Below are 57,671 nucleotides of genomic sequence, written 5' to 3'. Positions count from 1 at the left end.
ATTGCTTGTGGTGGTGACGGCACAGTGACAGAAGTGGCCAGTGTATTAGTGCACACTAAATGCAGGTTGGGTATTATTCCGCTAGGCACGGCTAACGCATTAGCGCATGTGTTAATGGGCATAAAATCAAAATTTATTCCTGTTGAACAAGCCTGTGATTTAATTATTGATGGGCAAACAAGTTTAATCGACACAGCTTATTGTAACGACGAGCTAATGTTACTACTGGCAGGAATTGGCTTTGAACACTCCATGATTGAAAAAGCCGACCGTGAAGCTAAAAACAAATCTGGGCAACTGGCCTATTTAAATGGTTTTTTACAAGCTTTTGGTGAACAAAAAGCACAAGTATTAACGATAAAGCTTGATGATAACGAACCAACGCAAGTGAGTACCAATAGTTTTATTGTTGCTAATGCCGCACCATTTACTACTTTGCTAGCTCAAGGTGGCGGGCAGCCCGATCATAGTGACGGGCTTCTTGATGTGAATTGGTTAATACCCAATAAAGAAAATGGCACTACAGTACTGAGTATTGCCGAGCTTATGTTTAGCAGCATTACACAAACACATTTAGCTATTAATTCGCATCATACAAATGCTAAAAGAGTGGAAGTAAGTGCAGAGCAAGAGATTAAATACGTAGTAGATGGAGAGGTGAAAACTTCTAACAAATTAGTTATTACAATCTCACCTGGATCATTAAACGTTATTTGCAAAGAACAGCTAGATAAATAATACACGGCTATAAAACTATAAAACGGCGTTATTACACGCCGTTTTATTATTTATTTTTTGATCGAAGGCCAAACAAAGCCCGATGTATCAGGTGCTCTATCGGAAGTGGGCCTTGGTGCACTTTTGGGTCTACGAATTGGCTTGTTATTTATGGTATGAATATAAAGTGCTTCTACTTTATCTCGTGCCCATGGGGTTTTACGCAAAAATTTTAAGCTCGATTTAATGCTTGGTGCATCAGTAAAGCATTTAATTTTAACCTGTTCACCCAAAGTTCTCCAGCCAAGTCGTTGCTCTAACTCAACAAGTATTTGTTCTAACGTTACCCCATGTAAAGGGTTTTTAGGTTGATTATCCATAGCTACACTACTTATTTAAACTGCGCATAGTGTAACTTAATTCACTCGTAGAGGCTAATTCACTGTAATTGTAGCGGGCTTAGTAGGGTAAATAGCATTGCCTTGTTTGTCGAGTTTAAGCCAAATTAGTTGACTGTTGTTATGTTGTACAAATTTAGCCCCGCAAATAAGCGTAAATGAGTGTATTTGTATTAACGCTCCTTCGCTGTAGCGTTTATTGTCGTACCAACAACTTGTGTCGGTATTTACAAACTGATTAGCATCGATAACAGAGTGGGTTTTAATTGTATTAGCATGGCTGAGTAGCGAATAGCTTAAGCAGCTAATATAAAAACATAAGATTAATAAATGGCGCATTTTAGTCTCAAATTGTCGCGGGTTTAAAAATAATACACTAAGCTAAAAAACATGCTAGGGTAAGGTATACACAAACACCATAAAAATGCGTAATTGGGTATTTTATAGCACCTTAACATTAGACAGCTGCTTATAAAAAAGGCGCTTTCTTGACTTGGGTATATTTATATTTAGTAAAACACAGAACAATAAATAGGTGAAAATATATGCAATTTAACCAAACAATGATCGATGAATTTACACTATTAGCTAAATTTCCGCGTGAAAGTAAAATGCAGGGAATTAAACTTCATTCAGACGCAGAGCCTAGCTTGTTAAGCGCCGCACAACGTTTATTTGATAAAGGAATTATAGATAGCCCAGATGGCGGTTATTTAACTGATCTGGGCTTAGAATTAATTGACCATGTAACTGTGGTGCACAGTGCCTTACAAGGCTAATTTTCTGGGTTAATTACCTAGGCTAATTATTTAGACTAGGTTGCATCAGGTTGATTTTGTGGTGCGGCATCAATAAATGCATCGAGCTTATTACAACGCTCATAAATGGCTGCTATTTTAGGATATGCGGCCATATTTACATTAAAACGAATAGCATTAAATACCTGCGGTACTAAGCATACATCGGCAAGGCTTGGTTGCTCACCCACACAAAAAGCGTTATTACTATCAAGTAGATGCTCTACTTTTTCAAACCCTACTTCTACCCAGTGGCGATACCAAGTGTTTTTAGCCTCATCGTCTACCCCTAGTTCGTTACTTAAATACTTGAGTACGCGTAAATTATCTAACGGATGAATGTCGCAGGCTATGGCGTAACTTAAATTACGGATTTGTGCTTTTTGCCACGCGTTACCAAATAATAATGGCGTTGTGTTTGGATGGCTTTCTTCAAGATACTCTAAAATAGCCAGAGATTGCCCAAGCACACCGTCAGCTGTTTCAAGTGCTGGGAGTAAACCTTGTGGGTTTTTATCTAAGTAGGCTGCACCTAATTGTTCAGACTTTAGTAAATTAACACCAACCAATTCGTGATCAATGTTTTTTAAGTTAAGCGCAATACGCACCCGGTATGCGGCAGATGAGCGAAAATAACTATAAAGTTTCATGGTTTATTATCCTTGTGATCCAGTAAATTGCTTTTTAATTGTGCGCCAGCAATCAGTGTAGTTAGTTTGGCGCTCTTTGCCCTCAAGAGCGTATTTAGTTGGGGATATGATATAACGTGATTCAAACATAAATGCCAGCGTATTATCATAACGTTGTGGCTCAAGCTGGGCATTAGAGGCTTTGTCGAACACGTCGGCTTCAGGTCCATGTGGCGACATACAATTGTGTAGACTCATACCCCCGGGAACAAAGCCATGCTCTTTAGCATCGTAAACGCCTTCTATTAAGCCCATAAATTCACTCATTATATTGCGATGAAAGTAAGGAGGGCGAAAGGTGTTTTCGGCCACCATCCAGCGTGGAGGAAAAATAGCAAAATCAATATTAGCCACGCCTTCAGTACCTGATGGCGATGTAAGTACGGTAAAAATAGAAGGATCTGGGTGATCAAAGCTCACTGTATTCATTACATTAAAACGTGCTAAGTCATATTTATACGGCGCACTGTTACCGGTCCACGCAACTACATCTAGAGGCGAGTGGCCGATATCACAACGAAACATGTTGCCGTTAAATTTAGCCACTAATTCAAACTTACCTTCTATATCTTCAAAAGCAGCAACTGGGTATTGAAAGTCACGATCGTTGGCAAAACCGTTAGAGCCGACCGGGCCACGCTCAGCTAATTCATACTGATGGCCATAGTTTTCACAAATATAACCGCGCGCAGTCGCTGTTAATAGTTGTACCTGAAACTTTATACCACGGGGAATAACCGCTATTTCGCCCGCTTTTATGGTTAAATTACCACACTCAGTTTTGAGCAATAATTCACCTTGCTGCGGTACAAACAACATTTCGCCATCGGCATTATAAAAATAACGTCCGTCCATCGATTTATTAGCAACATAAACATGAATACCAATACCGGTTTGGCCATTTGCACTACCATTAGCGGCCATAGTAATTAAGCCATCAATAAAATCAGTTGGTTGCTCTGGGATATCGATAGGGTTCCAGCGCAGCATAGTTGGTGGAGTTACTACTTCGGTAATAGGCGCAGTGCGAATTAAGCCATTATCCATTGCGATATAATCGCCTTGAATAACAGAGGGACGAATACGGTATAGCCAACTACGACGGTTTTGTGCACGCGGCGCAGTAAACGCGGTTGTACTAAATTGCTCTGCATATAAATCGTACTTTACTTTTTGCGGACTAAATTGTCCGATAGGCAATGCACCAGGCAAAGCTTCGGTTTCAAACTCATTACCAAAACCAGTCATGTATTTTAATTCGGTAGCCATTAGCAACTCCTGTGAGAGTGGGGTAGTTTAATCTTGTTATTATTTAAGTTAAGATACTCTCAAGTGAGACTAATTTCAAATTGCGTAAGTTAATTCACTGTAAATAATAATGAACAGTCATTTCCAGTTGAATTAAAACGCAGGCCCAACAAGTGATGCCACAACGATGAAGATCAATTTAGATACGTTTTTACCTTATCAATTAACCAATATAGCTACGCTTGTGAGTAACGACTTTGCCAAAGTGTATAAACGTGAATTTGGCTTAAATATTCCGCAGTGGCGCATACTCGCTAACTTAGCGCAATATGGGCAAAGCACAGCTAAACAATTATGCACGCAAGCTGATATGGATAAATCAACGGTATCGAGAGCGGTAAAAGCTTTAATAACTAAAGGTTTTGTTTGCAGCAAAGTGAATGAGCAAGATAAACGTGCTGCATTTTTAATGCTATCTGATGAAGGCGAGGCTCTGTATAAAAAAATCACCCCAGAGGCACTTGCATGGGAAGCGCAGCTCCTAAATACACTCAGTGACGATGAGCGCCAGCAAATGATGAGCATTTTTGAAAAATTAAAACATCAGTTACAGCCATAAAAAAAGCCCATCATAAGATGGGCTCTAAACTAATTAAAATTATTACCTAATTGTATTAGAAAGTGTATTTTACGCCTACACGCATTTCCCACAGAGATGGTTTAACATCAATGCTTGCACCCGATGGGTTATTAAAGCTGTTAAACACATACTGTCCATTCACGATATCTGCAGAAACAGCACTTTGAAATGAATTACCTGTTTCTAGCACGCCCCAATCGTCATTCAGCATATTACCGATGTTTTTAATTACAAAGTAAGCTGAGCCTTTTTGATCATCAGTAAAGCCCATAAACTCCTGCTCAACTTTGAAATCAAGCGTCACCCACCAATCACCATCAATACTATTACGCTCTTGGATCTGACCACGAGCTAAACCTTCACTATTAACCCACTCATCAAACGCTGCTTTATCAAAGTTAGCGCCGTAAACAACTTTACTATCATCTAAGGTAGGTACATATAGTAATTGACGACTGCTGTCATTAAAGCCTAAGCCACCAGAGCGAGAGTCAAACGCATAAGAATAAGGACTGGTTTGCGATGCCTGACCAAATAGATTGAACTTAGTGTCATAACCATCAAATATTTCATGGTTATAAGATAAGCTCATAGTAAAGCGATGTGGAATTTCGTAGTTTGATGCAGCAAGCCCTGGGTTTTCTGTATCTGATACTGCAATATTATGGTAGTTAGAAAATGCAACAGAGCTTGTCATTGGATGCACATCTTTTGCTACTGTATAAGCATAAGAAAGCGCTAAATCAATGCCGTTATCAAAAGATTTATTCATTGCTATGGATAAAACATGTGAATATGCGTCGTCACCTTTAACATTAGTTAGCATTAGATCAGACTCACGAGGATGTAAATCATCACTGTAAACAGGGCGGCCATCAGGTGCTACTGAACTTTTTACATTTGCCAGGTTGCTAATAATTGCGGAGTCTTGTTTGTCGGTATATAGATAATCAACATTAAATACATACTCACTCTCGGTAATATAAGTACCACCTAGCGAGAATTTCCACTCAGAAGGGATTTCAAAATTAGGGTCTGTTACATTGGTGCTTGCATCAGCACTGCCTTGACCAACATTATCAAATAAGTCTTGTGGGATATCGTAACCAGGCTGACCATTACCGTTAAATGCAATAGCATTAGGGCCTAAAATTTGTAGGTTTTTTTGGTTTACCTGAATATTACGCACACCATCATTAGAATAGCTGTTAGATACCCATACGTTAGGGTTACCACCAGAGTATAAGCCGACACCACCACGAAGTTCTAACTGATCGTTATAAATCCAGTTAACGCCTAAACGCGGTTGTAACAAATCTATACCGTCTAAGTTTTGGCTATTAGAAAAACCATAACGATCTTCAAAATTTTGGTTATGAGTTGGCTTGTCATCGCTGGTATACCAGTCGTAACGTAGACCTACAATGAATGATACATCGTAATCGATTAACTCAAACTTGTCTTGTGCGTAAAGAGTGTTAAGTGCGTACTTAAATTCACCCGCTGCATCATCAGGGTTATGACTTGAAGCATTACCATAATAAACACGCGCTACACCATTTTCAAAGTCTTCGATAGAGTTAAAACGATACTCACCTTCATTATGCTGTACGAATAAGTTAAATACATCTAGCTCTTCACGTTCGTAACCAAATGAAAGCTCATGATCTTCTAAGTAGTATGTACCGGCTAGTTTAAGAGATAAATTATCATACTTGAGTTTATTTGCTTGACGTGAATCATCTGGGCCAAGATAAACATCTATATCACCTGTATCAATACGGAATTCACCAAATCCTGAAGCAGCATCTAAAGAATCTTGGCGGTTATCTAATTTTGAGTAACCTATACGCATTTCTGTTGAAAAGTTATCTGTCCAATCAGAGTAAAGTGAGGTGACATAAGATTGTAGCTCAGCGCCACGCTCATAAAAGTGGCTTGATAATGCGAGTTCATTTGCATCAGCATCTGACTGCGCTAAACTAAAGCCATCATTATAGTTATACACAAAACTAGCACGATGATCGTTGTTGATGTTCCAATCTAGTTTAACTAATATTTTTTCATCTTCAACAGGCATGCTAGGCGTCATATTGCCAACATCGTAATTATAGTTATCTTTAGCTATTTGGGTTATACGATCCACAGTTGCTTGATTAATTCGACCATTCGCAAATGGGGTATATGCAAATATTTGTGCGCCTTCAAGTTTTTCATAAGAGGTAAATAAAAATAGTGTATCTTCAATTAGTGGCAATCCAACGTTAAAACCATAACGCTTTTCTGAGTAATCACCAAGTTGCTGTTTATTACCTTTAATGGAATCGCCCGACATTGAGTCGTTAGTATAATCATAGAAGAAGCCACCAGTTAATTCGTTGGTACCTGATTTAGTCACTGCATTGATATTACAAGAGGTAAAACCACCGTATTGTACGTCAAATGGTGCTAGTTCTACGGCAACTTGTGCAATAGAATCAAAAGAAAAAGGCATTCTTTCGGTAGGGTAACCACTTGAGTTAAGGCCAAAGTTATCGTTCATACGAACACCATCAACCGTTAAGCTATTAAAGCGAGGGTTGCCACCACCACAATTAATTGCACCGGCATTTGTTTCGTCGATATAAATACGAGGATCGGCGCGAATAATATCTTTTAAATCACGATTAATTGCAGGTTTGTTTTCTAAATCATCTAATGTGAAAAATGTAGCTGGACCTGTACTACCTGATTGTGAGCTTATTGGTGCGCCGCTTACAATGATTTGTTCCATTTCTTGTGAGCGAAGAGCAACGGTTACAGGGTAAGTTTGTCCTAGCGTTAAATAAATATCTTCAACTTGAGTATCTTGATAAGTATCAGAATCAACAATTATTTTATAAGGACCACCAACACGCAATCCCTTGGTCGAGAAGTTACCTTGTGCATTAACTGTTGCGGTCTTTGTTGAACCCGATGGTATATGAATAATTGTAATTTGAGTATCAACAGCTGGATTACCATTTGGACCCGTAATCTGACCTTTAACAGACGATGACGTTTCGTTGGCGATTGCAGCACCACTTACGCCTACACAGGCTGCAATAGCGAGTGATAGAGCTGTTTTACGAAGTTGAATTTTCATTTTGTTTTCCCATGTAGTTTATTAAACTTTTTATATTTATAAAGTATTTGCACTAAACAAACGAACCAAATTCATGCAGTACTAAATCTATACATATTATACATTAGTTTATGTTTACAAATAAGCTACAAGTGTAATGTTTTTTATGTTTATAGATTAATGCTACGGATTATTAATGTTAATAATGAAATGTTCGTGTTGTAAAAGAGAGTAAATACTATTTATGACAAATAGATGAAAAAGGGAGTTTAAATGAAAAAACCCATTACAAAGTTGTAATGGGTTTAACTAATATAAAGCGTAATGTTTTATTAGGTATTAAAACTTATAGCTCACACCAATTTTAGCTTGCCATGCAGATGATGACGTAGAAATTTGGCTATAATTGCGTACATCAGCACCGTTATGACGATTGTTGATAATGTATCGGCCTTCATCATCTATTCCAGCTAGGTCATATACAGCTTGATCAGAGTAGCCTAAACGCTTTTCAACACCCCAGTCGCTATTAAGTAAGTTAGCAAAGTTATCAATCATAAAGTAAACCTCACCTTTATGGCCTTCAGCAAAACCTGGGATCTCTTGTTTAACACTAATATCCATAGTAGTAACCCAAGGTTGAGTTCCTGTATTACGGTTTAGAATTTGGCCACGCTCAGAAATACCAGCACGGTTAAGTAGCGTTTCAAGTTCGCTCCACGACAAACCAGATTCATCCCAGTTTACATTTGCATCATCAGCACCCGTTGGGATGTATGCAAGGTAAGCCGAGTTTGAATAAAAGTCACGTGTATCGCCTAAATCATCTTTTTCATAAAGACCCATTGTATAGCTAAATGGGCGGCCAGAGCGACGCTCAAAGTACATGTTAAACTTGGTTTGGTAGCCAGAAAAAAGCTCAGTATTATAGCTCACATTAACCTTAAAGCTATGCTCCACTTCGTAAGCACCACGCTGTGCTAAATCAACATTACGGCTTTGTGTTATTGTATGTTTATAATTACTTTGTGCTTGTGATGATGAACCACCTGAAGCTTCTGTAATATCTTGATGTGCATAACTGGTAGATATATATAGGCCGTTATCCCACTCTTTAGCAAGTGCAGTAGAGAAGATTACCGAGCGCCCATCTTCAGCTGAGTTGGTCATTGCTATATCAAAGTTATCTTTTAAGTCACCTTCGTAGATACCTCCATAAATAATACGATCGCCATCAGCGGTTGTTCCAACAGGTTTGATTGCTGTGTTATGCCATACAGCCTCATTTTCTTTTTTATGGTAGGCAATTTCTGCTTGCCATTTAAAGCCATTACCTAAAAATTCTGAGTCAAATTCATAATCAAAACCAACTTGCGCACGGATGCTTGAAGGTAATTTAAAGTTAGGATCAATATAGTTAGTGCTACCCGCACCTTGTACTAATGAACCTTTTATTTCGTCTGGAACTTGAGTGAAATCGACGTTATTATTTGCATAGTAACCATCAATTACGCTTTGTGGTGCGTCAACAAAAGTAAGACCGTCTTTTTGGAATGAGTTGTTATACCAAACGTTAGGAATACCGCCTTGGAAACGACCTACGCCACCATTGATAGTAAGAGCCTCTGTTGCATAATATTTGAAACCAACACGAGGTAAAATAATATCTACACCATCAAGGTTTTCTTGGTTAGTAAAACCATAGGTTTCTAAAAACTTTTCATTCAATGTTGGTTTATCGTCAGATGCCAAACGCTCATAACGTACACCCGCAGTTACTTCTAAATCATCAGTAGCATAAAACGTATCTTCTACGTAAAGAGCAAACTGACTGCGCGTTGCATCGTAAGCAGTATCTGCTGAGTTGTTGGTATAGGCATTACTGTAAGTAAAGTCATGTTTACCTTTGTAATTACCTACTTCGCGGTTTTCGAAACCAGCAAAGTTATCAAACTCCCATGAGCCTAAAGAGTTGGCTGCAAATAAATTATATAAATTTAAAGATTCATACTTAGCACCAAACTTAATTTGGTGTTCGTCTAATAAGTATGTGCCATCAAAAGTTAGTGTTAAATTTTCAGTCGCTGCTTTATTGGCATGACGGTATTCATCAGTACCAAACTGATAAGCTGGTCCACGGAAATATTCTTCAACTTTAACACTACCAATTTTAGAATTAGTGATGCTGTCAGATGTTACATCTTTATAAGCAATACCAATTTCAGTAGAGAAGTCTTCATTCCAATCTGAGTAAAGCTTGGTAGCAAAGTTGTTGAATTTAGTCGCGTAAGTGTAACGATTTGAAGCAAGTGAAACGGTACTGCCACCAGTACCAAAATTACGCTCGTCTTTATCGTCTTGCCATTGGTATGTAAAGTCTAAACGATGGTCATCGTTGATGTTCCAGCTTAACTTAACCAATAATGACTCATTGGTGTCTTTAGGGTCGCCACCAAGAGAATCTTGCATACCGTACACGTTATCTAATATAGATAAAAACTGATCAAAGCTTTCTTTGGTTACATCATACTCATTAGCAGCACCAGAGCCTTCAAAACCATAGTCTAAATCTAACTCGCTCTTCCATGCATTGTAGTTTACAAAGTAAAAAAGCTTATCCTCTAGTATTGGTCCGCCAAAGTTAAAACCGTAACGCGCTTCTGTTTGGATTGGCTTTACTTGTTCAGTAACAAATGTTCTGTGGCCATCTTCATCTAAAGCTGGTCTGCCATTTGCGTATATTTGTGAAATACTGTCTACATCCCCCGCCATATCTGGGGTTGATGTTTCGTAAAAACCAGAGAACTTAAATTCGTTAGTACCTGACTTTGTTACTGCATTTATAGTACCGCCACCAAAGTTGCCTTTAGCTGCTGAAAAAGGAGATACGTCTACAGAAATTTGTTCAATTGCATCAAGTGCAACAGGTGGCTGCGCTGTAGGGTAGCCGCCATAGTTCAAACCAAAATCGTCGTTTTGGCCAATGCCATCAACAGTTAAGCTATTACTACGTGGATTATTACCAGCAAAGGTTAGCTCACCACTACCATTAATGCTGGCAAGTGGGTTTAAGCGAGCAATATCTTTAATATCGCGGTTAAAACTTGGCATGTTTTGAATTGTATCTTCGCCAAAAGAGCTGCTAGAACCACCTGATTGTTGTACTATTTTATAGCCAGAAACTTCAATTTTTTCCATGTTTAATGGTCTAAGCTGAGAGTTTAAGCGATAAGTATCACCTAATTCTAGGTAGATGTTTTCAAGCGTAGTGTCGTTAAAAGTATCAGAGTCGATTATTACTGTATATGGACCCCCAACACGTAAACCATTAGCTATAAAAGTACCACTTGAATTGGTTGTAAGTTCACTTACAGTTCCAGTAGGACCATGAATAACTTTAATTTTTACATTTGCAGCACTTTCACCAGATGGAGTAGTGATTTTACCGCGCATTGCAGATGACGTGTCAGCAGCCATAGCACTTGCAGAAACACCAAGAGCTAAAATAATTGCTCCGGTTAATTTCGAAAGGCGAAGTTTATTCATTATGTTGTTTTCCCGTATTAAAAGTTACTTAGTTAGTTGTTTTTTCGCTAGTTTGCATCTTAAGTGCACTGACTAACGGTGTTGCTGATTCATCAAATAAACTATTTAATAAACCGGCGAGTCTTATTCCGCTTTGTTGCAGTCGAGTTTTAATTATTGGCATATGGTTAAAAATGTAACTATAGCTAATATCTGTTTCATTTTTATTATAGATTGATTCTGCTAAGTTGTTTGATTCTACTAGCCAACTAGTAGGGGTACTGGTTAGGTACTCACTAATTAAAGTTTGATTATTAGTATTGATAAAGTCAGCAAATTCAGTATATGAGAGGTTTTCGCCTTCAATTAACTTACTGTCCCACAAACTGTGTAGGTTGGTTTCTTGACCAAAATATTGCACCTTTATACGGTTACCGCCGCGGTCATCTGCACGCCCAGCATGAAAAGGCTGATGGCTGTCGCCTACCAGATGCACTAAAAAGCGTAAACTAAACTGCTTAGCATCTAATGAACTTTGCTCGTTTTGAAGTACTTTAATTGAGTAATGAATGCCTTCAAGGATGTTGGTAACAGATTCTTTATTTTTTGTATGAGAATGATTGAGTGAAATAGGTTTGTTTGCAGATGTATTTATATAATGCCAGCGTGATGATTTTCTTTGCCAAAAATCACCAGGAGCAGAGCGCATTTCATCTGGCCAAGTAGAAACTTGTGCTAAAGATTCATTATTTAATAACGGCAAAAGTTTTGTTTTTGTTGTTTCACTAAGGTGAGACTCTGCAATTTTAGCTATGATCCTGTGTCCATTTTGACCCCATGCATGAGCATTAGTACAAACAAGTACAGCACTGACAACCAGCGTTGCTTTAACTGAGGACATTAAGTTGTTACGCATTTGGTTTCCTTCAAATTATTATAGGGTCAAAATCACTAATCCGGTCAATTGTCCTTGTTTATTTGGAAGATAGAAAGGTGTTAAGAGCATTCATATTAACTAGTAGGTAAATTAATTAAATCAGCTACTTATAGTTAATAGGTAAAATTACTTATTGCAATAAGTAATTAAAATTGTTCAAATAGGCTAATAATAATATTAGGATGTTTTGTTTGAACATTAAATACGTCATTTATAATAAAATGCTGTTAATTGTATTTTTATATTTGTTAATTGTTTTGGTGTGGGTGTGTGGTCAACTAAGTGTTGATAGCAGTGAGTTACGCTTTGCAAAATTAATAGAAACATCAATTGAATGCCAAACATCTGCAATTAAAAATGAAAACCAGTTAATCATCTTCGCGCCATCAAAAAAAATAGCAGGTACATTAGCACATAGCTTATGTACAGATGATGTGGTAGCTAAGCAGTACGGGGCGGTTGTAAGTTACTGGCGCTATAACACGACGGAAAGCTTTGAATTTGTAGGAAAAGGCATTGCCGATCTCATTTTAACTAAAAACAATATTATGGATGCATTTAAAGCCGAGACTACCTATAGCTACCAGCCTGTAGTTGGGTTTTCTGATTACACTGCATTTTTTATTTCGGCTAAAGAAAAACCTAAAATAACAAAAGAATACTTTTTGGGTAAGCGCATTGGATTATTAGATTATCCAACCAGTCGCTCAGGGCATATATTGCCTAAGCAAGTATTTAAAGAGTTGGATATTAACCTCGAAAACTTAAATATTGTTTATGCTAGCTCTCACGATGCCTTACGTGATTTATTGGCTAACGGCAAAGTTGATCTTATAGCTTCATTTTGGCAAGAAAGTGATGCAAAACGCTTTTCAAAAAACTATATTACACCGCTAAAAAATAATATTTCAGGCACGCGTTGGTATTTAAAAATGCCACACAATAATACCGATCTATTATGCTCGGTACAGGCGCATTTATTAGCCATGTCGCAAGAGCAATCTCTTCATTACTATAAAGGTGCGCAGTCATTTTGGCAGTGTGATAATGACGTTGTAACTTATAAGCGAGATGAAATATGAGTAAGCAGTTATTTTCATTTATTACGCTATTCATTTTTTTATTACTTTGTAGCGTATTTTATTACTCAGTAAGCTATAAACAACAGCAAGTGCAAAAGCTTAATATAGCCACGATAGAAAAACAGGTAGCGTTGGATTTACCTTTACTCGAGCTATCTAATGACCTGCTTAAGTACTCCAGTAATATAGATAATATAAATAGTTATTTAGAGCAGTTAAATTCGCAACTAATCGGCACTAATTTGTTATTGTTAAATATTGTCGCTGATAAAAAGCTATCAACCACATTAACCGGAGCACAGTTTTTTACGCGTTTAACGACTAGTATTGGCCCTGTTTTTTTAGTTTTTGATATAAAACCACAGCCATGGCCGTGGCGTTATATTTATTATTATGTCGCTATTTTTATGTTAAGTGCTTTTGTTAGCCACTGGCTGAAAACGGTTATTACAATAGAGCAAAAAAGTAAGCAATTAGCTACGCTGCAGCCTGAACCTGTTGAGGAAAGTAAATCACCCGTGTTAGTTATTAATCTAAATACTAAGACGGTGTCAGTTAATATTAATCCGCAATACCAAGTATGTTTAGCAAATAAACCACTTAGCTTTTATTTAGCGCTTATTGAATTTTGTAACAATAATAGCGATGTTGTGCTCAGCCATAATAAAGATGTACCTGATGAGCTGATTGAATTAGCTAATAAATATTTTTATCGATTAGTAGAGCTGGGACACACGATCCGCAAGCGCCCTAACTTTAATAATAGCCTTGAAAAAACATTGAGCGAAATACGCGCGGCGTTAGATGAAGTGTTGAGTGAATACCCGCAACAAAAAGAAATTTTTTATCCGCCTAAGGCGTTTGGAGAAGGGTCTCGTTCGCGGCTACACAGTTACGGGTTAGTTAATATTGCTAAAGGCGATTTAGAAATAGTAGGTAAGTAATATTAGGGTCTGTTTATCTTTCAAGGTTGAATTTGCAGCAGTGTGTTTGGTATTTAGGCAAGGCAGAGCCTATGTGATGTGGTTATTCCCCATAAATAGGCGATAACGTAGCATCAATGCCAAACATGCGCTGCCCGAAGGGTTCTGCCTAGGGGCGATTGACTCTTTGTTGCCTACATGGATGTAGGTAAGGGGCGTGAGCAGGACGCGGAAGCTTTGCTTGGTTTTTTTACTTATTCTTACATGAATGTAAGCCAGTAGAATAATGCAGGAGCAGTTATCGAGCCCACTAGGTTGTAAACCTCACGCCGTGATTAAATCGCCCCTAGTTTGAACAAATTTTAATCCGCAAAGGTCAACAGACCCTCGTTCCTACTATCTCCAAAATATAGATTATTTAGGGGCAAACTGGGCCGCATCTATTGGGCTGTGCTCTGCAAAAAAACGCTTTAATGCGTTAGAGTCTGTTTCATCAGTAACTACAAAACCTTTTGCTGTGGTTAGTGCAGGGTAGCCATCACCACCTGAGGCGTTAAAGTTATTAATGCTCATACGGTAAGTTTTACTTTTATCTAATGCTTGCCCATTTATTAATACCTTTACTAAGGTGTTGTTTTTATGCTCAAACGATAATTTGTGGTACTGCATGTAAGCGCCTGAATCAGGCGGGAAACGCGTTACAACTTCTAAATATTGCCATAAATCTTCTCCTGCAATATCGATATAAGCCACTCGATTTTGAAACGGTTGAGCTTTTAAAATATCTTTATAACTTACTTCGCCTGCAGCAATACTGTCGCGTACACCGCCGCCACTCATAATGCCAAAGTCAGCATCGGTACTGTTCATTTGCGCTTGAATAATAACGCGAGCTAAATTTGTTTGTTGGTAGCGTACTTTATTGCGATCGCCCTCAAGTCTGGCATTTACATAACCAATTTTACCTTCAATTTGTTTAGCGCCTTTTTCCTGATACTCGGCTAAAAATGCGTTTAACTGTGGGTTAGGTGTAATGTACTCGTTAGCTAATACACTAGACGTTGTGCCATCCGGGTGTTGTTTATCAACATATAAATTAACGGGTAGGAGTTTATAATTTAAGAGGGTTAGCTGGCCATTTTCAAGCTTAAACTCGGCTTTACCAACATATTTACCCCATTCGTGGGCTTGCATTATCCAAGTGCCATTTTGTTGATCGGGCGTGCAGGCTAGGCCGGGTTTAAAGTTATCGTCATTTACGTTTTTAGCCGCCATACATACAGGCTCTTGAGAGTGACCACCGATGATCATATCTAAGGTGTTAGTTGGCAGTGAGCGCGCAAGTGTTACATCTCCAGGCGCATTAATTGCGTGGCTGGCATCCACATAATGCCCCATATGAGTGAGCGCAATAGTAATGTCGGGGTTATATTGTGCTTTAATTTTTTGTGCTAATTGTGCCGTGATTTCGATTGGATCTTTAAACTCTAATTGGCGAATATATTCGGGATTACCTATTTTGGCTGTATCAGTGGTGGTTAAACCTATAACAGCAATACTCAGCCCATTTTTATTAAATACTTTATAGCTATCAAATACATTTTTACCGGTCGATTTTTCAAATATATTTGCCGATAAAAAAGGAAAGTTAGCCCATTGCTGTTGCTTTTTAAGCACGCTCATCGGGTTATCAAATTCATGATTCCCAAGGGCCATCGCATCATAACCAATTAACGACATGCCTTTAAAGTCAGGCTCAGCGTATTGTAAATCTGACTCTGGAATACCGGTATTTATATCGCCACCAGAAAGCAGCAGTACTGCATGTCCCTGCGCGATTGCTTTATTGCGTAGCGAGTCAATCAGGGTTTTACGGGCAGCCATGCCATACTCACCTTTTTCATTGTGCCAAAAGCGACCATGATTATCGTTAGTATGCAGTACGGTTAAATATTGTGGGGTGGGGCTAGTGAGTGTAGTACTACACCCAAGTACACTAAAAGCAATGACAAACAAAAAAATTATGCGCATAAAACACCTATTGATTAAAAGCACTTACGTTTATTGGCGCATAGTTTAACTAGTTTGCTACAAAAACACACTTTTACATTCTTTAATCACACTTTAATTTTTTAGTAGCAGCTAACTCTCTGCGTTTTAGCTCTTCGCTGGCATATCTGGCTTTTTGATGATTAATACCTACCATCCAGATTAAAAAACTAGCAGGTAAGCGTGTGTAGGGCTCTCCCTTATGTAAACCAAAATCACAAATTTGGTTGTTTTTTTCTGACATTACAATATCTCCATTTACGAATTTGCAGAGGAATCATAACAAAAATAAAACAATTTATAAGTGCATTTTCATTAAACAGCGTTTTTACAAGGATAAGTTCAGTAGGAAGGTGATGAAATGTAATTAAGTTGTAACCGACTTGGTTTGAATTGTATCAGGGGCTATTTTGCAGTCGATTTTTAGTCTTACTCGCATTACTCTAAGTATCACTAAACTTTACACTTAAATAAAATAATAATAGGGAAAAACGATGAAAAAGCTTTTATTAGCCTCGTTACTTAGCGCAGTAAGCTTTGCCAGTTCAGCAACCATTGTAGAAGTAAGTACCAGCCAAGGTGTTATTAAAATTAATTTATTTGATCAAAAAACACCAAAAACTGTAGAAAACTTTATGAGTTATTTAGATGATGCAGCGTATAACCAAACAGTGATTCATCGCTCAGTCAAAGATTTCATAATCCAAGGTGGCGGTTTTACCTACTCAGATGATTTTGATCGAATTACAACCAAGCCAGCAGTCATTAACGAACCTATTTACTCTAATGTTAAAGGCACGATTGCCATGGCTAAACTAGGTGGAAACCCAAACAGTGCAACTAGCCAGTGGTTTTTTAACTTAAAAGATAATAGTGCCAACTTGGATGTGCAAAACAGTGGTTTTACTGTGTTTGGACAGATTACGGATGATAGCCAAGCGACTTTAGATAAAATAGCTGCTTTAGTACATTGTGGTGAAATACCGGTAGTTGGTATCACTACAGAGCAGTGCTTAAAAAGTGATGTAACCATTAGTAATGCTAATTTAGTGACTATTCAAAGCGTATTAGTTATAGATGACGATCCTAATTCAGCGCAGAACCTTACACCGGCTAAAAACACTTTAATTAGCCAAGTAGTGCCACCTTCGCAAAAAGAAGATTCAAGCGGTAGTATGGCTTGGTTACTAGGGGCTTTATTATTAGTGTTACCACGTTTAAAGCGCGCTAAATAACAAATACTCAAAATAAAGAACCCCCGCTATGGGTGTTAAATAGCGGGGTTTTTAGTTGTTTAATGTAAGAGTTAAAACAGTAATACCCGCCAAATTATTACCAGCCATAACGCAAATACACTGCCACAGCCTATTAAGAATAGATTAAAGCGTATTCTTATTTTATTACTGCCTAAGTGAACAACGCTATGTAAAATACGCGAAATCACAAACAGCCAAGCTAAAACAGCCACCAGAATGCTTGCACTATTGAGTTGCATTGCAAGTAAGCACCCAGCATAAAACAACACGGGTATTTCAAATTGATTGGTAAAGTTTCTATCAGCAACACGCACATTGTCACCTGCATTATCTAAACGCATAGTGGCAAAGTCGGTTAAATTTATGTGTTTATTTTTAGCTGCGGCAAAACGTCTTTTACCCATAATAATCATTACAATGAGTGAGAGTAAAACTTGGGCGAACATAGCTAAAATGATCAACTTTTCCATGGTTTTTCCTTATTATTATTTGAATTAGTTGCAGTATGCAGGTGTTTTTCACAATGTGTTACACAATTAACGGATAAATTGTGGCAAAACATTAATCTAAAATGTTAATTTAGGCTGTAAATAGCTTTTTAAATAAGCGTAGATCGCAGTTGCGACATACTTTTAATGGAAATAAAATGAAAAAATTTATTGGCTTTAGTGCCATTGCACTTGCTGTACTAAGCGGTTGTTCAAATACATCATCTGTATCTCAAGCACCTCAAACTGTTTTATTATCAGACTCGCTCGTTGTAAGCCCTAATGATAATCGCGAATATAAAACGCTTAAATTAGCTAACGACATTGAAGTTATTTTAGTATCAGACCCCAGTGCTGAAAAATCAGCCGCGGCATTAAGTGTTGGAGTGGGTTTATTACATGACCCAATGAGCCAACAAGGCATGGCCCATTATTTAGAGCATATGCTGTTTTTAGGCACAGAGCGCTACCCAGATACTAAAGGGTACTCTGACTTTATGACCAAAAATGGTGGCGCACACAACGCCTATACTTGGCTCGATATTACCAACTATATGTTCAAAATTAACAACGATGCGTTTGATGAAGGGTTAGATCGTTTTGCTGACTTTTTTAAAGCCCCTAAGTTATACCCTGAATACACAGACAAAGAAAAAAATGCAGTAAATGCAGAGTGGTCAATGCGCCGCGAAATGGACTTTTTTGGGCAGTTTAAACTAGCGCGTAAAATGATGGGTGAACACCCAGCTAACCGTTTTTTAATTGGCAACCTAGAAACCTTAGGTGACAAAGAAGGCAGCTCATTACACAAAGAAACAGTTGATTTTTATAATAAATACTACTCTTCAAATATTATGAAAGTAGCGCTTATCTCTAATTTGTCAATTGCGGCAATGGAGCAAAAAGCACAAAAATACTTTGCTGATATTAAAAATAAAAACATCGAAAAACCAACAGTAACCGCCAAGCTTAACTTTGATAATGCCGGTGGTAAGCGCGTGTTTTATGCCCCTAATGAAGATGTAAAACAGTTACAACTTGATTTTACCATTAGCAATAACAATAACGAATTTGCACTCAAGCCTAATCGCTTTGTGGCCTACTTATTAAGTAATGAAATGCCTGGCAGTCCAGCGCAAATATTACGTGATAAGGGGTGGGTATCGCAATTGTCAGCATCGGCAGTGCCAACCCACTATGGCAACTACGGGTCGTTAAACGTTAACGTAGAGCTTACAGATACAGGCATGCAAAATCGTGAAACGATAGTGGCGACTATAATGCAGTACATTGAATTGATTAAAAAAGAGGGCGTTGATAGTAAATACTTTAACGAAATTCGTACCTCGTTAAATAATCAATTTAAGTTTTTAGAAAAAGGTGATGAGTTTAACTATGTAAGTACATTGACTCAAAGCATGCAAGACTACCCGTTAAATCATGCCATTAATGCGCCTTATTATTACGCTAAGTTTGATGCAGACTCAGTAAATAAAGTGCTTAAACAATTAAATGCCGACACTTTACGCATTTGGTATGTATCGCAGCAAGAAGAAACCGACTCACAGCTTCACTTTTACGACGGTAAATACCGCATTAGTGACATAAGCGCACAGGAAGTTGCAAGTTGGAACAAAGCGAGCCAGTTTAATTTAGCGCTACCGAGCGTAAATAACTTATTACCAGAAAATTTTGCTATTAAAACCCAAGCATTTAAACAGCAAAAATCCCCAGAGCTTGCTTATGATAAAAATGGCGTGAAAATATGGCGTCAGGCAAGTCAAAAATTTGCCGAGCAACCAAAGGGACTTGTTGAAGTTTATATAAATACCCAGCCGGGGCTAAACGATGTAAAAGCGGAGGTTTTATACTCTGTTTGGGCCGATCTGTACAACATACAGCAAAGCCAACTAAGCACTGAGGCTGCTATTGCAGGTATGAGCGTAAACCTTGCACCAAGTAATGGTTTAGTTTTGTCTATGAGTGGCTTTACAGATAAGCAAAATGTACTGCTTAAACAAGCATTAAGTGGGTTAAACAGTGATATTAGTGGGCAAGCATTTAACCAAGCTGTAGATCGTTTTAAACGTAATTTACTTAACCAGCAAAAACAATTTCCTTACGCGCAAGCATTTGCTGAATATACAAAATTAAGCCGTACCGGTAGCTTTGATACTGATACTTTAATTAGCACAGCCAACACTTTAACTTTAGCTGATTTTAATGCTTTAAAACAAAACACCTTTGCTAATAACGATTTACGCGTATTTAGTTATGGTAACTATAACCAGCAAGACATAGCAGCAATAGCATCCGAGCTGAGTGCTATTTTGCCAAGTAACTATAAACACACTGAGTTTGCGCGCAGTAAAGCATGGTTACCACAACCAGGTGAAACCATAGTGTTACAAAAAGATATAGATGTAGCCGATGTAGCTATGGTTGATATGACAGTTCATCCAACACCGGGTTACAAACAAAAAGCACAAGCTGCCGTGCTACAAGGGCATTTTAGAACCATTGCATTTGATAAAATGCGTACCGAGGAGCAACTTGCGTATGCCGTTGGTGCGTTAGCTCGCCCCATAGAGGATTACTCAGCGATTGGTTTGTTTATTCAAACACCAGTAAAAGGGCCAAAAGAAATACAAACGCGTTTTGATCTGTTTAAAAAAGAGTATGCAGTTGAGCTCGACAACATGAGTGAGGAGACGTTTGCACAGCTTAAAAATGCCACGTTAGTATCGCTTAAAGAGCAACCTAAAAACTTAAGTGACGAAATGAGCCCACTATTAAATGATTGGTATCGTGAAAACTTTAATTTTGATTCAAAGCAACAGTTAATAAATGAAGTTGAGAAAGTAACCCTTAGCGATATTAAAGACTATTACCAACAAACAATGCTTAACCCTAATGCGGCACGTTTAAATGTGCAATTACGCGGGACTAAGTTTATAGAAAGTGACTTCGCCGATTTACCAAATCAAACAAAAATCACCACGCTAGATGCCTATTACAATGGTATTAAACTACAAAAATAAGCTTTATTTATACAGCTAAAAATAAACCCCAATGTATTGCTACATTGGGGTTTTTATTTATTTCAGTTAATTTAAGCCATCACTAAAGCTTAAGCCATTAGTAAAAAGCCTATCACCGCAAGGGCTGCAGCAATAAGCGTATAAGGCAATTGTGTAACAGCGTGGCTCATTAAGTTACAGCCAGCGCCTTGGGCTGCTAATACCGTTGAGTCTGAATAAAAACATGCTTGGCTGCCAAATGATGATGCTGATAATAACGCGCCAATGACTAATGGAATATTAGCATCTACCGCCGTTGCCAGCGGCATAACAATAGGAATAGACACAGCAAATATTCCCCAGCTTGAGCCCGTTGCAAATGCTAAAACAGACATTGCAATAAATACCACTGCAGGCAAGTAACCCGCGGTCATGTATGGGCTTAAACTATTAATAACATATTGCGGCAAGCCAATTAAATCGCAGACATCTTTAAATATAAACGCGGCTATAACCGTGCCTATAGCCGGTATCATGCTTTTAAATCCATCGAGCATACGTTCAATCATTTCACTAAACGACATTAATTTTTGTAGTGCATAAAAGGGCAAAATTATAGCCATAGTGGCCAGTAAACCTTTATAAACGTCTATCTCAAAGTAAACGGTAAAGCCGACTAATAAAATAATAGGCAATAAAAAGTTATGTAATTTACCTTTAGGATCAGCATCTTCAAAGTTTTCTTCTACTGCTTTTACCGCGTACTCGTCTGCTGTTTGTACTTCACTGTATTGCGCCGGATCGACTTGTGCTTGCTCAATTTGTGCCATCTGTTCTGCTTTTTTCATTGGGCCAAAAGCAGGGATCACACCAAGTACCACTAACAGCACAACGAGTACCGCAAACCATGCGTAAAACATATACGGAATAGCCTGAATGTAAACAGCAATGCCTTTGCCTTCTTCAGCAATACCGTTATCTACGAGTAAACCACCAAAAAATACCGCCCACGTAGATAGGGGCACAAGTACGCAAATTGGTGCCGCAGTTGAGTCGACAACGTAGGCTAGCATTTCACGGCTTACTTTAAATTTATCGGTAATGCGTTTCATGGTTTCACCCACAGTAAGCGCATTTAAATAGTCATCAATAAAAATAACTAATCCAAGGCAAAAGGTCATAAATAATGAAGAGCGTTTGCCCTTAGTGTATTTAAGTGCCAACTTACCAAATGCAGAAGCACCACCGGTACGGACTAATAAGGCGATTAACGCACCAAAACCACCACACACCAATATTAGCCAGCCAATGGTTTCGTCACTCATTACTTTAAGTGAGGTGCTGGCAAAATTAGCCAATACCTGCGAGGGATCAGCCATTATGAGCCCAACAAGGGCACCAATTAATAAAGATAAAATAGGGCGGCGTAGTACTACAGCCAAAATAACTACCACTAAAGGCGGCAGTAAGCTTAACGCAGAAGGTTCAAGCATTTAAGTATTCACAAAATTAAAAGCATATTTAAAAATTTAAACTGCTTAACAAAAACAAAGAAGATGATAAGTTAGTAGTATTATCACTTTCCAAGTCACTGCTTTTGCACGCGATATCACTAGGGAACTGTTATTTTAAATTAATAATCAGCAGTAATATGCGTTGGCTTGGCGCCAGACGGTGCAAGGAGTGCAACCGCTTTTGTTATGCCTATAAAAACATCGGCGCAAAAGTAATCTGCTTTACATCTTCAGTCAACAAATAAATGCTTTAATTGACTCATTTTTATTATTTGGCTGAATATAACGCTACAAACCAGAAGGATAACAATACATGCGAAGGCAATTTAATACCGAGCGATTAATTATTCGCCATGCTGTTGAAGCAGATGCTGGCGATTTATTAAAGTTAGTAAATCAAAAAAGTTTTATAAAATACATTGGGGATAAAAAAATTTATACCCTTGAGGATGCTATAACCTATATTAAGCAAGCTTTTAGTGAGGCGCACCAATCGCAAGGGTTTGGCCCTTATGTGATCACTTTAAAAAATCAGCAGTTAGTGGGGGTTGTTGGTTTTTATAGCCGTGCAATGTTGCAGCACCCCGATATAGGATTTGCGTTATTAACAGTGTTTGAAAAACAAGGGTATATTTACGAAGCTGCAAAAGCGTTAGTTGAAAATAAAAGTATATTTGGCATTAATAAATTATGCGCCATTACCTCAATAGATAATAGCGCATCACAAAATGTGTTAATTAAGCTTGGCTTTAAGCCACAAGGGCAAGTAATAATAGATAAAGAAAGCCGCAGCGTTGTTTCTTTATTTTTATATCATTAAATAATTTTAGTAATGATTATTTAAACCGCGTTTGTTCAATTTGCTTGGCTACTGCTAGGTTGATTTCTTGCCAGGTTTTTTCAAGCGTTGCTACTAGCGCATCATAGCCGTCACCGTCGAGTTGCGTTACATTAGCAAAATTGTGCAAACTTAATAAGCGTCGGCCTGTTTCGGGATGGGTATAATATAAACGCCATAGCCCAGATATATCTGCGTTGCCTTGTAGGTCGCCATTAAAATGATGAATTTCATATTCTAATTCATAAAAAGTTTGTTGATCTAGCTCGGTGATCACCGGTAAACCTTTTATTACCATCCAGTTAGGTAGGGCATTAAAGAGTGTTTGTTGGGCACTTACGGTGAGCATCGAATCAGGTGACTCACCCCATAAGTGATAGTTTGCAGCATGAATTTGATTGTGATCTATTTTCATAGCAATGCCGCGATTATTTAAGGCGCCCCTCAGTACAACTGTTTGTACTCTTAATTGCGCATCAGTTGCACTTACATCTCTTGAGGAGGCAACAATAGGTTGTTCAAACTGATAATACGCGATGGCAGTTTGAATTGATGAACTGCAACCACTAAGCAGTAAAACGAGTAAAATAACAAAAAAAGATGATTTAACCATTATTGCTTCCTTGGTTTTGGGTCTGCGGGTAATGCTTTATCAAATATAAACATATTAGGCTGCTCATTTAGGCCTTTAGTTAGCGGCTGTAGCTGCTCACTTAAACGTTTAAACTCTTGCAAGGTTTGCTGTAGCTGATTATTAAACTGCGAACCTGCTTGGTAGCTGGCCATGGTTTTATCAAATTGGCGCATAGTGACTTCAAATTGTTCCATACTCTTGGTCATTTTTTTGAAGTTTTGATTAAAGTCACCCGGTAAATTTTGTGTGTCTTTTTGGTTTAGCAAATCGCGCATGTCGTTGGCCAACCCTTGGTAGTCGCTAAAAGTGGCTTGCATTTGTGCTAGGCTATCTTCGATTTTTAGCTCGTTTACCTTATTAAGTACATCAGAAACCTGATCGGCTAATACAGTAATACCGCTAGATATACTTGGAAAAACATCATATTGAGCCAGTTTTTCTAGTTTTGCATCAGGCGCATCGGTATAAATGTCAAAGTCGACATACACAGCACCGGTAAGTAAATTACCCGGTTTAAGCGAAGCGCGCATACCATTGTTTACCCAGCCATTTAAACTCGTTTGCCAATACTCTTTAGCTAAATCGTTATCGTGGTATAGGCGCCCATATTCTATTTTAATAAGCACAGGTACAGCCGTATTTTGGTTTTTAAAGTGAGCTGGTTTGCCGTTAATAATCACATTGGCAGGGGCTTCTACTACTGTACCAATTCGAGTTCCTCGGTATTCAACCGGAGCGCCAGCGCGCAGGCCGCGAATTGATTGCTCAAACTCAATAAGATAGTAGTCAAAGTCGTAAAAGCGCTCTTCTAGTGCTTCTTTATAGCTTTGACTAAGCGAAAAGCTATGCTCATTTTGGGCAATATCGCCAGGTGCTTGTTGATCGGGTAAGCCCACCGATATACCGCCTTTTAAAAGTTTACTAAGCGATCCGGTATTAATGTTTATGCCATCAGCAGAAAGGTCAATTTCTATACCTGAGTTAACCCAAAAAATAGAATTTAAGGTGATCAGGTTTTCGTAGGGTGCTTTAATAAAAATACCGTACTTCATGGCTTGGTTTTTCCAATCAAATGTCGCGGTTTCTATTTGCCCAATTTTATAGTTTTTGAAAAATATACCGGTACTTACTTCAAGTACCTCAGCGTTGTAGCTCAATAACTTAAAGCGTCCGCCTTTAACATCTTTACCGATTAAGGCCGGCTCGTCTTGTAGTTCAAACTTTTCTTTTTTCTTTTTACTTTCCCCAGGCGAAAACTCTAAATATACACCTGATAAAAGCGTACTCATGCCACTAATGCCGGTTTCATCTATACGCGGTTTTACCACCCAAATTTTGGCATCTTCGGTGAGTAAGTTATCGTAGTTTTTATCTATTTGAGCGCGGGCAATAACACTGTCTTGCGAGTCGGATAAACGCACATGATCTATTTGGCCAATTTTAACACTGCGTACTTTAATTTCGGTTTTTCCCGCAACTATCCCCTCCGCTTGTGGCATGGTTATATAAATAGTGGGGCCTAAATTAGTTTGGTATTGATACAGCATCCAAACACCCACAAACAGGGCAATAACGGGAATAATCCAAATTGCAGAAATTTTTGATTTTTGTGTAATATTAGCGGTTTCGGTCATGCATTATTCTCTGCGTTATTATTTTTAGGTGAATCCCATAGCAAACGTGGGTCAAAGGCGTGAGCTGCCATCATTTGACATAGTACCATAACAGTAAAAAAGGCAACGCCTAAGCCGGGCGTTACCGACATTAAGTTACCCAATTGTACCAAAGCAACTAAAATGGCCACAACAAACACATCAATCATAGACCATTTCCCAATAAATTCAGTAAGTTGATAAATACGTGTATACCCTATGGTGTGATCATTTGCGGGTTTGGCAACCATAAAACACAAAAAGCTCAATACTAAAGCCTTTGCAAGTGGGACTACAACACTGGCAATAAATATAATCATGGCAATAGGGTATGAGCCATTTTGCCACAGTGCAATAACACCAGCAATTAAGGTTGAAGGGCTTTCATCGCCTAAACTGGTGGTATACATAATGGGTAAAACATTGGCTGGAATATAGCAAATAATAGAGGTAATTAACCAAGCCGTAGCTTTTTGTACACTGTTGGGGTTTCTAATATAGGTTTTACTATGGCAGCGATTACAAACACTTTGCGTGCATAGTTGATGGCACACATGACAAGCTTTAATATCGTTATCAATGGCGCGCTGAGTAAGGTTTATATTTTCAAGTTTTTCTACTGGGCCAATTTGTGCCCACAAGCGGGGGCGGTTTAAATGTGTTAACGCACTAATATATAAAATAACAAAGCCCACATAAGCCCAAAAGCTCACCCCAAAACTAATATCGGCGAGAGACATTATTTTAACCATACTGACAAGTACGCCAATGAGAAAAATCTCCGACATAATCCAAGGCTCAAGCGCTAGGGTAAATTTTAATAATCGTCGAGCAATACCTTGAGGTAGCGCTCTAAGCGCGCCTAAATGTAATGGTATTAGTATAATAAGTAAGCTCATAGGCAGGGCTATAATACTTAAATCAATAAACAGCCCTAACAAGTTACTATCGTAATTAAATAAAATACGCGCGGCATCGGGCAAGGTTATAGTTTGCGTAATACCACTGCTGCTAAACGAAATAAAAGGATAAAACATGCTGCTGAGTAGCATTAGCAAGGCACTAAAGCTCAGGGCTACAACTCGGCTGTCGTGATCTGTATCTGAGTCGGAAACCTTATGCCCGCAATGGGGGCACGTTGCGACATTTTTAGCCTCAACCAGGGGGACCTCAATAATATAGTCGCAACAAGGACACGCTATTTGCAAAGTGTTCGCTTAGAATTAAACAAAGAGTTAAATTTTGCTATAATTATCGCCTAAATACAAATGTTATAACTGTTGTTGAGCGTAATTAATTATTAGTTAAGAGTGCATTGCAGTGGCACTCGCTACATTATATATAGCTAATACCACTGCTTATACATCAATCAAATAATGCCACTGTTTGGCGAGTAAGGGCAATCAGCTCACCCGATTGCGACCAAATACAGCCGTCTTCTAAGCCGTAACCACCTTTTGCATGATGGGTAATTGCTTCAAAGCCCAACCATTGACCAGGAGTTAAGTTAGGCGCTTGCACAAATTCTAAATACCACGACATGCTACTGGCAGGCGCTGGTTGTTTAAACATTTGTAATAAAGTAGGAGGCCATGCATCGGTTAGCGCTATAATATGTGCTTCTGTAATGGCCGCTGGAGTTTCTTTAAAGCGCATCCACCCGCCTAAATGGGAGGTTTCTGCACTGCTAAAAGGCATAGCACCTTGTTGTGGGCATAAATCAACATGTTGAAAAAACTCCGGCATTTGCCCTTGTATAAATGGCAATGTATGGCGCTCATTAACTTCCTGTAAGCCTAACGACTTTGCAACGGGTACATTAATAGCTGAGTTGCGGTTACTAGCAAAGCAGGCTTGTACAATGACACACACTTGTTCATTTTGAATTGCTTTGGCCAGTACTTGAGTACTACTTTTGCCTTCACGCAGTATTTCTACAGATAAAGAAAATGGCGTATCGGCAAGCAGCGGGCCAACAAAGTTAGTACTTAAAGATAATAACCGGCGCTCACTATTTACTTGAGCTCTCATTGCTTGATATAAAAGTGCTGCAGATAACCCACCAAAAGCGGTGCGCCCTTGGCACCAATTAGCTTCAAACTGCATGGTGTTTGCCACATTATTAGTGTCGTCTTTATTATTAATATTAGCGGCTTGTTGCAGTAAATGATCGAAATTCATTAGTTAGCGTGTCCTTAAAAGTACGAATTACTAAATATATAACACAGCCAAACTTGTCAGACCAGCAATTAAAGTTCAATACAAACGGCGTAAAAACCAGCGTTGCTAGCAAATATTGCACTTTATTTAGCTTATTTTGTAAAAAAATCAAAAAAAATGATATTTTTTTCATTTTTACAGTTGAATTAAGTTTGCAGCATCCCTATTAACTAGTCATCGAACGTATTAACGAATATTGAAGTTGGAGAAATTTCATGGGTAGAATTATTGGAATAGACTTAGGTACTACAAACTCTTGTGTTGCAGTACTTGATGGTGGCAAAGCACGTGTTATTGAAAACGCGGAAGGCGATCGCACAACCCCGTCTGTTATTGCTTATACGCAAGACGGTGAAACTTTAGTTGGTCAGCCAGCTAAACGTCAAGCGGTTACTAACCCAACAAACACAGTATTTGCTATTAAGCGTTTAATTGGTCGTCGTTTTGAAGACGAAGAAGTACAGCGCGATATCGGCATCATGCCATTTAAAATTGTTAAAGCCGATAACGGTGATGCATGGGTTGAAGCGGGCGGCGAAAAACGCGCTGCACCACAAATCTCTGCTGAAATCCTGAAAAAAATGAAGAAAACGGCTGAAGACTTCTTAGGTGAAGCAGTAACTGAAGCAGTTATCACAGTACCGGCATACTTTAACGATTCACAGCGTCAAGCTACAAAAGATGCGGGTCGTATTGCTGGCCTTGAAGTTAAACGTATCATCAACGAGCCAACTGCTGCAGCACTTGCTTACGGTATGGACAAAAATCGTGGTGAAAACATTGTTGCAGTATACGACTTAGGTGGCGGTACTTTCGATTTATCAATTATTGAAATTGATGAAGTTGAAGGCGAGCACACGTTTGAAGTACTTGCTACAAATGGTGACACGCACTTAGGTGGTGAAGATTTCGATAACCGCGTAATCAACTACCTAGTAGCTGAATTTAAGAAAGACCAAGGTCTAGACTTAAAAACTGACCCACTTGCAATGCAACGTGTTAAAGAAGCAGCTGAAAAAGCGAAGATTGAACTATCTTCTGCACAATCTACAGAAGTAAACCTTCCGTATGTAACTGCAGATGCGACAGGTCCTAAGCACATGAACGTGAAACTAACACGTGCTAAGCTTGAGTCACTTGTTGAAGACTTAGTAACTAAGTCAATTGAACCATTAAAACGTGCACTTGCTGATGCTGATTTATCAGTAAGCGACATCAACGACATTATTCTTGTTGGTGGCCAAACACGTATGCCTTTAGTACAAAAAACAGTTGCTGAGTTCTTTGGTAAAGAGCCACGTAAAGATGTTAACCCTGATGAAGCTGTTGCAGTAGGCGCGGCAATTCAAGGTGGTGTACTAGCTGGTGACGTTAAAGACGTACTATTACTAGACGTTTCTCCATTATCTCTAGGTATTGAGACAATGGGCTCGGTAATGACAGCACTAATTGAGAAGAACACCACGATTCCTACTAAGAAATCGCAAACTTTCTCAACAGCTGAAGATAATCAGTCTGCAGTAACAATTCATGTACTGCAAGGTGAGCGTAAGCGTTCAAGCGACAACAAATCTCTAGGTCAATTTAACCTAGAAGGTATTCGTCCAGCACAACGTGGTACACCACAAATCGAAGTAACATTCGATGTGGATGCCGATGGTATCTTACATGTATCTGCTAAAGATAAAGATACAGGTAAAGAGCAAAAAATTACGATTCAAGCATCTTCAGGCTTAAGTGATGAAGAAGTTGAACAAATGATTCGTGATGCTGAAGCGCATGCTGAAGATGACAAAAAATTCGAAGAGCTAGTAGCGACTCGTAACCAAGCAGATGCAATGGTTCACGGTACACGCAAGCAAATTGAAGAAGCTGGCGATGCACTTCCAAGTGAAGACAAAGAAGCGATTGAAGCGGCTGTGGTTGACCTTGAAACTGCTATTAAGAGTGACAAGAAAGACGAAATTGAAGCTAAAACTCAAGCGCTTGCTGAAAAGTCTCAAAAGCTTATGGAAATTGCACAAGCTAAAGCTCAACAAGGTTCAGCTGACGCAGGCGAGCAACAACAATCTGCTAAGCAAGATGACGACGTAGTTGATGCAGAGTTTGAAGAAGTTAAAGACGACAAGTAATTGTTGCTTACGCTTCTAGCTAACACAAAGCACTGTAACTTAGTTAAGTGTTTAAGTTAGAATGAACGATTGAGGCGCGCAGGCAATAGCTTGACGCGCCTTTTGCATGAGAATTAGGTGGTAAATCGATACGATTTATCGGTTTATCAAGCAGCCTAGCTGCAAATAGAAAAGAGTAGTGTGGTAGATATGTCAAAACGCGATTATTACGAAGTCCTCGGCGTAAGCAAAGATGCGAGTGAGCGAGACATTAAAAAAGCGTATAAACGCTTAGCGATGAAATATCATCCAGATCGTACTTCAGGCGACAAAGAGCTTGAGACAAAGTTTAAAGAAGTAAAAGAAGCTTACGAGATATTAACTGACGCGCAAAAACGTCAAACTTACGACCAATACGGCCATGCAGCTTTTGAGCAAGGTGGCGGCGGTGGTGGTCATGGTGGTTTTGGCGGCGGTCATGGCGACTTTGGCGATGTTTTTGGTGATGTTTTTGGCGATATTTTTGGTGGCGGCGGTGGTCGACGTCAATCTCGTCAGCAACGTGGATCTGATTTGCGTTACAACATGGACTTAAGCTTAGAAGAAGCGGTTCGTGGTAAAGAAGTCGAAATTAAAATACCAACCTGGGTAGGTTGTGATCCATGTGATGGCAGCGGTGCAAAGGCTGGCTCTAAGCCTAAAACATGTACTACGTGTCATGGTGCTGGGCAAGTACAAATGCGCCAAGGCTTTTTTGCTGTTCAGCAAACGTGTCCTACGTGTCAGGGGCAAGGTCAGATTATATCTAACCCTTGTGACAGCTGTCATGGACAAGGCCGCGTAGAAAAAACGAAAACCTTATCGGTTAAAATTCCTGCGGGTGTTGATACCGGCGATCGTATTCGCTTAACGGGCGAAGGCGAAGCGGGAATGCATGGTGCGCCTTCTGGCGACTTGTATGTGCAAGTATCTGTTCGTGAACACCGTATTTTTGTACGTGACGCAAATAACTTACATTGTGAAGTTCCTATTAGCTTTACTACAGCGGGTCTTGGTGGCGAAATTGAAGTGCCAACACTTGATGGACGCGCTAAGCTGAAAATTCCTTCTGAAACACAAACGGGCAAAATGTTCCGTATGCGTGGCAAAGGCGTTAAATCTGTTCGCAGTGGTGCAATAGGCGACTTAATTTGTAAAGTGGTTATTGAAACACCAATAAACCTGAACGAACGTCAGCGTGAATTATTAGAAGAATTAGAAGAAAGCATGGGCAAAGATAGCTCAAAAAACCGTCCTAAAGAGCAAGGCTTTTTTGACGGTGTTAAAAAGTTTTTTGATGATTTAACTAAATAATTTAATGTGTTTTATAATATTAAACGGCGCTTTTTAGAGCGTCGTTTTTTTTGCTTAAAATAATAGTGTAGCAACATATGACACCAGCAATAGAGTTACTGAAAAAACAAAAAATTGGCTTTGAATTATTAAGCTATGAGCACGATCCAAACACCACTAACTTTGGCCTTGAAGCAGCCCAAAAGCTAAACCTTAATAGGGATCAGGTGTTTAAAACCATAGTGCTGGAAAACCAAGATGGACAGCTCATAGTCGCCATTACACCTGTTTCTCAGCAAGTTAACTTAAAGCTGCTTGCCTCATTGTGTGGCGCTAAAAAGGTAGCTATGGCTGCGGCAAAAAAAGTTCAAACAAGCACAGGTTATGTATTAGGAGGCGTGAGCCCACTGGGACAAAAAAAACGTCTTGCCACTTTTTTGCACAGCAGCGCTGCACAATTTGCATGTATTTATGTAAGTGCAGGTAAACGAGGCTTAGACATTGCAATTAACCCCCATGAGTTAGCCAAATTAACAGCAGCGGTGCTGGGGGAATTTTAATCAGCCTTGATTTTATAACGCTTAGTTAATTAAATTACTGCAAAATGGAGGACAAATGGCAAAGCCAAATAAAAAAGGGCCAACCAAAACGGTCGATATATTTTGCTCAAGCTGCAGGGCACCTTTATTTAAGTACCGTAAAGGGGGAAAAGGTGCGTTAGTTAAATGTTTTATTGAGCGCATTAGCCAAGACTATACTAAGCAGCCTTGTATTTGCCCAAAATGCGAACGCCCATTTGCGCGGCCCGCAATTATTAAAGGCACAGCTGCATATAAAATGATTGGTGGAAAAGTTACTTTTAAATAAGGCATCTGTTTATTTCAATATTCAGATTAGGGCGGACATAAGCCCTTGATTGAATTTGCTACATTGATAAACTTAACCGGTTTTGCTGTTTCAATGATTGAAAAATACCCTCCCCACGGATCGGGCCAGTCAATTGGGTTTTTAAAATGGAAAAGGATAGACGTGTGATTGCACTTTTATTTGATATTGTAGGTATGACGGGTACTGCTTTAGTAGTGGGTTCATTTTTTTTGTTACAACTAAATAAAGTATCACCAGCGAGTTTGCTTTATAACATGATGAACTTAACCGGCGCTATATTGCTGCTTATTAGTCTTTGTTATAACTTTAATTTAGCCAGTTTTGTAATTGAAATATTTTGGATTGCAGCCTCTTTAATTGGTTTATATAAATATGTTAAAAATAAACCAAAGCTAGCCAAAGCTTAATTATACTTTTATACCGTGAAATTGCCTTATTTCACGGTTTTTATGTTTTTAATACAATTGTTAACAAAAAGTTTATATCTCTCTTTGCATTATGCAGATAAACTATACCCCATTATTAATAGCTAACATTACCCGTTTTATAGGCGTTTATGTTCTTCATTCCTAAAAAAATTATTTTCGCATTTTTATTGCTACTCTTGTTGTTAACAGTCACTTTTTGGTTTGGTCGAATACATGACTTAGAGCAAGCAAAAAAACAAGCCGACCAACAAGTAAGCCAATTAAATAACTACATTGATAATGAGCTTGCTCGATTTGCTGCGATCCCGCAATTACTCACCAATAACAACTTACTCATTCGCTTTACTAATAACGAAGAAGAGCATTATAGCGCTATTAACAACTACTTAGCGGATATACAAAAAGCCAGTGGCGCATCTGATATTTATATACTTAATACTCAGGGCGAGGTTGTTGCGAGCAGCAATTGGCAGGCCGATTATACTTTTTTAGGTAGTAACTTTTCATTTCGACCGTATTTTAAACAAGCATTTGCGGGTGAAAAGGTAGCTTATTTTGCGCTTGGTCAGCGTTCAAAAGAGCGTGGATTATATTTTTCGCAGGCTATTTATCATGAAGGTAAAGCAATTGGGGTTGTGGCGCTAAAAGTAAATGTTGCTAAGTTTGAAGACGACAGATCGCTGCTTAATACGGCAGCAGGTAGTCATTTTTATTTACAATTAGCAGATAGTGTTATTGCTATGTCGGATGAGCCTAATTGGCGTTTAAACAGCTTTCAAGAGCTGGATATTGCAGCCAGGCGGGAAATAAATCAACGTCGTGCTTATTTAGACTACCAGCCGGGTCTTATTCCTTTACAACAATTTAATAGCCAAAACATTGCACAATTTAAAATTGCTAAGCGTTTATATGTAGTGGCCTCTAAGCCATTAAAACACTTTAATGCTCAAATGAACGTATTAGTAGATGTTTCTAACATAGCAGCCATGCAGCTACCTCGGTTGTTATGGTTGATGATTTTTTATTGTGTGTTTATTTTTATCGTTTATAGCTTACTTGCACGTTTTGCTGGTTATAAAAAACTACTTTATTCTAGGCACAGTTTAGAGCAAAAAGTGATTGAGCGTACCCAAGCACTTGAAAAAGCTCAAACCGCTTTAGTACAGTCTGCAAAACTTGCCACCATAGGGCAATTAAGCGCAGGCATAAACCATGAAATTAACCAGCCTTTGTGTGCCATGAACGCTTATTTAGCCAGTGCAAAAATATTGCTAAATAAAGGTAAGTTAACAGCATTAAACGAGAACTTAGTCATTATTGAGGGCTTAGTGGAGAGGGTGCATAAAATTGTTGCGCAATTAAAACACTTTAGTAAACCTTCAAAAATGCAACTAAGGCCGCACCCTTTGTCGGCATTATTAAATAACGCTTTAATGATCACTCATTCACAACTAAAACAAGATGATATTAGCGTTATTCCTCCGCAGTTTGAGCAAAATATTACCGTTTTGGTCGATTCGCTTAAGTTTGAACAAGTATTAGTTAACGTTATTACTAATGCATCGCAGGCAATGAGTAACTGCGCAACGCGGCAATTAAGTTTTGAAGTTGAATGCTTTGATGGACGCGTAAAACTATCGATATTAGATACAGGATCTGGCATAGAACACCATACTTTAGGCTCTATTTTTGAACCATTTTATAGTACCAAGTCGAGTACCGGTTTAGGCCTTGGTTTATCAATATCTAAGCAAATCATCGACTCGTTTGATGGTCGTTTAAGTGCGCATAATCGCCCAGAAGGGGGGGCGCAGTTTATTATTTGTCTTTGGAGTACTGCGGAGTCACAACATGATTGAGCCACTGCTTTGTAAACAGGTAATGGTTATTGATGATGAGGCGATGATCCGCGATTCGTTAAATCAATTACTCACTTTGGAAGGCTACCAAGTTCAATGTTTTAGTGATGGGGCAACGGCGCTTAGTCGCTTAAGCCGAGGCTATAGCGGCGTGGTCCTTAGCGACATTAATATGCCAGCAATGGACGGGCTTACGTTACTTGAGCAAATAAAAGCGTTTGATAGTGAGTTACCGGTTATATTTTTAACTGGGTATGCCGATGTGTCGGTGGCGGTAAAAGCGATGCAGTTAGGCGCTTATGATTTATTTGAAAAACCCCTTAACGAGCATTTAATAGATTGTATTGCCAGAGCGTGCGATAAACGCAGCCTGGTAATGGAAAACCGCGCTCTTAAACGCGCGGTAGAAAAAACCTCAGCGCCGGGTGTGCGTATTTTAGGTGATACGCCTAAAATGCAGCACATGATGAAGCTGCTTAATACCGTGATAGATACTCCTGCAGATATATTAATTGAAGGTGAAACTGGGACTGGCAAAGAGCTGGTTGCACGTTACTTACATGACCACAGTAACCGTTCAAGCTGTCAATTTGTGGCGATTAACTGTGGTGCTGTGCCAGAGCAGCTCATAGAAAGTGAACTGTTTGGTGCTGTAAGCGGTGCATATACAGGGGCCACAAAAAATAGAAAGGGTAAATTTGAATTTGCCCAAGGTGGCACTGTTTTTTTAGATGAAATAGAAAGCACCCCGTTGTCGTTACAAGTAAAGTTACTGCGTGTACTAGAGGAGCGAAAGGTAACGCCGGTTGGCGCTAATCATACCGTTAACTTAGATATTCGCATTGTTGCTGCTACTAAAGTTGATTTACTGGCATTGGTGAATGAAGGTGGGTTTAGAGCCGATTTATATTATCGCCTTAGTTTGGTCAAAGTAAGCATTCCAGCGCTGCGCGATCGAAAAGCTGATATTCCTTTATTATTTAAGCATTTTAGCTCAATTGCGGCAACGCGGTTTTATAAACCACTTGGGGCATTAAATGTAGAGTTAGAACAACGTTTATTAGCCTATGACTGGCCAGGTAACGTGCGTGAACTAAGAAACCAAGCAGAGCGAGCAGTATTGTTAGGGCCTGAATTAGCATTTGCGCAAAGTAATTCAGCTGATCAACAAGTGTTATCACAAGATTTAAGTTTGGCCGAAAAGGTCAGTTATTATGAGCAATCTTTAATAGAAGAAGCATTAGAGCGTAACCATGGCAGTATAAAAAACACCATGGGCACGCTGCAAATTGCGCGTAAAACCTTGTACGACAAAATGAGTAAATATGGTCTAAATCGGGATATGTTTACTGATTAGGGCATGTAGTAGTGTGCGATAAAGGTGATGTTTTTAAATAAAAGTGTGCGGATATCCGCACACTTTTTTGCTTTAAAAACAGTGTTAATCATTTAACTTGCTGAAATTTATGTTTATTTAGTAGTTGGCCATCATTTTGCTTAATGGGTGTACAACAATAAGTAGATTCTAATTTTTAGGACACATGATGATAAACAACACACACGTTAAACGCTCTGCGCTTGCTTTATTGTGTAGCATAACTGCCTTACCTAATATGGTATTAGCTGCTGAATATTCTGTGTATGGTAAAGCAGAAGTACAAATAGCTAAAACCGATACAGGCGTTATGCGCTACGCCGATGAAGGCACACAAATAGACGCGCCATTTTCACGCATAGGGATCAAAGGACAACACACACTTAACGAGTATGTTAGCGCAGTATTTAAATACGAAGTACAAGTAAAGGGCTTTGAACATGACGATACTAACGAGCCGTTTGCAGCGCGTAATACCTATTTAGGTTTAAAAGGTGCATTTGGTGAAATAGTTGTCGGTAGAAACGATACCCGCTTTAAATACTCAGAAGGTAAGCTGGATAATTTTAACGAAACACAAGCCGATATAGCACAAGTTATTGCTGGGCAAGACCGCCTTGGCGATACCATCACTTACACTTCAAACTATTGGCATAATGCTCAGTTTTCATTTACTTATGCCCCCAAAGACGATAATAAAGATAACCAAGCGGGTTTTGCCGCTACACTTATTTACGGTGATCGTAATTTAAACAATACGCCATATTATATTTCTTTAAGCCATGTTGACTCACTTAATAATATTAAAGCGAGTCGGATTGCAGGTGTTTATAAGTTTGAGCAGTTACAGCTAGGTGCTTTGTATCAACACTCAGAGTCAATAGATGGCACTAAATCAGGCAATGGCTATGTACTAAGTGCAAGCTATACCTTAGATAAATGGGTTCCTAAATTACAGTTTGCAAAAGATGACTCAGCACTGCGTCAAGAGTCAGAAGCCACTCAGTGGAGTACAGGTTTAGACTATGTATTTGATAAACAAACCACGGCTTATCTTTTATATACAGACTTAGACTTAGAAGAAAACGCCGATAGCAGCTTAGCGCTTGGTCTTAGGTACAAATTTTAAGGTTTAGATAAATGACACAACAAATTTTGCAAAATAACGCGCCTAAAAACCAATTTAAGCAATGGTTATTACTACTACTTGGGCCAAGCATAATGCTATTGACCTGTTTACTCGATCCCCCTACGGGCATGTCCAGTGCAGCGTTTAAAACTGCTGGGTTAGCATTTTGGATGGCGTCGTGGTGGGTAAGCGAAGTAGTGCCTATTCCGGCGACTGCTTTATTGCCACTTGTTATATCGCCACTGGCTGGTATAGCAGGTATGAAAAGTGTAGCCGCGCCTTATGCTCATCCATTAATATTTTTATTTTTAGGTGGGTTTTTAATTTCTATCGCAATGGAGCGCTGGGGGTTACATAAACGCATAGCACTGAGCACCATGTTGTATGCAGGCACTAAGCCTAGCTTACAAATTTTAGCTATGATGCTGGTTACGGCCTTTTTATCTATGTGGATGTCAAATACAGCCACTGCAGTGATGATGCTACCAATAGCTTTGTCTATTACACATTTAGTAAAGCAGTCAGATCCTAGCAATGAAGGATTTGGAAAAGCTTTACTACTTTCTATTGCTTATGGTGCGAGTATTGGTGGTATTGCAACATTAATCGGTACTCCGCCTAATGCTTTAATGGCAGCTTACTTGTCCGATAGCTACCAAATAGAAATTGGCTTTGCACAGTGGATGCTAGTCGGTGTGCCACTGGCGGTAAGTATGCTGTTTATTAGTTGGATTTGGCTTACAAAGTTTGCTTATAAAGTAGACGCAGGTATTAAAAATAATCAAAAAATAGACACCAAAGCTGTATTTACTGAACAATTAAAAGCACTTGGTGAAATGCAACGCGCCGAAAAAGGCGTGTTATTTGTATTTGTGCTTGCTGCCGCGTGTTGGATATTTAGACCTTTGCTAGGCGAGTTTAGTGGTTTGAGTATTTCTGACACCACTATTGCGATTGCAGCGGCGTTATTATTATTTGTATTGCCTGCAAATAAAGGCACTAACGAGCGTATTTTAGATTGGGAAAGTGCTGCTAGAGTGCCATGGGGCGTATTATTATTGTTTGGTGGTGGCTTAACACTTGCCTCGCAAATAAAGTCATCGGGCTTGGCGCAATATATTGCACAAATGATTCAAGGCGCGAGTGCTATTCCTCTCGTTATGAGTATTTTAGTGGTCGTTGCACTAATTACATTTTTAACCGAAATCACCAGTAACACAGCCACCGCGGCTGGTTTTTTACCCTTACTTGGCCCCGTTGCAGAATCCATTGCAGGCTCACCACTTGTGTGGGTTATTCCGGCGGCGATTGCTTGTAGTTGTGCGTTTATGATGCCAGTAGCCACCCCACCAAACGCAATTGTGTTTGGCTCAGGGCAAATACAAATGCGCGACATGATACGCGCAGGCTTTGTGCTTAATATTGTGGCAATTGTTTTAATTACCTTAGTAACAATGACAATTGCAGCGCAAGTATTTGGCTTTTAAATTACGCAGCTATTGGCTACTAAACAACAGCCAATAGCTGCAACAGTTACCACTTAGTTCCAACCAAAACCAGAGTAGTTTTGTATATAGTTCAATACTATGCAAAATTACTCTTTATTGCTCGTATTACAGAACAAGGTTATAGTCTCAAATAACTTTAAAATTTGAGTAATCTATTTTGACTATCGACGCACCGCAAACACCTTCGTTAACTACACAATTTGATGAGTTACAACAGTACTTTATAAAAACTCCTTACTTGTCGATTAATAAACGCATCACAGTGTTAAAGCAATTGCGTAGTCGTATTGTAGAGTTTGAGCAAGAGCTGATAGATGCAGTATCAAAAGACTTTGGTTATCGCACCGCATTTGACACCTTGCTAGGCGATATATTACCCACCATGCAAGCCTTAGCGCACACCATAAAAAAACTACCAAAGTGGTCTAAACCAAGCAAGCGCTCAGTAGGTTTAAGCTTATGGCCTTCAAAGGTGAGCGTAACATACCAGCCTAAAGGCGTGGTTGGCATTATAGCGCCTTGGAATTACCCAATACAGCTTGCCATTGTGCCTGTTATTACCGCATTGGCAGCGGGTAATCGTACAATGTTGAAGCTCAGTGAGTTTACCCCCCACACCAATCAAGTGCTTGAAAAGCTATTTAGTGGTGAACTAGAGCAGCATTGTAAAATAATACAAGGGGGGAGTGACGTTGCTAGTGAGTTTTCATCGCTGCCATTTGCACACCTGTTTTTTACAGGCTCAATTGCGGTAGGTAAGTTAGTAATGGGCGCTGCAAGTGCTAATTTAACGCCAGTTACCTTAGAGCTTGGCGGTAAATCGCCTGTTATTATTACTGAAAAAGCAGATATTAAAAAAGCGGCGCAAGCAATACTCTTTGGTAAAATGGCCAATGCTGGGCAAATTTGTGTTGCCCCCGATTATGTATTTGTACCCAAAGAGCTTGAGCATCAATTGGTGCAACACTTGTGTGAATTATATAAAAAACACTACAAACAAGGGGTAGAAGGTAAAAATTTAACCTCTATTGCAAGCGACGCTCACTATGCACGCTTATCTGGTTATTTAGAACAAGCACAGCAGCTAGGCGCAACCATAATTAAACCTCTTGAAGATAACCAGCAAGACCCAGATAAACATCGAATGGGGCTACATATTGTCACCCAAGTAACCGATGACATGCAATTAATGAAAGATGAGCTATTTGGCCCAATATTACCTGTAATGAGTTACACCAACTTAGAGCACGCAATAAGTTATATAAAGCAGCATCATCACCCATTAGCCTTGTATATTTTAGGGCAAAATAAACAAATTCAAGAATATATTATAAAGCAAACACTAAGTGGTACTGTTGCGGTTAACGACACCTTAGTGCAAGTAACTGCCGATGATGCGCCGTTTGGTGGAGTGGGGCATTCTGGAATGGGGCATTATCATGCTAATGAAGGGTTTTTAACCTTTAGCCATGCTAAAAACACGCTGGTTTCTGGATCATTCAATCCACGTATCGGCATGCTACTTAAACAAAGCAAAGTACTAATTAAGTTATTAAAGTGGCTTTATATTAAAAAGTAGTGAATATAACAAAAAGGCTAAACTCATCTTACTGCATTAGTTAGTATTAGCGAGCTTAGCCTTGTTATTTAAACGCTGTTTTAGAGCAATTAATTAAAACAGCGTTTAAAGCAGTTTATTAAAACAACCGCCCTTCACCAGCGTAAGTGCCGGCTAAAATTCTGGTATAAATAGCGTCGGCTTTTTCTTTTGCTTCTTCCACTTCTTTGGGCAGCATTTTTTGCTCGTCGAGCTTGCGACTATGGCTTGCTTGCATACTGCCGTTATACTCGGCAATGGTGTTCCAAATATATGACTTTTCTAAATTCTTAGGCATGCCTAAGCCTTCAAAGTACATTAAAGCTAAATTAAATTGCGCCAAAGTATAATTATTGGCTGCAGCTTTTTCATACCACGTTTTAGCAAGTTCATAATCTACGCTTACGCCATCACCATTGGCATACATAACGCCTAGGTTAAATTGTGCAGCGGGTAGGTTTTTGTTTGCCGCTTGTTCAAATAACTTTATTGCCATTTGTTTGTCGAGTTTTACCCCGTTGCCTTCATCGTATAAAACGGCTAAAGCAAACATAGAATCGGGGTGATTTTTTGCTACCCCTTGTTGATAAAGTTGAGCAGCTTTACGGTAGTCACGCGTTACACCATACCCACCTTCATATAATTTACCCAGCTCATAAATACCAGGGGCAAAGCCTTTATCTGCTAGGTAATTAAACTCTTTTAGTGCTTGTGCAAATTCGCCTTCATTAGCGGCTTTGATCCCTTCCTCTAACCCAGCATGAGCGAAAGGGCTACTAAGTAAAATGCCCGCTAGGAGTAAGGTTTTAAAATTAAACTGTGACATAAGAATGTCTCCAATAAGTGATAGTTGCAATGTGTACTATTTAAACATTATTCTATTTAAAATTTTGCGCTAAATGAGGTAATGCAACGTTTAAAAATTAAAGTGCAAAGTTTATTGCTTGTTATGCATTACGCTGGCTTTAGTATTAAGCACCGCATTAGCAAATGCAAAGTACGCTTATTATAGCTTAAAGCCGAGCAGAGTTGTTTTAGCAGTGTAAGATACAGATATTACAAAAAATTTAAAGCAGTAAAAAAAGCCCTTTCGGGCTTTTGGGTCATATCAACCGTCACTAATATGAAAAATGAAGATGTAAGCTAAACTTTGTTTATTAAAACCTGAGCTACATAAGTATTACGTGCTTAAATAAAATAACAGCATCCGTGCTTAAAGTTCATCCTTGGGCACTGAGGTCGGTACATTTAACTTGTGCGAGTGATTATCAGTTAGATTTAAATTAAAGTCAAATGCAAATAAAAACTATTATCAAGTTTGTGTGTGCGCAGGAGAGTTATGTTAATTAAAATAAATACAAAAAAAATAATACATGCAATGGTAGTCATCAGCTTTGTACTTTTAGCTAGCTGCTCTACTTCTTTTGCTTATAACAATTTACCTTGGCTATCATCATTTTGGGTAGATGACTACATAGACCTAAACAGTAGCCAAGCAAAACAGCTTAAAATTATAATTAAACAAACCCGTAATTGGCATCGTCAGGTAGAGCTGCCTAAGTACAAGCAAGATCTTATCAAGTTACAAAAAACATTTAATAGTGAGTTTAATATCAGCGATTTAACACAGCAGGTTACTGTAGCTAAATTGCATTGGAGCAATTTATTAGTACAGGTTAAAGCGCCTTTAATAGAATTGGCTAAAACACTCAGTACCAAGCAACAACAAGAGCTTGTAACTAACATACAAGCTAACTTAGCTGACGAGTTAAAACAGTATCAAGAGCAAACGACGCAACAACTTAGCGAAGAGCGCCTAAAAGAGCAGCTTAGTTATTATAAAGATTGGTTAGGGAAATTAACTAAGCAGCAAACACAGCTTATAACAGTAGCTAACGAGCAGCATATTAATACCTTTGTGCTTTGGCAGCGTTATAAGCAAAATAGGTTAAACGCACTGCAACAGGCTTTTAATTATGAGTTGCGTAATGTTGAGCAGCAAATGAGCATTATAATTACCGATCGTGAATATTTTATTAGTGAAGAATTAGCGGCCAAAAACCAAGCTAATTTAATGGCTCATGTAAATTTGCTTGTTAGTTTAAATAGTACTTTATCGGATAAACAACGCCGCCACGTAAATAAGCACTTTGCTGAGTTGATAGAGACGGTGGACGATCTTATTGCTGATTAGGTTTTTTACGCAGTACAGTAACGAATTTTTATATAATTATTTACCAGCAGGGCTGCTATTGTAGGTAAACTATTTTGTTATATTTATGTTTCACGTTAAACTAATTTTTTATTTTTTATCAAGTTTCATAAATGGATATAGCAGCACTTAATAGTACAGAGTTTTTAAGGAAAAATGTTCTCAAATGGGTCAGCTTATGCTTTGGTTGCTTGGCGTTGGTATTTGCAGGTTTTAATCTTACTGTGAATAATTTAAGTGTGCTTGGTTATTTTGAAGTTGTTTTTTCGCTGTATTGTTTTTGCATTTATTTTCGTTTGGGTAAACACCCGGTGCAAGTTTGGCAGTCTGTTGTTATGTGTGCCTTTATTTCTTTTATTGTGGTTTTTGGAGCTTATATAGCCGCACCTAGTAATGGGGTGTTTGTTTGGGCGTTTGTGCTGCCTACTTTGTATTATTTATTACTAGGAAAAAACTATGGATTTATTTTTTCCATTGTTTTGCTCAGCTTGCAAAGTATTGTATTAATTAATAAATCCTCGTTAGCTCCTTTTACTTCTCTTAATTTATGTTTAAATATATTATTTGCTTATATTGTTATTTGGGCTATTTCACATACATTTGAAAGTAGCCGCTCGCAGTTTTCAAAAAGACTTAAAAACCTTGCCATGCTTGATCCTCTGACCGGAGCGGGTAATCGTTTGGCAATGAATCATTATTTTTCGGTTGAGTTACGTGAGCGTGCCCAGCTTTACTTGTTTTTAGTTGATTTAGATTATTTTAAGCAAATAAATGATAAATACGGCCACGATGTGGGCGATAAAGTATTGATAGAAGTAGCCACGCTATTAAAAGTTACTTTTGCTAAAGGTTATGTTTTTAGGGTCGGGGGCGAGGAGTTTGCACTTATAAGCTCGTTTAATAGTGAGCATGCAGCGCTTGCTGTTGCCGAAAAAGTAAGAGCTGCACTGGAAAATAAATACATAAACGTTGATAACTATAAAATAAACCTAACAGCAAGTATTGGCGTTGCAAATTATAAACCCCAACAATCACTCAATGAATTGCTTAAAGCAGCCGATAAACAGCTTTATAAAGCCAAAGATTTAGGGCGCAATAGCGTTTATTATCCAGCGGTTAAAAGTGACAAAACAGCGCTTATATAACGATTAATACATGTGATCAAAATTTGGGATACTGTTTTCCCAAATCGGTTTATCTTTGCCTAAATACTCGCGCACAGCATCAAAAAATAGTCGCGTTCTGACCGGTAAGTCGCGATGCGGATATAACGCATACATAGCACTGTGGTCCATTATTTTTATATTGGTAAGTAATGGCACTAACTCGCCATCAATAACTTCGTTATCGAGTAAAAATGCAGGCGCCAAAAAGTAACTGGTGCCAGAGAGTGTTTTCATTAGCAATACTTCAGCGTCGTTAGCCCGAAACACACTCCTTATTTTTTGCTCGCAAGCCTCACCTTTATCGTTATAGTAATTTATTGCATCCACTCTAAATGCATTGCTTTTATAGCTTGCCGCCGGTAATTGAGCCAGATCGCTCATAGTTTTAGGCATGCCATAGGTTTTTACAAATTCAGGTGTTGCTAATATTAATAAACGATTACGGGCAATTTTACGCGCAATGAGCGATGAATCTTTTGGCTCGCCAATTCTAAATGCTAAATCAAACCCTTCAGATACTATATCGACCAAGCGGTCATCTAAACGTAATTCTACTTCTACTTGTGGAAAGCGTTTTTGAAAATCATTAATAACAGGTTGTAAATAACGGCGACCAATAATGGTTGACGCTGTTATTTTTAATAATCCACGCGGCTCTTGGTGATAGTTTTCGGCCATGCGCAGGGTTTCACCTAGCAGCTCTCTAAGGTCGGCTGCTTTTTTTATCATTTCGGCGCCCGCTGCAGTAAGCGAAAAAGAACGTGTTGTTCTGTTTAACAACCTCACGCCAAGCTCATCTTCTAAACGGCTAATTTGTTTTGATATAACGGAGCGGTCAATATTACGTATTTCAGCTGCTTTGGCAAATGAGCCTTGTTCAACCACTTCAAGTAACATTAAAAGTCGACTAGTTGTATCCATAATATTACCAAAAAGAGTTTATTGATGCCATTTTGGCATTAATGAATTTAGAAATCTATTATTTTTGTCAGCACGATTGTTCCGTACCATGCAACGCTAATTATAAAGGAGCGTCGTAATGAACAAACATTTAATTGCTGTAGCACTGGCTACAGCATCCTTAACACTTACAAGTTGTGCCGATGAAAGCACGGCTCAGTCGGCTCCAACAGCGCAACATCAGCCAATAGATGTTGCCAAGGTTATTGTTAAACCGGTACAAAGCTGGCACACCTACACAACTCGCTTAGAATCGCCTCAAGAAGTTGCTTTAATGCCACGAGTATCGGGTGTTATCGACAGCATCGAGTTTAACGAAGGCGACTTGGTAAATAAGGGCGACGTGTTATTTCAATTAGATAACCGTTCATTTACAGCCAAGGTTGCCAGCCTTGAGGCGCAAGTTAACAGTGCAAAAGCAGCGCTTGAACAAGCAAGCAGTGAAGCAACCCGTGCGGTACGCTTAACGCAGCGTAAAGCTATTTCAACTGAGCAAGCACAAGCACGCACTTCAACACTGCGCCAACGCGAAGCGCAACTAGCGGCGCTACAAGCACAGTTAACATCGGCGCAGCTTGATTTAGAATTTACCTCAGTTGTATCGCCTATAGATGGCATTATTTCGCGCGCTAATATTACTAAAGGTAATAATATTTTAGCGGGGCAAAGCGTATTAACGTCGATTGTTTCAAATGAAAAAATGTACGCTTATTTTGATATAGACGAGCGCACTTGGAATTCATCGTTTAATGATGTTAGTGCAGCAAGTCGCCAACCTGTGGTAATGCAAAAGGTAGGTCAAGATGATTTTGCTTATTCAGGTTACATCAACTTTATTGACAACCAAATTAACGCCGCTACGGGTACTTTACGCGTGCGAGCAGTGTTTGCAGATAATAGCGGGCAGTTACGTGCAGGTTCGTTTGCGCGTATTAAGTTAGCCGCTAATGCAATTACTGAAACAGTGATAGTGCCAGATAGAGCAATAGGTACAGATTTAAAAAATCGCTTTGTACTTACGGTCGGCGAAAACAATATTCTGCAATATAAATTAGTAACCGTTGGAGAGCGTTATGGCTCATTACGCGCGATTACTGCAGGCCTTACAGAGGGTGATGTGATTGCTGTAAATGGCCCCGCTCGCGTCGGACCTGGTATGCCAATTTCTCCTAATACCGTCACTATTGATACCAGTGGAATTGCATTTACTTTAGGTAATAGCAACAACCAGTTAGTCGCTAAACAATAAGGTTTATTGATGAAGTTTTCGCACTTTTTTATCCAGCGCCCAATATTTGCGGCGATGTTGTCGTTAATCATTTTAATAGCAGGGGGAATTTCATTATTTCAACTGCCAGTAAGTGAATACCCAGAAGTTGTTCCACCTACCGTAGTGGTAACAGCCAGTTACCCGGGGGCAAACCCAACCGTTATTGCACAAACGGTAGCAACGCCATTAGAGCAAGAAATTAATGGCACCGAAAACATGTTGTATATGTTTTCACAAGCCACTAGTGATGGTCGTATGACCTTAACGGTGACGTTTGCGCTTGGCACCGATTTAGACCGAGCACAAGTACAAGTACAAAACCGAGTAAATAGCGCATTGCCGCGTTTACCACAAGAAGTACAGCGCTTAGGCGTGGTAGCCGAAAAGTCATCGCCCGACTTAACCATGGTGGTGCATTTATATTCTCCTGAAAACACCCACGATACGGCGTATCTATCAAATTATGCCGATTTAAATATTAAAGATGAAATTGCACGCTTATCGGGCGTAGGTGATATTCGCCTGTTTGGTGGCGGTAAATACTCTATGCGTGTGTGGCTTAATCCCGATGCTTTAGCATCGCGCGAGTTAACCGCATCGGATGTAGTAAGTGCACTGCGCTCACAAAACCAGCAGGTTGCTGCGGGTAGCTTAGGCGCTCAGCCAATTTCGAACGACAGCCAGTTTCAAATATTGTTAAATGTTAAAGGTCGTTTAAACAGTATTGAAGAATTTGAACAAGTTATTATTAAAGTAGGTGAGCAAGGGCAGTTAACCCGTTTATCTGATATAGCTCGTGTAGATTTAGGGCAAGACACTTATGCACTGCGCGCTGAGCTTGATAATCAACCAGCACTGGCTATGCCAATATTCCAACGCCCGGGTTCTAATGCAATTGAGCTCTCTGATCAAGTACGCGAAACCATGGCGCGTTTAGCGAAAGACTTTCCTACCGGTGTTGAATACGACATAGTGTACGACCCTACAGTATTTGTACGCGGCTCTATCGATGCGGTAATTACTACCTTGCTAGAAGCAATCGCATTGGTTGTTATTGTGGTGATTGTATTTTTACAAACATGGCGTGCATCTATAATTCCATTGATTGCGGTGCCTGTTTCACTCATTGGTACTTTTGCAGTGATGCAGTTGCTGGGAGTGTCTATTAATACCTTGTCGCTGTTTGGTTTAGTATTGGCCATAGGTATTGTGGTAGATGATGCCATAGTAGTGGTAGAAAACGTTGAGCGTAATATTGAAAAAGGTCTGTCGCCACTTGAAGCAACCCGCGTTGCCATGAGTGAAGTAACCGGCCCTATTATTGCAATTGCCTTGGTACTTAGTGCGGTATTTATTCCTACAGCATTTATTACCGGGTTGTCTGGGCAGTTTTATAAGCAATTTGCCTTAACCATTACTATTTCTACTATTATTTCAGCTTTTAACTCGCTGACTTTATCCCCAGCACTCGCTGCATTATTATTAAAACCCCATGACGCAAAGCCAGACGCTTTTACGCGGTTGTTAAATAAACTATTTGGCCGTTGGTTATTTGCACCCTTTAATCGCGTGTTTAATCGTGGCGCTAAAGGCTACGAAAAACTGGTACAAAAGCTGATCCGCATGAGCGTGGTGGTCATGGTTGCTTACGTTGCTTTAGTGGGCGGTACTATTAAGTTATTTGACTCTGTACCCGGTGGCTTTATTCCTCAGCAAGATAAACAGTATTTAGTGGCGATTGCACAGCTCCCTGATGCTGCGAGCCTAGATCGTACCGAAGCGGTTATTAAACAAATGCAACAAATAGCGCTAGAAGTGCCCGGCGTTGCCCATACGGTTGCCTTTCCGGGGTTATCGGTTAACGGTTTTACCAACAGCCCTAACAGCGGTATTGTATTTACGCCCTTAGCTCCTTTTAGTGAGCGGACTGATCCTAGCCTATCTGCCATGGCAATTGCAGCGCAACTTAATCAGCGCTTTGCAGCAATTGACGAAGCATTTGTAGCGGTATTTCCGCCGCCGCCTATTCAAGGTTTAGGCACCACAGGTGGCTTTAAATTACAAATTGAAGATAGAGCAAACAAAGGCTTTGAAGCATTATTTAATAGCCTACAGGCGGTAATAGCCAAAGCGCAACAAGACCCTGCATTAGTTGGCCTGTACTCAAGTTTTCGTATTCAAGTACCACAAATGGATATAGATATAGACCGTGAACAAGCGCTTATTCAAGGCATACCACTGGATGAAGTGTTTAATGCGCTACAGATATATTTAGGCTCAGTGTATGTAAACGACTTCAACTTATTTGGCCGTACTTACCAAGTCAATGCGCAAGCTGACGCCGATTATCGCGTTGATCCAGAACAAATATTGCATTTAAAAGTACGAAATCGTGCGGGTAATATGGTGCCATTAGGATCAGTGTTAACGGTAACTCCTACCATAGGCCCAGACAGAGTAATGCATTACAACGGCTACCCAAGTGCAGAACTTAATGGCAGCCCAGCGCCAGGTTATAGCTCAGACCAAGCGCAAGTTGCGATTGAAAAAGTACTTGCCGATACGCTACCTTCAGGTATTGAATACGAGTGGACCGAAGTAACCTATCAGCAAGTACTTGCGGGTAATACTATGGTGTATGTATTTCCGTTAGTGGTACTGCTGGTATTTATGGTGCTGGCTGCACAATACGAAAGCCTACGTTTACCACTGGCAATTATAATGATTGTACCTATGACCATATTTTCGGCGCTAATTGGGGTGTGGTTTGTGGGCTCAGACAATAACATATTTACGCAAATTGCATTAATTGTGCTGGTGGCTTTGGCCTCTAAAAACGCGATACTTATGGTGGAATTTGCCAAAGATCAACACGAAACCGGTTTATCACATTTAGATGCCATGTTAGCGGCATGTCGAATGCGCTTACGCCCCATATTAATGACCTCAATAGCCTTTACCGCGGGCGTTGTACCATTAGTATTAGCAACGGGTGCGGGAGCCGAGATGCGCCACGCTATGGGTAATGCTGTATTTGCAGGCATGATAGGAGTAACCGTATTCGGCTTATTATTTACCCCGGTATTTTATATGTTAGTAGCCAATAAAAAGCAAAAAGCACAGCAGGTATCACATGATTAAATTAGTGCAAAAAAACCTTAAAACGTCGCTTACCACAAGCGCTATATTAATTGCTGCTATGTTATCGGGTTGCGCCGCTAAAATTGACGCTGCCAGCGAGCAAAACGTGGTTAGTGAGTTTATAGCTAGTGCCAATATAGCCAGCGAGCTTAATAATATTGATGAGACAAACTGGTGGCAAAAGCTAGAATCAGCTCAGTTAAATCAGTTGGTTACAGACGCATTAGCCAATAACCACAACTTACAAACCAGTCAGTTAGTACTTAAAAGCGCCTTGGCGCGCTTAGGTGAGCAACAAGCGCAGTATTTACCGCAAGGCGGGGTAGAAATTGGCGCGCAGCGCAGTGGTTTAGGCGATACTAACAGTCGTCAATCGAGTGCTAATTTAGCACTTAATTGGCAGCTCGATTTATTTGGTCGTATTACGGCATTGGTTGATGCAGCGAATGCATCGGCCATGAGCCAAGCCGAGCAAGTGCGTTTATTGCAAATTGAAGTGGTTTCGTCGGTTGTTAAAGGCTTTGTGAGCTATCAAGGTAATGTACAAAAGCAGCACATTGTTACGTTGCAAATAGACGCACTAGAGCAAAGTATTGCGGTACTTCAAGCCCAGGTTGATGAAGGCGTAGCAAACGAGCTTGATTTAAATCGTACTATGGCACAACTTAAGCAACAACAAGCACTAATGCCGGCAATTGAATACGCTAAGTATCGCGATTTATCTACACTGGCTGTGCTTAGCGGACAACTAGCACAAAATGTTAAACTCACTAATGAGCAAGCCATTTTAGAGCATAAATTTACCGTATCGTTAAATGATGCTAATGAATCTATCGCACTTAGGCCCGATATTAGCCAAGCACTTTATGCATTTAGCCAAGCAAATAGTTTAAGTGTTGCTGCAAGTAAAGCGTTATTACCAGATATAAGCTTAAGTGGTTTTGCAGGCGTGCTTAGTATTGGTAGTAATAGCTTTAGTGATACACAGCAGCAATGGCAGGTGGCTCCGCAAATTCAGTGGTCAATACTGAGCTACCCGGCACTCATAGCGCAGCGCGATGCACAGCAACTTTTAACTCAAGCGGCTTATAGCGATTATCAACAAGTGATACTCCAAGCGCTGAGCGAAAGTGAACTTTCTTTGCAATTGTTGGTCAACCAAGCTCAGCAAAAGAGCTTTGCTGAGCAGCGTTATCAGTTTGCTAATAATGCATTTTTACAAGCGCAAGCAATGTACGAAGAAGGGCAAATTCCTTACTTAGAGTTGTTAGATGCGCGTCGGGATGTTCTAATAGCTCAAGAAAATGCTGTTGATTCAACGATTTCATCACTGCTCGCTAAAGTAAATGCTTACCAATCATTTAACGGGCGATGGAGTTATGCGTTAAATAATACTAACCAGTAGAGTTTTTTGATGTCTGATACTGATATTTCACCGCAATACACGCTACCGCAGACTATGCGAGCAATTGTATTGCCTGAGCCTAATGAAAAAATTTGTTTAGCCGATGTTGAGTACGCTGTTCCTGAGTGTGCAGACAACGAGCTGCTTATTAAAGTTGAATATGTTGGCTTAAACCCAGTTGATGGCTTGTTTGCTAAATCGGGTTTTTGTAAGTGGCAATATCCACATATTTTAGGGCTTGATGCCGTTGGCGTAGTGGTAAAGGCTGGTAAAGGTGTTTTCCCGGGCGTTGGCACGCGTGTAATGTGGCATGCCAGTATTGGCGATCAAGGGGCGTTGAGTGAATATACCAAAGTAGCTAACTATGCTGTATCGGTTGTTCCTGCTGAGCTTGCAGGCGATATGGCGGCTACTTTACCTTGTGCCGGTATGGCTGCACTCATAAGCCTAGATAAAATTAATATTACCGAGGGCGATACCGTATTAATTGACGGTGGCGCAGGGGCTGTAGGGCAGTTTGCCATTCAGTTTGCAAAGCAGCGCGGTGCCGACGTATTTACCACAGCAGCTAAGCGTAATCATAAATTGGTGAAACAATTAGGCGCCGATGTGGTATTTGCTTACCAGGATAAAGACTTATGCGAAAAAATTCGCCGAGAGCTTGGCCCACAAGGCTTTGATGCGGTAATAGACACCGTTGGTGGCGCCTCTACAATACGCAATATAGAACTAATGCGTTTTTGTGGGCGAATTGCTTGTTTAAACCCATTGCCACATTTTGAACAAGAGCTAATGTATCGTCGAGCACCCAATATTGGTGTTGTATCCTTAGGAGGTGCTTGGTTGGCAAATAGTTTATGTGCCCAGCAACGTTTAAGTTTTATGGGTAACTTATTAATAGAAGGTGCTTTGAGTGGTGACATTAAAACACCCGAAATTACAGCTGTCGACTTTAACGCACAAGCAGTATCAGCAGCACTACATAAACAATTAGACGGCGGTTTTACCGGCAAACAAGTGGTTAAAATAAGCACTTAGTTAATTTTATAATTGAGCGGATACTAATTAACGCAGCATATAATTATGCTGCGTTTTTTTATGCCCGTTTAAAGTCGCTTTATTTTTAAGGCGTGATTTAGCTAAGTTTTGTTGTTTAATTAGCCAAATGAAGAAAAATAATGTTTTTCAGCGCATAGCCGTAAGCCCTTGTGTTTAAACAGTTTACGTTCACGTAAAGAAAATAAATTGAAAAAACTGTTAATTATTTGCATAGAGTAATTGATCTAATCGAATTTTTATGACGTAATGTAGTTATTATTATCTGGTCGGATGAGTTCAATCATGAGTTTACGTACAAAATTAAAAAAAGTATTACCAAGTATTTCAATTACTGAACAAGAAGCGCTAGACGCCGGCGATGTATGGTTAGAAGGGTCTATCTATCAAGGTAAACCTGACTTTAGTGCACTACGCGCCGTGCCAGCTGCAGTATTAAGCGCAGACGAAAAAGCCTTTATTGATGGCCCACTGCAAGACTTGTTGGGTATGATTGATGACACCGAAATTCAAAATGGCATTCATTTACCGGATTACATTTTAGACTTTTTAAAGAAAGAGCGTTTCTTCTCGCTGATCATTCCTAAATCGTTTGGCGGTTTAGAGTTCAGCCCATACGCTAACTCAACAATTGTAGCCACTATTGCCACTAAAAGCTCTGCAGTAGCGGTAACAGTAATGGTACCTAACTCGTTAGGCCCAGGTGAGCTATTACTGCATTTTGGTACGCAAGAGCAACAAGCACACTACCTACCACGTTTAGCAAATGGTACAGACATTCCATGTTTTGCATTAACTAGCCCAGAAGCGGGTTCTGACGCAGGTGGCATTCCAGATTTAGGTACAGTTACTAAAGGCATGTACAACGGCGAAGAAGTACTAGGTTTAGAAATTACGTGGGACAAGCGTTACATTACACTGGCGCCTATTGCGACTGTATTAGGCTTAGCATTTAAAGTTGTTGACCCTGATGGTTTGCTTGGCGGCAAAGAAAACCTAGGTATTACCTGTGCGCTTATTCCTAAAGAGCACCCGGGTGTAGAGTTAGGTAATCGCCATGATCCTATGAATATTCGTTTTTATAACGGTACTACGCGTGGTAACAAAGTATTTGTACCTATGGACTTTATCATTGGTGGCCAGAAAAACATTGGTCGCGGTTGGCAAATGCTAGTTAGTTGTTTAGGCGCAGGGCGTGGTATTTCATTACCAGCACTGGGTGTAAGTACGGCGCAAGTTGCATTTAAATCAGCGTCTGAGTACGCTGCTGTGCGCGAGCAATTTGGTTTAGCAATAGGCCAGTTTGAAGGTATTCAAGAAAAGCTTGCCGATATTGCAGGTAAAACATACCTACAAGAAGCAATGCGAGTGCTTACAACTGAAGGCTTAGGCATGGGCTTAAAACCATCGGTAGTAACTGCAATTGCTAAATACCACATGACTGAGTTGGGCCGTGATGTACTCGACTCTGCAATGGATATTCAAGCGGGTAAAGCAATTCAAAATGGCCCACAAAACACGCTAGCAAGCGGTTATGTAGCACAGCCAATTGCCATTACGGTAGAGGGCGCGAATATTCTTACTCGTAACCTGATGATCTTTGGTCAAGGTGTAATGCGTTGTCATCCATACTTACAATCTATGGTTGAATCAATTCATAGCGAAGATAAAAATGCAGATAAAGAATTTAACCGTATTTTACGTAAAACAGTAAGTTACAGCGTAGCAAACAGCTTACGTGCGTTCCGCTTGGGTGTATTACCATTTACAGCGGGTGCAAGCTCAACGTTACCAGAAGTACGTGAATACGAAAAAGCAGCACATAAACTGTCAGCTAAATTAGCTGTATATGCAGATTTCTCGCTACTTGTACTTGGCGGTAAGCTTAAGCAAGCAGAAATGTTGTCGGCACGTTTAGGTGATGTAATGAGCTTTTTATACGCAGCAATGGCATCAATTAAATACTACGAGCAAAAAGTATCAAGTAGTGAACGTGAGCAAGCAGCACCGTATTTTCATTATGCAACTCGCTTTGCACTACAAAGTGCTGAAGAAGCGCTGCACAAGTTTTTAGATAACTTCCCTGCAAGTGGCACGCGTAAGTTCATGCGTTTTATTACCATGAATTACTCAACTAAAATGCCAAAAATTAGCGACGACTTAATTCGTGAACTAGCTAAGCAAGCTCAGCTAGATACGGCCTTTAAAGCGCAAATTACGCATTTAGTTAAGCCAGTTAAAGGTGATGGACATTATATTAACGAGCAAGCGTACAAAGCTAAAATGGCATCGCTTGGTGAGTTGGCTAAAGTTAAAAAAGCACTGCGTGCTAAAACAATTAAAGCGGGTATTCGTTTTTCAATCACACTTGATAACGCACTTGCGGCTAATGTAATTACAGCGGCTGAACATACTCAGCTTATTGATTACAACACTAAGCGCGAAAAAGCGATTCGTGTAGATGAGTTCGATTTTGATATGAACTTACTTGACGACAACGCACAACCGGTTAACCCACTTAAAAGTGTTGTAAACCAGTAATCACCCGGTGTAAATAAATTCAACAATGTAAGCGCCTGTAGTTTGGGCGCTTTTTACGTTTTTAAAGAAAGCCCCAAAAGTTAATTGAGGGGCTTTTTGTAACTTAATGAGGAGCTATTTAAAATAAATAAGAAATAGTTAAGTTACCCGATACAGCAACGTAGGTGCCTGTGCGGTACATAAAATCTTCATATTCATCAGCTTGGCGTAGAGTTAAAACAAAATCTAAAGCCGCAGGGCCCCAGTTGTAGCCTAAGCCGCCACCAAGTTGAAAGCCTGACATAGTCTCATTTTCACCCAAGGCACTCCACTTATCTGAAAAGAAACCAGCACCGCCATAGCCCCTAAAGCCTTTTTTAGACAAACCCACACCCCCGTAAGCCATTAGGTCGAATCCATCACTTTCTATCGCTGAAAAATCGTCATTTTCTAATGAGAAGTAGGTAGTTCTAATTTGAAAGTGATTATTAACAGCATAACCAGCAGCTATATTAAAACCACTAAAATCCAAATCTTCGCTTGAGCTATTGTCATTGGCTAATGTGAACGCGTAAGCACCCGCTCCAATACTCCAATGTTTTTGAGGTACTGGTTCTAGCTCATTCGCTTGTACAAAAGAGCCTAGTAATAAAGAAGATAGCAGCAAAGTTCCCTGGAATGTTTTTTTCATTATTTTTCCTATTTTGATATTTTAAAAATACGATTTAAAGATAATTCTCATAAAGCATATTCAGGTTTTAACGACTAAAAAATTTAGCCCGTTACACCAAGTAAGCAGCATGTATGATGTTATAGAGATGAAATCGGCGAGAGAATAGCGCATACAAAAGCAAGTGTCTAATATTAAGTTATTGTATTTATTGAGTTATTTGCAATGGTGGTGTGGTTGGGATACTTATCATACTAATTGTGAGCGGTATGTGAGCGTGTATTGAGCAATGCTGCTAATTGTTTTCTGTTTTTTGATTTAAAGATGAATAGAGGTAATAGCTAACGTTAATGAAAATAAATTTATAAATAAAATTGTTCTTTGTCACTTAAGTAGTTTTTACTATTAAATAACACTTTTTATAATAACAACGCTTTGCGTTAAACTAACTAAAATTTATTAATATTAAGTGCGGCTATGGCTTTTTACCTTTCTTTATTACAGCAACAGTTTAAACAGATAAAAGTGGGGGCTACGCTGACTTCTTTGTGGAGTGGTTGTGGCAGCATAGTGGCTTGTGAGCTTGACGGACAGGCGTGTGTTATAAAGGCGGTGAATATTCCTGAGGTTATAAATCACCCAAAGATTAAACAAACGGCGTTTGCTGTTAATCGTAAGCGTAAATCTTATAATGTTGAATACTACTTTTATAATGATTGCAGCCAGCAGTTACCTAATAACGCTGCTGCTATTGGCTGTTTAGCCGCAATCCAAAATGATCAGCAATATGTGCTGGCGTTTAACGATTTTACCCAGCAGGGCTATGTACAAGCTTTGCCTCAAGACTATCGCGAGGTTATTAAATGGTTAGCGCATTTTCATGCGTTTAATTTAACAATTGAAGCTGTTACTCACGCGGCTGAAAAGCTATGGTCACAGGGCAATTATTGGCATTTAAGTACGCGTCCCGATGAGCTTACAAAGCTCCAGCAATCAGCTATTAAGCAGGTTGCAGCTAAGCTAAATACGACATTATGCAATAGTGCATATAAAACAGTAATTCATGGTGATGCCAAGCTGGCAAATTTTGCCATAAACAAACAGCAGCACGTGCTAGGGTACGACTTTCAATATGTAGGTGCTGGTGTTGGGGTTATAGACGTGATGTATTTTATGACAAGCTGCTTTAACGAAACACAATTGCATCAGCATGCTGATAGTTGTTTAGAGTGGTATTTTAGCGAATTGAAGTTAGCATTAGGCGTTTATCATCCTAAGGTAGAGGTAAGTAAAGTGATTAACGATTGGCGCAATTTATGGAGTGTTGCATGGGCCGATTTTTATCGTTTTTTAGCAGGGTGGAGTCCAGAGCATAAAAAAATAAACAGTTACATGTTGCTTCACGTAAATAGTGAGTTAAAAAAACACATTTAATTAACGCTTGAATTAGGTATATTGCCTTAATATCAGGCAAAATAATGTTATTTGGCAGCAATTGTGAAAACTTAACGAAAACTGCAGGCCAAATGCACTTTTTTACTATAAAATATCGCAAATTTTATCACTAGGTTTTTTTAATATGGCTATTCACGTTATAACTCATCCCCTTGTTCAACATAAATTAGGCTTAATGCGCTCCCATGGAATTAGCACTAAAAGCTTTCGTGAATTGTGCTCAGAAGTAGGTACATTATTAACCTACGAAGCAACTCAAAACCTACCGTTAGAAGATAACGAAATTACCAGCTGGGATGGCACAAAGTTAAATGTGCAGCATATTAAAGGTAAAAAAATTACTGTAGTGCCTATTTTACGTGCGGGCTTAGGCATGATGGACGGTGTGATGCAGTTATTGCCGGCTGCCAAAGTAAGTGTTGTAGGCCTTGAGCGAAACGAAGAAACATTAGAGCCAATTCCATACTTTGAAAAGCTAGTAAGTAATATTAATGAGCGTTTAAGCTTAGTGATAGATCCTATGCTTGCAACAGGCGGCACTATGATTGCCACTATTGATATGCTTAAAAAAGCAGGCTGTAAAGAAATCAAGGTAATTGTATTAGTTGCAGCTCCTGAAGGGGTTGAAAAAACATTAGCTGCCCATCCAGATGTAGAAATATATACTGCATCGGTAGACAGCCACTTAAACGATAAAGGCTATATTGTGCCTGGTTTAGGTGATGCAGGTGATAAAATTTTCGGTACGGTTTAAGTGAAAACAGTGCAAAACGATACGATGAAAAACAATGCCATGTTCTCAATAAAAACGATACTTACTGGTGCGCAAATGTTGTTTGTAGCATTTGGCTCATTAGTATTAGTACCGCTGTTAACAGGGCTTGATCCAAGTGTTGCTCTTTTTACCGCGGGCTTAGGTACGCTGTTATTTCAGTTTGTTACTAAAGGCCAAGTACCCATATTTTTAGCGTCATCGTTTGCTTTTATTGCACCGATTATTGCCTCAATACAAATGTGGGGCATACCTGCCACTATGGGTGGTTTAATGGCGGCTGGTTTTGCTTATATGCTATTGAGCTTTTTAGTTAAATTTAAAGGCACTGAAACGCTACATAAAATATTACCACCAATAGTAGTCGGGCCGGTTATTATGGTTATTGGCCTAGCTTTAGCACCGGTTGCGGTAAACATGGCCATGGGCAAAAGTGGTGACGGCAGCACGCAAATTATTGCTTATGATAGTGCTATTTACATCTCATTATTTTCTTTAGTGGTTACGCTTATATTAGCGGTATGGGGTAAGGGTGTATTTAAACTTATTCCAATATTAGCAGGGGTGATAGCTGGTTATAGTTTATCGCTTGCTATGGGCGTGGTGCAATTTGACGCCGTAACCAATGCACAGTGGTTAGCTGTGCCTAACTTTGTTTTACCTGAGTTTAAATGGCAAGCCATTTTGTTTATGGTGCCGGTGGCGATTGCTCCCGCTGTTGAGCATATTGGCGACATGATGGCGATTAGCCAAGTTACCAATAAAGATTTTTTGAAAAAACCAGGGCTACATCGCACTCTATTTGGCGACGGATTAGCTACCTCAGCAGCATCATTGTTTGGTGGGCCGCCAAACACAACTTACTCAGAAGTAACCGGTGCGGTAATGCTGACTAAAAACTTTAACCCAAAAGTGATGATATGGACTGCAATTATTGCCATTACTTTAGCCTTTATAGCTAAAATGGGCGCAAGTTTACAAACAATTCCAGTGCCGGTTATGGGCGGCATTATGATTTTATTGTTTGGCTCAATTGCAGTGATTGGATTAAACACTTTAGTTAAATCTGGGGATGATTTAAGCGAAC

General features: G+C 39.4%; 46 protein-coding genes (2 of these 46 only partly in view). 28 read left to right on the top strand and 18 right to left on the bottom strand.

What is annotated here, in order from left to right; genetic code table 11:
• Nucleotides 1–738, top strand: partial view of a diacylglycerol kinase family protein gene (locus tag I6F41_RS01480; RefSeq protein ID WP_197107603.1) — the 3' portion only. The gene continues 891 nt to the left of window position 1, outside the view; the window shows 738 of its 1,629 coding nt (coding positions 892–1,629); its start codon lies off the left edge, out of view; it ends in the stop codon at nucleotides 736–738.
• 50 nt (nucleotides 739–788) lie between these two features.
• On the opposite strand, the gene I6F41_RS01475 is transcribed toward I6F41_RS01480, so the two are convergent.
• Together I6F41_RS01475 and I6F41_RS01470 are read right to left on the bottom strand one after the other, a co-directional pair.
• Nucleotides 789–1,097, bottom strand: coding sequence for a VF530 family DNA-binding protein (locus I6F41_RS01475; RefSeq protein ID WP_011329963.1), 309 nt, complete (start codon nucleotides 1,095–1,097; stop codon nucleotides 789–791).
• Nucleotides 1,098–1,151: 54 nt separating this feature from the next.
• The gene (locus tag I6F41_RS01470) at nucleotides 1,152–1,454 is read right to left on the bottom strand and encodes a YnjH family protein (RefSeq protein ID WP_011329964.1); all 303 of its coding nucleotides are present in this window, start codon (nucleotides 1,452–1,454) and stop codon (nucleotides 1,152–1,154) included.
• 206 nt (nucleotides 1,455–1,660) lie between these two features.
• Between I6F41_RS01470 and I6F41_RS01465 the strand changes: the two genes are divergently transcribed.
• Nucleotides 1,661–1,894, top strand: coding sequence for a TIGR02647 family protein (locus I6F41_RS01465; RefSeq protein WP_011329965.1), 234 nt, complete (start codon nucleotides 1,661–1,663; stop codon nucleotides 1,892–1,894).
• Nucleotides 1,895–1,929: 35 nt separating this feature from the next.
• Here the strand turns inward: I6F41_RS01465 and maiA are convergent, their stop codons facing one another.
• On the bottom strand, nucleotides 1,930–2,562 hold the full coding sequence (maiA, locus tag I6F41_RS01460) for a maleylacetoacetate isomerase (RefSeq protein ID WP_086995698.1): 633 nt from the start codon (nucleotides 2,560–2,562) through the stop codon (nucleotides 1,930–1,932).
• A gap of 6 nt (nucleotides 2,563–2,568) precedes the next feature.
• Nucleotides 2,569–3,870: a homogentisate 1,2-dioxygenase gene (gene hmgA / locus I6F41_RS01455; protein ID WP_182683659.1), complete on the bottom strand. Its 1,302-nt coding sequence runs from the start codon at nucleotides 3,868–3,870 to the stop codon at nucleotides 2,569–2,571.
• Nucleotides 3,871–4,036: 166 nt separating this feature from the next.
• Between hmgA and I6F41_RS01450 the strand changes: the two genes are divergently transcribed.
• Nucleotides 4,037–4,468: a MarR family winged helix-turn-helix transcriptional regulator gene (locus I6F41_RS01450; protein WP_197107602.1), complete on the top strand. Its 432-nt coding sequence runs from the start codon at nucleotides 4,037–4,039 to the stop codon at nucleotides 4,466–4,468.
• A 55-nt stretch (nucleotides 4,469–4,523) separates the two neighbouring features.
• Here the strand turns inward: I6F41_RS01450 and I6F41_RS01445 are convergent, their stop codons facing one another.
• From I6F41_RS01445 to I6F41_RS01435, 3 genes are all read right to left on the bottom strand, one after another.
• Nucleotides 4,524–7,613, bottom strand: a complete 3,090-nt coding sequence (locus tag I6F41_RS01445) for a TonB-dependent receptor (protein ID WP_197107601.1) — start codon at nucleotides 7,611–7,613, stop codon at nucleotides 4,524–4,526.
• A 318-nt stretch (nucleotides 7,614–7,931) separates the two neighbouring features.
• The gene (locus I6F41_RS01440; RefSeq protein ID WP_197107598.1) at nucleotides 7,932–11,138 is read right to left on the bottom strand and encodes a TonB-dependent receptor; all 3,207 of its coding nucleotides are present in this window, start codon (nucleotides 11,136–11,138) and stop codon (nucleotides 7,932–7,934) included.
• A 28-nt stretch (nucleotides 11,139–11,166) separates the two neighbouring features.
• Entirely contained in the window at nucleotides 11,167–12,033 is an 867-nt protein-coding gene (locus tag I6F41_RS01435; RefSeq protein WP_197107596.1) for a S1/P1 nuclease, read from the bottom strand.
• Nucleotides 12,034–12,245: 212 nt separating this feature from the next.
• Here I6F41_RS01435 and I6F41_RS01430 point away from each other — a divergent pair, with 212 nt between their 5' ends.
• Both I6F41_RS01430 and I6F41_RS01425 read left to right on the top strand, forming a co-directional pair.
• The gene (locus I6F41_RS01430) at nucleotides 12,246–13,136 is read left to right on the top strand and encodes a hypothetical protein (RefSeq protein ID WP_231613331.1); all 891 of its coding nucleotides are present in this window, start codon (nucleotides 12,246–12,248) and stop codon (nucleotides 13,134–13,136) included.
• Nucleotides 13,133–14,080 (top strand): hypothetical protein, encoded by a 948-nt coding sequence (locus I6F41_RS01425; RefSeq protein WP_197107592.1) that lies wholly within the window; start codon nucleotides 13,133–13,135, stop codon nucleotides 14,078–14,080. Before I6F41_RS01430 ends, I6F41_RS01425 begins: the two co-directional genes overlap by 4 nt.
• A gap of 393 nt (nucleotides 14,081–14,473) precedes the next feature.
• Here the strand turns inward: I6F41_RS01425 and ushA are convergent, their stop codons facing one another.
• Both ushA and I6F41_RS01415 read right to left on the bottom strand, forming a co-directional pair.
• Nucleotides 14,474–16,090 carry a bifunctional UDP-sugar hydrolase/5'-nucleotidase UshA gene (ushA, locus tag I6F41_RS01420; protein WP_197107590.1) on the bottom strand — a complete coding sequence of 539 codons (1,617 nt, stop codon included), beginning with the start codon at nucleotides 16,088–16,090 and terminating at the stop codon, nucleotides 14,474–14,476.
• A gap of 82 nt (nucleotides 16,091–16,172) precedes the next feature.
• Entirely contained in the window at nucleotides 16,173–16,352 is a 180-nt protein-coding gene (locus I6F41_RS01415; RefSeq protein WP_041454917.1) for a hypothetical protein, read from the bottom strand.
• Between the two features lie 250 nt (nucleotides 16,353–16,602).
• Between I6F41_RS01415 and I6F41_RS01410 the strand changes: the two genes are divergently transcribed.
• Nucleotides 16,603–17,343, top strand: a complete 741-nt coding sequence (locus I6F41_RS01410; protein WP_011329976.1) for a peptidylprolyl isomerase — start codon at nucleotides 16,603–16,605, stop codon at nucleotides 17,341–17,343.
• Between the two features lie 71 nt (nucleotides 17,344–17,414).
• Here I6F41_RS01410 and I6F41_RS01405 read toward each other — a convergent pair whose 3' ends face one another.
• Complete coding sequence (locus I6F41_RS01405; RefSeq protein WP_086995727.1) at nucleotides 17,415–17,834, bottom strand: MAPEG family protein; 420 nt, start codon at nucleotides 17,832–17,834, stop codon at nucleotides 17,415–17,417.
• Nucleotides 17,835–18,010: 176 nt separating this feature from the next.
• On the opposite strand from I6F41_RS01405, the gene I6F41_RS01400 reads away from it, so the two are divergent.
• On the top strand, nucleotides 18,011–20,893 hold the full coding sequence (locus tag I6F41_RS01400; protein WP_197107588.1) for an insulinase family protein: 2,883 nt from the start codon (nucleotides 18,011–18,013) through the stop codon (nucleotides 20,891–20,893).
• Nucleotides 20,894–20,982: 89 nt separating this feature from the next.
• Here I6F41_RS01400 and I6F41_RS01395 read toward each other — a convergent pair whose 3' ends face one another.
• Complete coding sequence (locus tag I6F41_RS01395; RefSeq protein WP_011329979.1) at nucleotides 20,983–22,365, bottom strand: Na+/H+ antiporter NhaC family protein; 1,383 nt, start codon at nucleotides 22,363–22,365, stop codon at nucleotides 20,983–20,985.
• A 334-nt stretch (nucleotides 22,366–22,699) separates the two neighbouring features.
• Here I6F41_RS01395 and I6F41_RS01390 point away from each other — a divergent pair, with 334 nt between their 5' ends.
• A complete protein-coding gene (locus I6F41_RS01390; protein WP_197107586.1) occupies nucleotides 22,700–23,206 on the top strand; it encodes a GNAT family N-acetyltransferase in 507 nt (168 codons plus the stop codon).
• A gap of 16 nt (nucleotides 23,207–23,222) precedes the next feature.
• Here I6F41_RS01390 and I6F41_RS01385 read toward each other — a convergent pair whose 3' ends face one another.
• The 4 genes from I6F41_RS01385 to I6F41_RS01370 all read right to left on the bottom strand — a co-directional run bounded on the left by I6F41_RS01385 (nucleotide 23,223) and on the right by I6F41_RS01370 (nucleotide 27,691).
• Entirely contained in the window at nucleotides 23,223–23,837 is a 615-nt protein-coding gene (locus I6F41_RS01385; protein WP_011329981.1) for a PqiC family protein, read from the bottom strand.
• The gene (pqiB, locus tag I6F41_RS01380; protein WP_179807142.1) at nucleotides 23,837–25,492 is read right to left on the bottom strand and encodes an intermembrane transport protein PqiB; all 1,656 of its coding nucleotides are present in this window, start codon (nucleotides 25,490–25,492) and stop codon (nucleotides 23,837–23,839) included. The genes I6F41_RS01385 and pqiB overlap by 1 nt, the downstream gene beginning before the upstream one ends.
• Complete coding sequence (locus tag I6F41_RS01375) at nucleotides 25,489–26,718, bottom strand: paraquat-inducible protein A (RefSeq protein ID WP_182683648.1); 1,230 nt, start codon at nucleotides 26,716–26,718, stop codon at nucleotides 25,489–25,491. The genes pqiB and I6F41_RS01375 overlap by 4 nt, the downstream gene beginning before the upstream one ends.
• Before the next feature lie 157 nt (nucleotides 26,719–26,875).
• Nucleotides 26,876–27,691, bottom strand: a complete 816-nt coding sequence (locus I6F41_RS01370; protein ID WP_182683647.1) for an acyl-CoA thioesterase — start codon at nucleotides 27,689–27,691, stop codon at nucleotides 26,876–26,878.
• Nucleotides 27,692–27,945: 254 nt separating this feature from the next.
• Here I6F41_RS01370 and dnaK point away from each other — a divergent pair, with 254 nt between their 5' ends.
• The 10 genes from dnaK to I6F41_RS01320 all read left to right on the top strand — a co-directional run bounded on the left by dnaK (nucleotide 27,946) and on the right by I6F41_RS01320 (nucleotide 39,939).
• Nucleotides 27,946–29,862: a molecular chaperone DnaK gene (gene dnaK, locus I6F41_RS01365; RefSeq protein WP_011329985.1), complete on the top strand. Its 1,917-nt coding sequence runs from the start codon at nucleotides 27,946–27,948 to the stop codon at nucleotides 29,860–29,862.
• A gap of 189 nt (nucleotides 29,863–30,051) precedes the next feature.
• Entirely contained in the window at nucleotides 30,052–31,194 is a 1,143-nt protein-coding gene (gene dnaJ, locus I6F41_RS01360; RefSeq protein WP_011329986.1) for a molecular chaperone DnaJ, read from the top strand.
• A gap of 77 nt (nucleotides 31,195–31,271) precedes the next feature.
• Nucleotides 31,272–31,733 carry a Cys-tRNA(Pro) deacylase gene (ybaK, locus tag I6F41_RS01355; RefSeq protein WP_192532306.1) on the top strand — a complete coding sequence of 154 codons (462 nt, stop codon included), beginning with the start codon at nucleotides 31,272–31,274 and terminating at the stop codon, nucleotides 31,731–31,733.
• Nucleotides 31,734–31,788: 55 nt separating this feature from the next.
• Nucleotides 31,789–32,040, top strand: coding sequence for a hypothetical protein (locus tag I6F41_RS01350; RefSeq protein ID WP_041454920.1), 252 nt, complete (start codon nucleotides 31,789–31,791; stop codon nucleotides 32,038–32,040).
• A 164-nt stretch (nucleotides 32,041–32,204) separates the two neighbouring features.
• Entirely contained in the window at nucleotides 32,205–32,468 is a 264-nt protein-coding gene (locus tag I6F41_RS01345) for a CBU_0592 family membrane protein (RefSeq protein ID WP_058374978.1), read from the top strand.
• 149 nt (nucleotides 32,469–32,617) lie between these two features.
• Entirely contained in the window at nucleotides 32,618–34,348 is a 1,731-nt protein-coding gene (locus tag I6F41_RS01340) for a sensor histidine kinase (protein WP_197107584.1), read from the top strand.
• Nucleotides 34,341–35,705 (top strand): sigma-54-dependent transcriptional regulator, encoded by a 1,365-nt coding sequence (locus I6F41_RS01335; RefSeq protein WP_197107582.1) that lies wholly within the window; start codon nucleotides 34,341–34,343, stop codon nucleotides 35,703–35,705. The genes I6F41_RS01340 and I6F41_RS01335 overlap by 8 nt, the downstream gene beginning before the upstream one ends.
• A gap of 187 nt (nucleotides 35,706–35,892) precedes the next feature.
• The gene (locus I6F41_RS01330; protein ID WP_197107629.1) at nucleotides 35,893–36,852 is read left to right on the top strand and encodes a porin; all 960 of its coding nucleotides are present in this window, start codon (nucleotides 35,893–35,895) and stop codon (nucleotides 36,850–36,852) included.
• An 11-nt stretch (nucleotides 36,853–36,863) separates the two neighbouring features.
• The gene (locus tag I6F41_RS01325) at nucleotides 36,864–38,339 is read left to right on the top strand and encodes an SLC13 family permease (RefSeq protein ID WP_182683642.1); all 1,476 of its coding nucleotides are present in this window, start codon (nucleotides 36,864–36,866) and stop codon (nucleotides 38,337–38,339) included.
• A 178-nt stretch (nucleotides 38,340–38,517) separates the two neighbouring features.
• The gene (locus tag I6F41_RS01320; RefSeq protein WP_197107580.1) at nucleotides 38,518–39,939 is read left to right on the top strand and encodes a coniferyl aldehyde dehydrogenase; all 1,422 of its coding nucleotides are present in this window, start codon (nucleotides 38,518–38,520) and stop codon (nucleotides 39,937–39,939) included.
• Nucleotides 39,940–40,057: 118 nt separating this feature from the next.
• On the opposite strand, the gene I6F41_RS01315 is transcribed toward I6F41_RS01320, so the two are convergent.
• Nucleotides 40,058–40,783: a tetratricopeptide repeat protein gene (locus I6F41_RS01315; RefSeq protein WP_197107579.1), complete on the bottom strand. Its 726-nt coding sequence runs from the start codon at nucleotides 40,781–40,783 to the stop codon at nucleotides 40,058–40,060.
• A 513-nt stretch (nucleotides 40,784–41,296) separates the two neighbouring features.
• Here I6F41_RS01315 and I6F41_RS01310 point away from each other — a divergent pair.
• Together I6F41_RS01310 and I6F41_RS01305 are read left to right on the top strand one after the other, a co-directional pair.
• The gene (locus I6F41_RS01310) at nucleotides 41,297–42,151 is read left to right on the top strand and encodes a DUF6279 family lipoprotein (protein WP_197107578.1); all 855 of its coding nucleotides are present in this window, start codon (nucleotides 41,297–41,299) and stop codon (nucleotides 42,149–42,151) included.
• A gap of 131 nt (nucleotides 42,152–42,282) precedes the next feature.
• A complete protein-coding gene (locus I6F41_RS01305; RefSeq protein WP_192532311.1) occupies nucleotides 42,283–43,314 on the top strand; it encodes a GGDEF domain-containing protein in 1,032 nt (343 codons plus the stop codon).
• Between the two features lie 3 nt (nucleotides 43,315–43,317).
• Here I6F41_RS01305 and I6F41_RS01300 read toward each other — a convergent pair whose 3' ends face one another.
• On the bottom strand, nucleotides 43,318–44,256 hold the full coding sequence (locus tag I6F41_RS01300; RefSeq protein ID WP_011329997.1) for a LysR family transcriptional regulator: 939 nt from the start codon (nucleotides 44,254–44,256) through the stop codon (nucleotides 43,318–43,320).
• A gap of 118 nt (nucleotides 44,257–44,374) precedes the next feature.
• Here I6F41_RS01300 and I6F41_RS01295 point away from each other — a divergent pair, with 118 nt between their 5' ends.
• The 5 genes from I6F41_RS01295 (at nucleotide 44,375) to I6F41_RS01275 (ending at nucleotide 53,708) form a co-directional block, all read left to right on the top strand.
• On the top strand, nucleotides 44,375–45,544 hold the full coding sequence (locus tag I6F41_RS01295) for an efflux RND transporter periplasmic adaptor subunit (protein WP_193038588.1): 1,170 nt from the start codon (nucleotides 44,375–44,377) through the stop codon (nucleotides 45,542–45,544).
• 9 nt (nucleotides 45,545–45,553) lie between these two features.
• Nucleotides 45,554–48,706 (top strand): efflux RND transporter permease subunit, encoded by a 3,153-nt coding sequence (locus tag I6F41_RS01290; protein WP_089369231.1) that lies wholly within the window; start codon nucleotides 45,554–45,556, stop codon nucleotides 48,704–48,706.
• The gene (locus I6F41_RS01285) at nucleotides 48,699–50,111 is read left to right on the top strand and encodes a TolC family protein (RefSeq protein WP_197107577.1); all 1,413 of its coding nucleotides are present in this window, start codon (nucleotides 48,699–48,701) and stop codon (nucleotides 50,109–50,111) included. The genes I6F41_RS01290 and I6F41_RS01285 overlap by 8 nt, the downstream gene beginning before the upstream one ends.
• 9 nt (nucleotides 50,112–50,120) lie before the next feature.
• Nucleotides 50,121–51,149 carry a zinc-binding dehydrogenase gene (locus I6F41_RS01280; protein ID WP_011330001.1) on the top strand — a complete coding sequence of 343 codons (1,029 nt, stop codon included), beginning with the start codon at nucleotides 50,121–50,123 and terminating at the stop codon, nucleotides 51,147–51,149.
• A gap of 303 nt (nucleotides 51,150–51,452) precedes the next feature.
• Nucleotides 51,453–53,708, top strand: a complete 2,256-nt coding sequence (locus I6F41_RS01275; protein WP_011330002.1) for an acyl-CoA dehydrogenase — start codon at nucleotides 51,453–51,455, stop codon at nucleotides 53,706–53,708.
• A gap of 118 nt (nucleotides 53,709–53,826) precedes the next feature.
• Here I6F41_RS01275 and I6F41_RS01270 read toward each other — a convergent pair whose 3' ends face one another.
• The gene (locus I6F41_RS01270; protein WP_011330003.1) at nucleotides 53,827–54,378 is read right to left on the bottom strand and encodes an outer membrane beta-barrel protein; all 552 of its coding nucleotides are present in this window, start codon (nucleotides 54,376–54,378) and stop codon (nucleotides 53,827–53,829) included.
• Nucleotides 54,379–54,834: 456 nt separating this feature from the next.
• On the opposite strand from I6F41_RS01270, the gene I6F41_RS01265 reads away from it, so the two are divergent.
• From I6F41_RS01265 to I6F41_RS01255, 3 genes are all read left to right on the top strand, one after another.
• The gene (locus tag I6F41_RS01265; protein WP_197107576.1) at nucleotides 54,835–55,791 is read left to right on the top strand and encodes a phosphotransferase; all 957 of its coding nucleotides are present in this window, start codon (nucleotides 54,835–54,837) and stop codon (nucleotides 55,789–55,791) included.
• A gap of 145 nt (nucleotides 55,792–55,936) precedes the next feature.
• Nucleotides 55,937–56,566, top strand: coding sequence for a uracil phosphoribosyltransferase (upp, locus tag I6F41_RS01260; protein WP_011330005.1), 630 nt, complete (start codon nucleotides 55,937–55,939; stop codon nucleotides 56,564–56,566).
• Nucleotides 56,567–56,590: 24 nt separating this feature from the next.
• Nucleotides 56,591–57,671, top strand: the 5' portion of a protein-coding gene (locus tag I6F41_RS01255) for a uracil-xanthine permease family protein (RefSeq protein WP_041454985.1). Its footprint extends 161 nt past the window's final position; 1,081 of the gene's 1,242 nt are visible here — the first part of the coding sequence; its start codon is at nucleotides 56,591–56,593; its stop codon lies beyond the right edge, outside the window.

The sequence above is a fragment of the Pseudoalteromonas sp. SCQQ13 genome (assembly GCF_015864415.1).
GTDB classification, from domain to species: domain Bacteria; phylum Pseudomonadota; class Gammaproteobacteria; order Enterobacterales; family Alteromonadaceae; genus Pseudoalteromonas; species Pseudoalteromonas nigrifaciens.
This window is presented reverse-complemented; position numbering and strand designations above follow the sequence as displayed.

What these genes read in the sequence shown, in the direction of transcription:
- I6F41_RS01475 (WP_011329963.1), bottom strand. Translation starts at nt 1,097, where the DNA reads ATGGATAATCAACCTAAAAACCCTTTACATGGGGTAACGTTAGAACAA.
- I6F41_RS01470 (WP_011329964.1), bottom strand. Translation starts at nt 1,454, where the DNA reads ATGCGCCATTTATTAATCTTATGTTTTTATATTAGCTGCTTAAGCTAT.
- I6F41_RS01465 (WP_011329965.1), top strand. Translation starts at nt 1,661, where the DNA reads ATGCAATTTAACCAAACAATGATCGATGAATTTACACTATTAGCTAAA.
- maiA (WP_086995698.1), bottom strand. Translation starts at nt 2,562, where the DNA reads ATGAAACTTTATAGTTATTTTCGCTCATCTGCCGCATACCGGGTGCGT.
- hmgA (WP_182683659.1), bottom strand. Translation starts at nt 3,870, where the DNA reads ATGGCTACCGAATTAAAATACATGACTGGTTTTGGTAATGAGTTTGAA.
- I6F41_RS01450 (WP_197107602.1), top strand. Translation starts at nt 4,037, where the DNA reads ATGAAGATCAATTTAGATACGTTTTTACCTTATCAATTAACCAATATA.
- I6F41_RS01445 (WP_197107601.1), bottom strand. Translation starts at nt 7,613, where the DNA reads ATGAAAATTCAACTTCGTAAAACAGCTCTATCACTCGCTATTGCAGCC.
- I6F41_RS01440 (WP_197107598.1), bottom strand. Translation starts at nt 11,138, where the DNA reads ATGAATAAACTTCGCCTTTCGAAATTAACCGGAGCAATTATTTTAGCT.
- I6F41_RS01435 (WP_197107596.1), bottom strand. Translation starts at nt 12,033, where the DNA reads ATGCGTAACAACTTAATGTCCTCAGTTAAAGCAACGCTGGTTGTCAGT.
- I6F41_RS01425 (WP_197107592.1), top strand. Translation starts at nt 13,133, where the DNA reads ATGAGTAAGCAGTTATTTTCATTTATTACGCTATTCATTTTTTTATTA.
- ushA (WP_197107590.1), bottom strand. Translation starts at nt 16,090, where the DNA reads ATGCGCATAATTTTTTTGTTTGTCATTGCTTTTAGTGTACTTGGGTGT.
- I6F41_RS01415 (WP_041454917.1), bottom strand. Translation starts at nt 16,352, where the DNA reads ATGTCAGAAAAAAACAACCAAATTTGTGATTTTGGTTTACATAAGGGA.
- I6F41_RS01410 (WP_011329976.1), top strand. Translation starts at nt 16,603, where the DNA reads ATGAAAAAGCTTTTATTAGCCTCGTTACTTAGCGCAGTAAGCTTTGCC.
- I6F41_RS01405 (WP_086995727.1), bottom strand. Translation starts at nt 17,834, where the DNA reads ATGGAAAAGTTGATCATTTTAGCTATGTTCGCCCAAGTTTTACTCTCA.
- I6F41_RS01400 (WP_197107588.1), top strand. Translation starts at nt 18,011, where the DNA reads ATGAAAAAATTTATTGGCTTTAGTGCCATTGCACTTGCTGTACTAAGC.
- I6F41_RS01395 (WP_011329979.1), bottom strand. Translation starts at nt 22,365, where the DNA reads ATGCTTGAACCTTCTGCGTTAAGCTTACTGCCGCCTTTAGTGGTAGTT.
- I6F41_RS01390 (WP_197107586.1), top strand. Translation starts at nt 22,700, where the DNA reads ATGCGAAGGCAATTTAATACCGAGCGATTAATTATTCGCCATGCTGTT.
- I6F41_RS01385 (WP_011329981.1), bottom strand. Translation starts at nt 23,837, where the DNA reads ATGGTTAAATCATCTTTTTTTGTTATTTTACTCGTTTTACTGCTTAGT.
- pqiB (WP_179807142.1), bottom strand. Translation starts at nt 25,492, where the DNA reads ATGACCGAAACCGCTAATATTACACAAAAATCAAAAATTTCTGCAATT.
- I6F41_RS01370 (WP_182683647.1), bottom strand. Translation starts at nt 27,691, where the DNA reads ATGAATTTCGATCATTTACTGCAACAAGCCGCTAATATTAATAATAAA.
- dnaK (WP_011329985.1), top strand. Translation starts at nt 27,946, where the DNA reads ATGGGTAGAATTATTGGAATAGACTTAGGTACTACAAACTCTTGTGTT.
- dnaJ (WP_011329986.1), top strand. Translation starts at nt 30,052, where the DNA reads ATGTCAAAACGCGATTATTACGAAGTCCTCGGCGTAAGCAAAGATGCG.
- ybaK (WP_192532306.1), top strand. Translation starts at nt 31,272, where the DNA reads ATGACACCAGCAATAGAGTTACTGAAAAAACAAAAAATTGGCTTTGAA.
- I6F41_RS01350 (WP_041454920.1), top strand. Translation starts at nt 31,789, where the DNA reads ATGGCAAAGCCAAATAAAAAAGGGCCAACCAAAACGGTCGATATATTT.
- I6F41_RS01340 (WP_197107584.1), top strand. Translation starts at nt 32,618, where the DNA reads ATGTTCTTCATTCCTAAAAAAATTATTTTCGCATTTTTATTGCTACTC.
- I6F41_RS01335 (WP_197107582.1), top strand. Translation starts at nt 34,341, where the DNA reads ATGATTGAGCCACTGCTTTGTAAACAGGTAATGGTTATTGATGATGAG.
- I6F41_RS01330 (WP_197107629.1), top strand. Translation starts at nt 35,893, where the DNA reads ATGATAAACAACACACACGTTAAACGCTCTGCGCTTGCTTTATTGTGT.
- I6F41_RS01325 (WP_182683642.1), top strand. Translation starts at nt 36,864, where the DNA reads ATGACACAACAAATTTTGCAAAATAACGCGCCTAAAAACCAATTTAAG.
- I6F41_RS01315 (WP_197107579.1), bottom strand. Translation starts at nt 40,783, where the DNA reads ATGTCACAGTTTAATTTTAAAACCTTACTCCTAGCGGGCATTTTACTT.
- I6F41_RS01310 (WP_197107578.1), top strand. Translation starts at nt 41,297, where the DNA reads ATGTTAATTAAAATAAATACAAAAAAAATAATACATGCAATGGTAGTC.
- I6F41_RS01305 (WP_192532311.1), top strand. Translation starts at nt 42,283, where the DNA reads ATGGATATAGCAGCACTTAATAGTACAGAGTTTTTAAGGAAAAATGTT.
- I6F41_RS01300 (WP_011329997.1), bottom strand. Translation starts at nt 44,256, where the DNA reads ATGGATACAACTAGTCGACTTTTAATGTTACTTGAAGTGGTTGAACAA.
- I6F41_RS01295 (WP_193038588.1), top strand. Translation starts at nt 44,375, where the DNA reads ATGAACAAACATTTAATTGCTGTAGCACTGGCTACAGCATCCTTAACA.
- I6F41_RS01290 (WP_089369231.1), top strand. Translation starts at nt 45,554, where the DNA reads ATGAAGTTTTCGCACTTTTTTATCCAGCGCCCAATATTTGCGGCGATG.
- I6F41_RS01285 (WP_197107577.1), top strand. Translation starts at nt 48,699, where the DNA reads ATGATTAAATTAGTGCAAAAAAACCTTAAAACGTCGCTTACCACAAGC.
- I6F41_RS01280 (WP_011330001.1), top strand. Translation starts at nt 50,121, where the DNA reads ATGTCTGATACTGATATTTCACCGCAATACACGCTACCGCAGACTATG.
- I6F41_RS01275 (WP_011330002.1), top strand. Translation starts at nt 51,453, where the DNA reads ATGAGTTTACGTACAAAATTAAAAAAAGTATTACCAAGTATTTCAATT.
- I6F41_RS01270 (WP_011330003.1), bottom strand. Translation starts at nt 54,378, where the DNA reads ATGAAAAAAACATTCCAGGGAACTTTGCTGCTATCTTCTTTATTACTA.
- I6F41_RS01265 (WP_197107576.1), top strand. Translation starts at nt 54,835, where the DNA reads ATGGCTTTTTACCTTTCTTTATTACAGCAACAGTTTAAACAGATAAAA.
- upp (WP_011330005.1), top strand. Translation starts at nt 55,937, where the DNA reads ATGGCTATTCACGTTATAACTCATCCCCTTGTTCAACATAAATTAGGC.